The organism is Salinarimonas sp. (assembly GCF_040111675.1).
Lineage (GTDB): Bacteria > Pseudomonadota > Alphaproteobacteria > Rhizobiales > Beijerinckiaceae > Salinarimonas.
In genome coordinates this window covers 1,010,259-1,067,381 of sequence record NZ_CP157794.1, presented here as the reverse complement: position 1 = coordinate 1,067,381, position 57,123 = coordinate 1,010,259, and the positions used below count along the sequence as shown (strand labels likewise).

Annotated in this window: 48 protein-coding genes, 1 tRNA gene and 1 pseudogene (2 of these 50 running past the window's edge); 27 read left to right on the top strand and 23 right to left on the bottom strand. The window is 71.5% G+C overall.

Annotation, left to right across the window (positions count from 1 at the left end; genetic code table 11):
- Positions 1-1,348, bottom strand: partial view of a LysM peptidoglycan-binding domain-containing protein gene (locus tag ABL310_RS04925; RefSeq protein WP_349370583.1) — the 5' portion only. Its footprint begins 200 nt before the window's first position; 1,348 of the gene's 1,548 nt are visible here — the first part of the coding sequence; the start codon lies at positions 1,346-1,348; its stop codon lies off the left edge, out of view.
- A 137-nt stretch (positions 1,349-1,485) separates the two neighbouring features.
- Between ABL310_RS04925 and ABL310_RS04920 the strand changes: the two genes are divergently transcribed.
- Positions 1,486-2,103, top strand: a complete 618-nt coding sequence (locus ABL310_RS04920) for a TIGR00730 family Rossman fold protein (protein WP_349370582.1) — start codon at positions 1,486-1,488, stop codon at positions 2,101-2,103.
- Between the two features lie 37 nt (positions 2,104-2,140).
- Here ABL310_RS04920 and ABL310_RS04915 read toward each other — a convergent pair whose 3' ends face one another.
- On the bottom strand, positions 2,141-2,938 hold the full coding sequence (locus tag ABL310_RS04915) for an SDR family oxidoreductase (RefSeq protein ID WP_349370581.1): 798 nt from the start codon (positions 2,936-2,938) through the stop codon (positions 2,141-2,143).
- Between the two features lie 100 nt (positions 2,939-3,038).
- On the opposite strand from ABL310_RS04915, the gene ABL310_RS04910 reads away from it, so the two are divergent.
- Complete coding sequence (locus tag ABL310_RS04910; protein WP_349370580.1) at positions 3,039-3,494, top strand: DUF1810 domain-containing protein; 456 nt, start codon at positions 3,039-3,041, stop codon at positions 3,492-3,494.
- Here the strand turns inward: ABL310_RS04910 and ABL310_RS04905 are convergent.
- Both ABL310_RS04905 and ABL310_RS04900 read right to left on the bottom strand, forming a co-directional pair.
- Positions 3,443-3,808, bottom strand: a complete 366-nt coding sequence (locus tag ABL310_RS04905) for a hypothetical protein (protein ID WP_349370579.1) — start codon at positions 3,806-3,808, stop codon at positions 3,443-3,445. The genes ABL310_RS04910 and ABL310_RS04905 overlap by 52 nt on opposite strands.
- Positions 3,763-4,146, bottom strand: coding sequence for a hypothetical protein (locus ABL310_RS04900; RefSeq protein WP_349370578.1), 384 nt, complete (start codon positions 4,144-4,146; stop codon positions 3,763-3,765). Before ABL310_RS04900 ends, ABL310_RS04905 begins: the two co-directional genes overlap by 46 nt.
- A 142-nt stretch (positions 4,147-4,288) precedes the next feature.
- Here ABL310_RS04900 and ABL310_RS04895 point away from each other — a divergent pair, with 142 nt between their 5' ends.
- From ABL310_RS04895 to ABL310_RS04875, 5 genes are all read left to right on the top strand, one after another.
- Positions 4,289-5,023 carry an alanyl-tRNA editing protein gene (locus tag ABL310_RS04895; protein WP_349370577.1) on the top strand — a complete coding sequence of 245 codons (735 nt, stop codon included), beginning with the start codon at positions 4,289-4,291 and terminating at the stop codon, positions 5,021-5,023.
- 59 nt (positions 5,024-5,082) lie between these two features.
- A complete protein-coding gene (locus ABL310_RS04890) occupies positions 5,083-6,360 on the top strand; it encodes a cytochrome P450 (RefSeq protein ID WP_349370576.1) in 1,278 nt (425 codons plus the stop codon).
- Positions 6,361-6,441: 81 nt separating this feature from the next.
- Complete coding sequence (locus ABL310_RS04885; protein ID WP_349370575.1) at positions 6,442-7,368, top strand: hypothetical protein; 927 nt, start codon at positions 6,442-6,444, stop codon at positions 7,366-7,368.
- A gap of 192 nt (positions 7,369-7,560) precedes the next feature.
- Positions 7,561-8,844: a sulfite oxidase gene (locus ABL310_RS04880; protein WP_349370574.1), complete on the top strand. Its 1,284-nt coding sequence runs from the start codon at positions 7,561-7,563 to the stop codon at positions 8,842-8,844.
- Positions 8,845-8,950: 106 nt separating this feature from the next.
- Complete coding sequence (locus ABL310_RS04875; RefSeq protein ID WP_349370573.1) at positions 8,951-9,394, top strand: hypothetical protein; 444 nt, start codon at positions 8,951-8,953, stop codon at positions 9,392-9,394.
- A 51-nt stretch (positions 9,395-9,445) separates the two neighbouring features.
- Here ABL310_RS04875 and ABL310_RS04870 read toward each other — a convergent pair whose 3' ends face one another.
- Positions 9,446-10,279 carry a cyclase family protein gene (locus ABL310_RS04870; RefSeq protein WP_349370572.1) on the bottom strand — a complete coding sequence of 278 codons (834 nt, stop codon included), beginning with the start codon at positions 10,277-10,279 and terminating at the stop codon, positions 9,446-9,448.
- A gap of 268 nt (positions 10,280-10,547) precedes the next feature.
- Here ABL310_RS04870 and ABL310_RS04865 point away from each other — a divergent pair, with 268 nt between their 5' ends.
- The 9 genes from ABL310_RS04865 to ABL310_RS04825 all read left to right on the top strand — a co-directional run bounded on the left by ABL310_RS04865 (position 10,548) and on the right by ABL310_RS04825 (position 25,808).
- Positions 10,548-11,492 (top strand): ring-cleaving dioxygenase, encoded by a 945-nt coding sequence (locus ABL310_RS04865; RefSeq protein ID WP_349370571.1) that lies wholly within the window; start codon positions 10,548-10,550, stop codon positions 11,490-11,492.
- A gap of 412 nt (positions 11,493-11,904) precedes the next feature.
- Entirely contained in the window at positions 11,905-13,137 is a 1,233-nt protein-coding gene (locus ABL310_RS04860) for a putative DNA modification/repair radical SAM protein (protein WP_349370570.1), read from the top strand.
- Positions 13,137-14,546 (top strand): UdgX family uracil-DNA binding protein, encoded by a 1,410-nt coding sequence (locus tag ABL310_RS04855; RefSeq protein ID WP_349370569.1) that lies wholly within the window; start codon positions 13,137-13,139, stop codon positions 14,544-14,546. Before ABL310_RS04860 ends, ABL310_RS04855 begins: the two co-directional genes overlap by 1 nt.
- Positions 14,547-14,640: 94 nt before the next feature.
- Complete coding sequence (locus tag ABL310_RS04850; RefSeq protein ID WP_349370568.1) at positions 14,641-16,233, top strand: EAL domain-containing protein; 1,593 nt, start codon at positions 14,641-14,643, stop codon at positions 16,231-16,233.
- A gap of 98 nt (positions 16,234-16,331) precedes the next feature.
- Positions 16,332-17,906, top strand: a complete 1,575-nt coding sequence (locus tag ABL310_RS04845; RefSeq protein ID WP_349370567.1) for a peptidase S10 — start codon at positions 16,332-16,334, stop codon at positions 17,904-17,906.
- Positions 17,907-18,065: 159 nt separating this feature from the next.
- A complete protein-coding gene (locus ABL310_RS04840; protein ID WP_349370566.1) occupies positions 18,066-21,350 on the top strand; it encodes a transglutaminase family protein in 3,285 nt (1,094 codons plus the stop codon).
- Positions 21,347-23,827: a circularly permuted type 2 ATP-grasp protein gene (locus ABL310_RS04835; RefSeq protein WP_349370565.1), complete on the top strand. Its 2,481-nt coding sequence runs from the start codon at positions 21,347-21,349 to the stop codon at positions 23,825-23,827. The genes ABL310_RS04840 and ABL310_RS04835 overlap by 4 nt, the downstream gene beginning before the upstream one ends.
- Entirely contained in the window at positions 23,824-24,699 is an 876-nt protein-coding gene (locus ABL310_RS04830; RefSeq protein ID WP_349370564.1) for a transglutaminase family protein, read from the top strand. The genes ABL310_RS04835 and ABL310_RS04830 overlap by 4 nt, the downstream gene beginning before the upstream one ends.
- A 167-nt stretch (positions 24,700-24,866) precedes the next feature.
- Positions 24,867-25,808, top strand: a complete 942-nt coding sequence (locus ABL310_RS04825) for a flagellin (protein ID WP_349370563.1) — start codon at positions 24,867-24,869, stop codon at positions 25,806-25,808.
- Between the two features lie 94 nt (positions 25,809-25,902).
- Here the strand turns inward: ABL310_RS04825 and typA are convergent, their stop codons facing one another.
- Both typA and ABL310_RS04815 read right to left on the bottom strand, forming a co-directional pair.
- Positions 25,903-27,732, bottom strand: a complete 1,830-nt coding sequence (gene typA, locus ABL310_RS04820) for a translational GTPase TypA (RefSeq protein WP_349370562.1) — start codon at positions 27,730-27,732, stop codon at positions 25,903-25,905.
- A 443-nt stretch (positions 27,733-28,175) separates the two neighbouring features.
- Positions 28,176-29,026: pseudogene (locus tag ABL310_RS04815) on the bottom strand (SDR family NAD(P)-dependent oxidoreductase).
- A 273-nt stretch (positions 29,027-29,299) separates the two neighbouring features.
- Here ABL310_RS04815 and ABL310_RS04810 point away from each other — a divergent pair.
- Positions 29,300-29,704: a hypothetical protein gene (locus ABL310_RS04810; protein ID WP_349370561.1), complete on the top strand. Its 405-nt coding sequence runs from the start codon at positions 29,300-29,302 to the stop codon at positions 29,702-29,704.
- A 14-nt stretch (positions 29,705-29,718) separates the two neighbouring features.
- On the opposite strand, the gene ABL310_RS04805 is transcribed toward ABL310_RS04810, so the two are convergent.
- From ABL310_RS04805 to ABL310_RS04795, 3 genes are read right to left on the bottom strand one after another with little or no spacing between them, the layout of a single operon-like run.
- Positions 29,719-30,528 carry an aspartate dehydrogenase gene (locus ABL310_RS04805; RefSeq protein WP_349370560.1) on the bottom strand — a complete coding sequence of 270 codons (810 nt, stop codon included), beginning with the start codon at positions 30,526-30,528 and terminating at the stop codon, positions 29,719-29,721.
- 51 nt (positions 30,529-30,579) lie between these two features.
- Positions 30,580-31,587, bottom strand: a complete 1,008-nt coding sequence (locus ABL310_RS04800) for a trypsin-like serine protease (RefSeq protein ID WP_349370559.1) — start codon at positions 31,585-31,587, stop codon at positions 30,580-30,582.
- Positions 31,588-31,642: 55 nt separating this feature from the next.
- A complete protein-coding gene (locus ABL310_RS04795; RefSeq protein WP_349370558.1) occupies positions 31,643-32,083 on the bottom strand; it encodes an NUDIX hydrolase in 441 nt (146 codons plus the stop codon).
- A gap of 144 nt (positions 32,084-32,227) precedes the next feature.
- Here ABL310_RS04795 and ABL310_RS04790 point away from each other — a divergent pair, with 144 nt between their 5' ends.
- The gene (locus ABL310_RS04790; RefSeq protein WP_349370557.1) at positions 32,228-32,512 is read left to right on the top strand and encodes a PilZ domain-containing protein; all 285 of its coding nucleotides are present in this window, start codon (positions 32,228-32,230) and stop codon (positions 32,510-32,512) included.
- A gap of 10 nt (positions 32,513-32,522) precedes the next feature.
- Here the strand turns inward: ABL310_RS04790 and ABL310_RS04785 are convergent, their stop codons facing one another.
- Positions 32,523-34,262, bottom strand: a complete 1,740-nt coding sequence (locus ABL310_RS04785; protein ID WP_349371998.1) for an IlvD/Edd family dehydratase — start codon at positions 34,260-34,262, stop codon at positions 32,523-32,525.
- A gap of 204 nt (positions 34,263-34,466) precedes the next feature.
- On the opposite strand from ABL310_RS04785, the gene ABL310_RS04780 reads away from it, so the two are divergent.
- Positions 34,467-34,667, top strand: a complete 201-nt coding sequence (locus tag ABL310_RS04780) for a hypothetical protein (protein ID WP_349370556.1) — start codon at positions 34,467-34,469, stop codon at positions 34,665-34,667.
- A gap of 7 nt (positions 34,668-34,674) precedes the next feature.
- Here ABL310_RS04780 and ABL310_RS04775 read toward each other — a convergent pair whose 3' ends face one another.
- The 7 genes from ABL310_RS04775 to proS form a co-directional block, all read right to left on the bottom strand.
- Positions 34,675-35,523, bottom strand: coding sequence for a universal stress protein (locus tag ABL310_RS04775; RefSeq protein WP_349370555.1), 849 nt, complete (start codon positions 35,521-35,523; stop codon positions 34,675-34,677).
- Positions 35,524-35,536: 13 nt separating this feature from the next.
- On the bottom strand, positions 35,537-37,027 hold the full coding sequence (locus tag ABL310_RS04770) for a SulP family inorganic anion transporter (protein WP_349370554.1): 1,491 nt from the start codon (positions 37,025-37,027) through the stop codon (positions 35,537-35,539).
- Positions 37,028-37,287: 260 nt separating this feature from the next.
- Positions 37,288-37,363: transfer RNA gene (locus tag ABL310_RS04765), tRNA-Phe, on the bottom strand.
- A 161-nt stretch (positions 37,364-37,524) separates the two neighbouring features.
- Positions 37,525-37,659: a hypothetical protein gene (locus ABL310_RS04760; RefSeq protein WP_349370553.1), complete on the bottom strand. Its 135-nt coding sequence runs from the start codon at positions 37,657-37,659 to the stop codon at positions 37,525-37,527.
- A gap of 178 nt (positions 37,660-37,837) precedes the next feature.
- A complete protein-coding gene (locus tag ABL310_RS04755) occupies positions 37,838-38,530 on the bottom strand; it encodes an ABC transporter ATP-binding protein (RefSeq protein ID WP_349371997.1) in 693 nt (230 codons plus the stop codon).
- A 68-nt stretch (positions 38,531-38,598) separates the two neighbouring features.
- Positions 38,599-39,867, bottom strand: coding sequence for a lipoprotein-releasing ABC transporter permease subunit (locus tag ABL310_RS04750; RefSeq protein WP_349370552.1), 1,269 nt, complete (start codon positions 39,865-39,867; stop codon positions 38,599-38,601).
- A 13-nt stretch (positions 39,868-39,880) separates the two neighbouring features.
- Positions 39,881-41,203 (bottom strand): proline--tRNA ligase, encoded by a 1,323-nt coding sequence (gene proS, locus ABL310_RS04745; protein WP_349370551.1) that lies wholly within the window; start codon positions 41,201-41,203, stop codon positions 39,881-39,883.
- 510 nt (positions 41,204-41,713) lie between these two features.
- Here proS and ABL310_RS04740 point away from each other — a divergent pair.
- The 7 genes from ABL310_RS04740 to ABL310_RS04710 all read left to right on the top strand — a co-directional run bounded on the left by ABL310_RS04740 (position 41,714) and on the right by ABL310_RS04710 (position 52,195).
- Positions 41,714-43,024 (top strand): Hsp70 family protein, encoded by a 1,311-nt coding sequence (locus tag ABL310_RS04740; RefSeq protein ID WP_349370550.1) that lies wholly within the window; start codon positions 41,714-41,716, stop codon positions 43,022-43,024.
- Positions 43,025-43,174: 150 nt separating this feature from the next.
- On the top strand, positions 43,175-45,574 hold the full coding sequence (hsdR, locus tag ABL310_RS04735; protein ID WP_374730393.1) for an EcoAI/FtnUII family type I restriction enzme subunit R: 2,400 nt from the start codon (positions 43,175-43,177) through the stop codon (positions 45,572-45,574).
- A gap of 19 nt (positions 45,575-45,593) precedes the next feature.
- The gene (locus tag ABL310_RS04730) at positions 45,594-47,156 is read left to right on the top strand and encodes a class I SAM-dependent DNA methyltransferase (RefSeq protein WP_349370548.1); all 1,563 of its coding nucleotides are present in this window, start codon (positions 45,594-45,596) and stop codon (positions 47,154-47,156) included.
- On the top strand, positions 47,153-48,349 hold the full coding sequence (locus tag ABL310_RS04725; RefSeq protein ID WP_349370547.1) for a restriction endonuclease subunit S: 1,197 nt from the start codon (positions 47,153-47,155) through the stop codon (positions 48,347-48,349). Before ABL310_RS04730 ends, ABL310_RS04725 begins: the two co-directional genes overlap by 4 nt.
- A 72-nt stretch (positions 48,350-48,421) precedes the next feature.
- On the top strand, positions 48,422-49,327 hold the full coding sequence (locus ABL310_RS04720; RefSeq protein WP_349370546.1) for a S49 family peptidase: 906 nt from the start codon (positions 48,422-48,424) through the stop codon (positions 49,325-49,327).
- Positions 49,324-51,027 (top strand): alpha-glucosidase, encoded by a 1,704-nt coding sequence (locus ABL310_RS04715; RefSeq protein WP_349370545.1) that lies wholly within the window; start codon positions 49,324-49,326, stop codon positions 51,025-51,027. Before ABL310_RS04720 ends, ABL310_RS04715 begins: the two co-directional genes overlap by 4 nt.
- Positions 51,028-51,097: 70 nt before the next feature.
- Positions 51,098-52,195, top strand: a complete 1,098-nt coding sequence (locus ABL310_RS04710) for an endonuclease/exonuclease/phosphatase family protein (RefSeq protein ID WP_349371996.1) — start codon at positions 51,098-51,100, stop codon at positions 52,193-52,195.
- Between the two features lie 10 nt (positions 52,196-52,205).
- Here ABL310_RS04710 and proB read toward each other — a convergent pair whose 3' ends face one another.
- Together proB and ABL310_RS04700 are read right to left on the bottom strand one after the other, a co-directional pair.
- Positions 52,206-53,357, bottom strand: coding sequence for a glutamate 5-kinase (proB, locus tag ABL310_RS04705; RefSeq protein ID WP_349370544.1), 1,152 nt, complete (start codon positions 53,355-53,357; stop codon positions 52,206-52,208).
- Complete coding sequence (locus ABL310_RS04700; RefSeq protein WP_349370543.1) at positions 53,354-53,776, bottom strand: type II toxin-antitoxin system VapC family toxin; 423 nt, start codon at positions 53,774-53,776, stop codon at positions 53,354-53,356. Before ABL310_RS04700 ends, proB begins: the two co-directional genes overlap by 4 nt.
- A 254-nt stretch (positions 53,777-54,030) precedes the next feature.
- Between ABL310_RS04700 and ABL310_RS04695 the strand changes: the two genes are divergently transcribed.
- Complete coding sequence (locus tag ABL310_RS04695) at positions 54,031-55,236, top strand: IS110 family transposase (protein ID WP_349367535.1); 1,206 nt, start codon at positions 54,031-54,033, stop codon at positions 55,234-55,236.
- Positions 55,237-55,262: 26 nt separating this feature from the next.
- Here the strand turns inward: ABL310_RS04695 and ABL310_RS04690 are convergent, their stop codons facing one another.
- The 3 genes from ABL310_RS04690 to ABL310_RS04680 form a co-directional block, all read right to left on the bottom strand.
- On the bottom strand, positions 55,263-55,544 hold the full coding sequence (locus tag ABL310_RS04690) for a type II toxin-antitoxin system VapB family antitoxin (protein ID WP_349370542.1): 282 nt from the start codon (positions 55,542-55,544) through the stop codon (positions 55,263-55,265).
- Between the two features lie 77 nt (positions 55,545-55,621).
- Positions 55,622-56,659, bottom strand: coding sequence for a GTPase ObgE (gene obgE, locus ABL310_RS04685; protein WP_349370541.1), 1,038 nt, complete (start codon positions 56,657-56,659; stop codon positions 55,622-55,624).
- A gap of 39 nt (positions 56,660-56,698) precedes the next feature.
- A protein-coding gene (locus ABL310_RS04680) for a GNAT family N-acetyltransferase (RefSeq protein ID WP_349371995.1) crosses the window boundary here: on the bottom strand, positions 56,699-57,123 show its 3' portion. Its footprint extends 205 nt past the window's final position; the window shows 425 of its 630 coding nt (coding positions 206-630); its start codon lies beyond the right edge, outside the window — the gene reads right to left on this strand; the stop codon is at positions 56,699-56,701.

The window sequence follows — 57,123 nt, the reverse complement described above, 5'->3', positions numbered from 1 at the left end:
CCGGTATGGTGAGCGTCGCCTCGCGATCGGGCGCATCCGCGACGGGAATGTCCGCATCGGCGACCCGATCCTCGGCGGTCTCGGTCGCCGCCGGAGCCGGCGCGCGCGCGGCGCGATCCCCGCCCCCCTGCTCGCCCGGCTCCTGCGGCGGGGCGGCCGTCTCCGCGGACGGCTCCTCGATCTCGGCCAGCACCCCCGGCATCTCGAACGCGACCTCGGCGCGGGAGAGCACCGCGCCGTCGCGCGTGTCGACCTCGTCGAGGCGCACGCGATAGATCCCGGGGCGCACGCCGCGCCGAATGGCGAAGGAGACGAGGCCGGCATGGTCCGCCGAGGCGCGGCCGACGAACGTCTCGTTCAGGTAGAGACGCACGCTGGCGTTCGGCTCGCCCTCGCCGGAGACGAAGAGCCCGCCGCCCGTCTCGGCCTCGACGGTGGCGACGCGGATACCCTGCCGGTCGGCCACGGGCCCGGCGGCATCCGCGCGGGCGATCTGGGTGGGCTGGAGCCCGTCCACGGCCGCGGGCTGCGACGGCGCGTCGGAGGCATCCCGGCTCGGGGCGGCCTCGTCCTCGGTCGGCTCGGTCGCGGCGGCGACGTCGGATGCGGGCGCCGAGGGCGCCGGCGCGGGCCGCGAGAGGATCCGTGTCGGCGCGTCCGGCGCGACCAGCGCGACGACGGGCGCCTCGTCCATGCGCTCGGCGACGACCACGGTGACGCTCTGCGGCGACCGGCGCGGCGCGGCGTCGCCGTCGCGGACCTGGAGCGCGATCTCGTGCGTGCCCGGTGGCAGGGGCGGCGGCACGAAGGCGAACGCGCCGGTGGCGTCGGCGACGACGATGTCGTGGACCATCCCGTTGCGCAGGAGCTCGACCCTGGCGCCGGGGGGCGCCTGGCCGGCGATCACCGCATCGCCGGTGGGCTCGACGCGCACGACGTCGAAAGCGGCGTCCAGCGCGACGGGCGCCGCCGACGCGACGGGCGCCGCCGACGCGGCGGGCGCGGCCGGCTCGACGGGCTGTGCGACCGGGTCGGCGGGCGCCGCCGGGTCGATGGCGGCGACGATCGACTCGGGGGTGCCGCTCGCGGCCGGGCTCGGTCGGGTGGAGCTCTGCGTCGGGCTCGCGTCCGTGAGGGTCGGCTGCTCCGGGGCGGCGACCTCCGGGGCGGCGACCTCCGGGGCGGCCTGCGGGGCGCCGGCGGGCGCCGTGGACGCGGGCGTCTCCGACACGGTCACCGCGGCGTCTCCCGCCAGGCGCTCGCCGAAGACGGCGTAGCCGACCCCGCCCGCGGCGACGGCGAGGGCCACGACGGTGAGCACCAGATTGCGACGCCGTTCGACAGACACGGCCGTGATCCTTCGTCTCGACTTGACAGCGGCGGGTGTCGCCGCGGAACGATTACTCTTTCCGACGCGTCGACGAAACGGGAAACGTGATCCCATCAAGCGCGGATCGCAACATTTTTGAAGGGGAAGCCGCGACAATGAGTCGTATCCGGTCCATCTGCGTCTATTGCGGCTCGTCCCCCGGCGGCGATCCGGCCTATCTCGCGGCGGCGGAGGCGCTCGGGCGCGCCATGGCCGCGTCGGGCGTACGGCTCGTCTACGGCGGCGGCGCGCTCGGCCTGATGGGCGCCGTCGCGCGCTCGACGATCGAGGCCGGCGGCGAGGTGACCGGCATCATCCCCGACTTCCTCACCAGGAAGGAGAAGCTGCTCGACGACGTGCAGGAGACGATCGTCGTCGGCGACATGCACGCCCGCAAGCAGCTGATGTTCGAGCGCGCCGACGCCTTCGTGGCGCTCCCCGGCGGCATCGGCACGCTCGAGGAGCTGGTCGAGCAGATGACCTGGGCCCAGCTCGGCCGCCATCGCAAGCCGATCCTGGTGCTCTCGCTCGGCGATTTCTGGAAGCCGCTGCTCACGCTGCTCGCCCACATGCGCCAGGCGGGCTTCATTCCGAAGGACCGTGAGCTGAGCTACCTCGTCGCCGAGCGTGTCGGCGACGTCCTCCCCATGCTGGAAGCCGCCGCCGCCCACCATCCCCCGCGCGAGGACGGATCCCGCCAGGCCGAGGAGCGCTTCGTCGAGCGCAAGTTCTAGCTCCCTAGCCCATCCGGGAGAGAGGCTTGCTCGAACCTCACACGCTCATGACCGAGCCCCCGTCGACCCGCCAGTTGGCCCCGACGACGAAGCTCGCGCGCTGCGAGCAGAGGAAGGCGATCACGGCGGCGACCTCCTCCGGGCGGCCGCGGCGGCCGACCTCGATGCCCGGGCGCTTCTCGGCGAGGAAGCCCTCGATGGCGGCCTCCTTGTCGACGCCCTCCTCGGCGGCGCGCTTCTCCATCATCTTGTCGGTCATCGGCGTCGCCACGAAGGCCGGGGAGACCACGTTCACCAGGACGCCGTCCTCGCCGTAGGCCTTGGACAGGCTCTTGCCCAAAGTGATGATCCCAGCCTTGGCGACGTTGTAGGGCGTCTCCTCGGGATAGGGCTGGACCGCGTTCTCGGAGGCGATCAGCACGAGCCGCCCCCAGCCCTTCTCGCGCATGCCGGGAATGAAGGCGCGCGCCACGCGCACCGCGCTCATCAGGTCGACCGCGATCACCTCCTCCCAGCCGGCGTCGTCGATCTCGAGGAAGTCGCCCGTGGGCCCGGTCTCGCCGGCGCAATGGACGACGATGTCGGGCGCGCCCATGGCAGCCTCGATCTCGCCCTTCAGGCGCGTCACCCCGTCCGCCTTCGACAGGTCGGCGGTGAAGGGCATGCACCGGCCATGGGCGGAGAGCCCCTCCGCCGCGTCGGCGAGCGCGTCTCCGGTGATGTCGCTGAGCGCGACCGCCGCGCCCTCGTCGAGCAGGAACCGCGCGGTCTCCCGGCCGATGCCGGAATCGCCGCCCGTGACCAGGGCGAGCTTGCCCTCGAGATCGAGCTTCATCGGATGCCTCCGTCCTGTATCGTGTCTCGGCAAGGCGAACGCGCCGGGGGCTCGGCCGTTCGAGCGACCGCCCGTCGCGCCCGAGACAGGGAGGAGCGAGATGCCGCACGACGATCCCTTCGACCTCGCGCGCTTCGTCGCCGCGCAGGACCCGGTGATCGGGACCGTGCGCGCCGAGCTCGCGGCGGGCGCCAAGCGGACGCACTGGATGTGGTTCGTGTTCCCGCAGCTCGAGGCGCTCGGCCGCAGCCCCACGGCGAAGCGCTACGGGATCTCGGGCGCCGCCGAGGCGCGGGCCTATCTCGACCACCCGGTTCTCGGCCCGCGGCTGCGCGAATGCGTCTCGCTGCTCCTCGCGCATGCCGATGCCTCCGGCGGCCCCGACATCCACGCGATCCTCGGCAGCCCCGACGCCCTGAAGCTCGCCTCCTGCCTCACCCTCTTCCGCGCGGCGGCGCAGGACGCCGCCGACCGGGCCCTGTTCCGGCGCGGTCTCGACGCGTTCTACGAAGGCCGGGCGGACGGGCGGACGCTGGCGCTCGTCGCCGGCTCCTGACTCCCCCCTCCGCCGGCGGCCGCCCCGCGCGCCACCGCGATCACGGCGACGCCGAGGGCGGCCGCGGCGGCGATCGCGAGGAGGTTCAGCGCGCCCCAGCCGACGAGCGCGAGACCCGCGCCCGCCAGAAGCGCGCCCGCCGTCGCCGCCAGCGCGACGAAGAACTCGTTGGCGCCCTGCGCCCGGAAGCGGCCGCGCCCCGGAACGCTCGCCCCGACGAGATGGCTGCCCCCGACATAGAGCGCGTTCCAGGCGAGCCCGAGCAGGATCAGCGACGCGGTGAAAGGCCAGAAGCCGTCCCCCAGGAGCGCCACCGCTCCGGCCGCCGCCTGAAGCGCGACCCCGAGGCCCAGGAAGCGGTAGACGCCGATGCGCTCGCCGCGAACAGCGAGGCGCCGATCAGGACCGGCGCCGCGCGGGCGAGGAAGGAACCGAGCAGGGCGGCGAAGACGCCGCCGAACAGGACGAGCGACACGGCCGAGGGGCGCTTGTCGCCCGGGACGAGATCGAGCGCGGCGAAGCGGAACAGGTTGACGCTGGCGAGGAAGAGCCCGAGCAGCGCGTGCGCCGCCGCGAGGAGCCAGAAGCTCTCCTGCACGATCGCGAGCGCGCCCACCGCGCCGGCGAGCACGCCGCTGAGCGCGGCGGACATCGAGTCTCAGTCTGTGAGGTTGCCCTGAAGCTGTTTTGCGTGCGGCGCTTTGTTCTTGACACTCACCTCTTCCGGTTGCACCCTCTCCGTGCTCATGCCTTCGGGCCCCGCCAGCCGCACGTCGAACGCGCCCCGCCGCACCATGCTCCTGCCAGGCCTGACCCTGCCGCCGACCGAGAAGCTGTTCCACGTGGACGCCGGGCTGGCGGAGGCCCGCGCCCGCGTAATCCACGTCGCCTGCGACCTCGTCGTGCTCGACCGGACGATCTTCTACGCCGAGAGCGGCGGGCAGGTGGCCGACCGCGGGACGCTCGCCGGCGTGCCGGTGGTCGACGTGCGCAAGGAAGGCGGGCGCCCGGTGCGGATCGAGCGGCCCGGGCTCGACGCGATCTTCGTCAACACCGGCACGGCGATCGTGCACCGGCTGGCGGAGCCGGCGGCGCTCGAGATCGGGCAGGAGGTCGCCCTCGCGCTCGACGCGGAGCACCGCGCGGCCGTGCGCCGGCACCACACGGCCGCGCATTTCCTGTTCCACGCGCTCGATACGGTCCTCGCCGGGACCGTGGGCGAGCGCATCGCCACCCGCGGCTGCGTCATCGACGCGGAGGGCTTCCGCTTCGACATCGCCAACACGCTGCCGCCGGAGCGCCTCGCCGCCGTCGAGGCCCGCGCCAACGGCCTCGCCGCCCGGGCGCTCGCCATCGCCATGGAGTCCGATCCCGCCTGCGACGACGTCTTCACCTGGCGCTACGGCGAAATCGCGATCCCCTGCGGCGGCACCCACGTGCGGCACGCCCGGGAAGTGCCGCCGATGACGCTCTCGCGCCGCTCGAAGGGGAAGGCGGCGCTCAGGATCGCGGGCCGGCTGGAGGGCTGACGCGAACCGCCGCGCCCGCCCGGACGTTCGCCTCGGCCGGAGCAGCACGAGGCCGCGCCATGCCGACGCCAGACGCCACCACGCTCGACACCACCACGATCCCTCAGGCCCGGATTCCGGACCTCACGCTGGGCTTCCTCGCCGACGGCTACGATTTCGTGCGCGAGCGCTGCGCGCATTACGGCTCGGACGCCTTCGAGGCGCGGCTGATGGGGCGCCGCACCGTGTTCTGCTTCGGGGAGGAGGCGGCGCGGATGTTCTACGAGCCGGGCCGCTTCACCCGGCGCGACGCGCTGCCGTCCTTCGCGCTCAAGCTGCTGCAGGACCAGGGCTCCGTCGCCACCCTCGACGGAGAGGAGCACCGCGCGCGCAAGGCCCTGTTCATGTCCTTCATGACGCCCGAGCGGCTCGACGCCATCGCCGACGCCGCCGCCTCGCGCCTGCGGGCGCGCCTCGCCGATTATCCCACCGGCGCGCCGCTGCACGGGGTTCTGCGCGACGTGCTCTGCCGCGCCGCCTGCGACTGGGTCGGCGTTCCCGTCTCCGAGGCCGACGAGCAGGGCCTCGTCGAGGAAGCCGGTGCGATGATCGACGAGGCGGGCTCGGTCGGCCCGGCGAACTGGATCGCGCGACTGCGCCGCCACCATTCGGAGGAGATGCTATCCTCCCTCGCCCGGGACGCGCGGGAGGGGCGCGTCGCGCTGCCCGAAGGCAGCCCGGCCGCCGCCTTCGTGTCCTGGCGCGGTCCCGACGGCGCGCCGCTCGACGAGGCGGTGATCGCGGTGGAGCTCCTCAACCTGATCCGTCCGATCGTCGCCATCGCCCGTTTCGAGACCTTCGCCGCCCTCGCCCTCGTCGAGAACCCGCAGTCCCGCGCCGCCATTCGCGGGCACGAGGAGGGCTTTCTCACCCGGTTCGTCGAGGAGGTGCGGCGCACGGCGCCCTTCTTCCCCGTGATCGCCGGGCGGGTGCGCACGCCCTTCGCCTGGCGCGGGCGCGATTTCGAGGAAGGCGAGCTCGTCGTGCTGGACCTCTACGGCACCGACCGCGACCCGCGGCTGTGGCGCGACGCCGACCGCTTCGACCCGGCCCGCTTCCGCGGGCGCATGCCGAACGCCTACGACCTCGTCCCCCAGGGCGGCGGCGACCCGTTCTCCGGCCATCGCTGCGCCGGCGAATGGCTGACCGTCGCCGTCATGGAATCGATGACGGCCGTCCTCGCCCGCGAGGCCGAGTGGACGGTCCCCGAGCAGGATCTCTCGGTGGACCTCCGGGAGATACCCGCCCTGCCGAAGAGCGGGCTCGTGCTCTCCGACGTGCGGCTCGGACACGGGTGATCGCGCGCGACTATTCGCCCTGAGGTAGTTGACTGAACACGCTTGAGTCGTAGCATCCCTTGATCGTCTCGGGATGCCGATATGCCACTGATTCTCGTGTTCGTGGGCCTCGTGATTGCGCTCGTCCACGGTCTCGCGATCGCGCTCGTGCTGCCCGCGCTGACGGGGACCGCGGAAGCGCGCGTTCGCGGCGCGTGGGAAGGCATCGTTTTCTGCCTCTATCCGATGATCATCGCGACGGTGGCGGTAAGGGCCGTCGGAGGCCCGGTCGCCCGGCTGGTGGCGATGGGCGGCGCCGTCGCCGCCGCGCATGCGATCGTGATCGGACTGGTCATCCCGGGCGCAGGAGAGTGGGAGAACACCATCCGCGGCCTTTGGGAGGCGTTCGTCTTCGGCGTCTATCCGATCGTGCTCGCCGGGGCGGCGATGAACCTGACCCGGGTCTCGCCAGCGACCGCCGCAGCGGCGCCCCAGCGGACCGGAATAGCCGTCCTGCAGCTGCTCGGCCTCGCCGGCTTTCTCTTCCTCGCCCTCCGGCTCGCGCAATACGTGGTCAACGCGCTGCTGACGGAGCTGTACGGACTCGCCCAGGAGGGCCTGATCACCCTCTCGCCGCTCGGCGAGCACTACATCACGCACACTCTGGCCGGCGCGATGACCGTCGCGATCCTGGGTCCGCTCCTCGTCTTCCTGGTGTCGCGCGTCACGCGCAAGATCGGACGCAATCCGGGTTTCTGGAGCTTCTGCCTGGTCTCCGTGCTCGTCGTCTTCGCGAGCGTCTTCGCGAACTACGCACGCATGGACGACCTGGCCGGCGCCTTCGTCGCGACGCTCGCTCCCCCGCTCGGCCTTCCCCCGGACGCCCCGGTCGGCAGAGCCGCCCCCGCCATCCTGGTCTTTCAGCTCGCCGGATTGATCGGCGTCTCGTTCCTGCTCGCCCTCGTCATGTGGGCGATCGCCGGGGTGCGATCGGCGGTCGCGCCGGCTTTCGAGCGCTGGGGGATCTAACCCGTGCGGGCGCAGCGCGGCGGCACGACGCATTGCCGGCTTCGCAGCAACCTGAGATAAACTGCGATTCGCGCCAAGATCGATCCTTCGAATTCCTCGTCTTGCATGCGTAGTTCCACCTCGGTAGCCTTCCTGTACGAAGGCCGACGGAAGATCGGTCGGGACGCAACCCTGAGACGGAGGAACACGGCCATGCTCAACGACGATATTCCTGCCCAGCCGACGCCGTCCGAGGACGGACAGGCCGAACCCGGCCGCCGCGGCTTTCTCAAGGGCGCCGGCCTCACCGCCATGGGCGCGCTGCTCGGCACCTCGATTCCCTTCGAGCGCAACATGCCCCCCGGCCTCGTCCCGGTGGCGCTGGCCCAGGACACGGGCGCCGGCCTGATGGGCGAGAAGAACGGCCTGACGCTGCTCAACGACCGTCCGGTCAACGCGGAGACCCCCGCGCATCTCCTGGACGACGACGTCACGCCCTACGAGCGTCTGTTCGTGCGCAACAACGGCCTCGTGCCGCAGCACGCCATGGACATGTCCGCCGACGGCTGGACGCTGACGATCGACGGCGAGGTGGACAATCCGCTGACGCTGACCATCGCCGACCTGCAGAACGACTTCGAGACCGTCACCGCGCCGCTCTGGCTCGAATGCGGCGGCAACGGGCGCGCCTTCTTCCAGCCCGGCGCCTCCGGAAACCAGTGGACCACCGGCGCGATCGGCTGCCCGGAATGGACCGGCGTGCGCCTCAAGGACGTGCTCGAGCGCGCCGGGGTGAAGTCGACGGCGGTCTATACCGGCCATTACGGCAACGACGTGCATCTCTCCGGCGACCCGTCGAAGGAGGTGATCTCCCGCGGCGTGCCGATCGAGAAGGCGATGGGGCCCGAGAACCTGATCGCCTGGGCCATGAACGGCCAGCCAATCCCGGCGCTGCACGGCTTCCCGCTGCGCCTCGTCGTCCCGGGCTATCCGGGCTCGGCCTCGCAGAAGTACCTCACCCGCATCTGGGTGCGCGACCGCGAGCACGACGGCTCGAAGATGACGGGCTATTCCTACCGCATGCCGGCCTACCCGGTCGCGCCCGGCACCGAGGTGCCCGAGAGCGACATGGTGGTCATGCTCGACATGCCGGTGAAGTCGCTCGTCACCTTCCCGCAGACCGGCGTCGAGGTCCCGGCCGGCCGGCCCGCCGAGGTGCGCGGCCACGCCTGGTCGGGCAAGGGCGACGTCGCGGCCATGCACGTCTCCCTCGACTTCGGCCAGACCTGGCAGGAGGCCGAGCTGATGGCGCCGCCGAACCCCTTCGCCTGGCAGCGCTGGACCGCGAACGTCACCCCGCCGCAGGCCGGGTACTACGAGGTCTGGGCGCGCGCCACCGACAAGGACGGCAACATGCAGCCGCCCGTGGTCCCCGGGTGGAACCCGCGCGGCTACGGCAACAACATGATCCACCGCATCGCCCTCTTCGCCGTCTGAGGACGGCGGGGCAGCGCCCTCCCGAGCGCCTTGCCGGACGCCACGCCTTCGGGCCGGCGTCCGGTCTTTCGTCTTTCCCGAGTTCAGAACGGTTCGGCTCTCGACGATGTCCCTGTCGCAGGTTCTCTCCCGCCTCGCCCGAGGCGCCGCCCTCGCCGCCGCCCTCGCCGTCCCCCTGGCGCTGCCCGCCGCCGCCCTGGCGCAGGGCTACGACCCGATGGCGCCCCGCGGCGGCGCGCCCGGCTTCAACCCGATGCTCCCCGGCGGCGCCGCTCCCGGCGCGCCGAGCGCCGCGGCGCCCGCCGAGAGCGACGTGCCCACCAATCCCGAGCTCGGCGGCATCCCGGACACCGCCGGGGCTGAGGAGACCTTCTATCTCTGCTCGGCCTGCCATTCGATGGCGACCGTGACCTCGCAGCGCCTCACCGACGAGCGCTGGGACTACACCTGGACCTGGATGGTGGAGGATCAGGGCATGCCGGAGATGGACGCGGAGACGAAGGCGCTGATCCTCTCCTACCTCAAGCGCCATTTCTCGGCGGAGCGCTGAACCCGGCGGCGGACGCCGGATCGGGCGCCGCGGGTGCGGCGCCCGTCGCGCTCACACGAGCGCGAGCACGCGCGCCGGCCCGCCCGAGCCGCCGCGATGCTTCGGGGCGCCGACGACGATCGTCGCGCCGGCCTCGGGCAGCGCCTCGAGGTTGGCGACACATTCGAGGCCCCACCGGTTCTCGGGCAGCCAGGCGTAATGCGTCGCGAAATCCGGCGAGGGGCCGTGATCGAGCGAGAGCGTGTCCACCGCGATGCCCACGGCCGTGCTCTCCTCGAGCAGCATTCGCGCCGCCTCCAGGTGGAAGCCCGGGAAGTGCATCACGCCCTCGGCGTCGGCGTTGCGGAACCCGGCCTCGTTGACGTGCGCGCCCCAGCCCGACAGCATGGCGACGCAGCAGCGCTCCGGGAGCGGCCCGTTGCGGGCGATCCAGGCGGCGACGTCGTCGGGCGTCACCTGCGCGTCCGGGTCCTCCGCGGCCTTGGCGCGGATGTCGATCACCGCGAGGGGAGCGACGAGGTTCTCCACCGGCACCTCGGCCACGCTCTGGCCGTCGGCCGAGAAGTGCAGCGGCGCGTCGACATGGGTGCCGGTATGCTCGTTCACGCGCAGCATGTTGAGGTTGAACTTGTGCTGCGCGTAGTCGAACAGGGTCTCGACGAAGAACTGCTGCTCGCCGAAGAACGTCGGAAAGGCCTCGTGCAGCTCGTGGGTGAGGTCAACCGGGCCGCCGCCGGCTGCGGCCCGGGCGGGCGCCGGGGCGAGCGTCGCGGCGCCGGTCGAGACCGCCGCGACGGCGGCCGCGCCGCCGGCCGCGCGGCGGAACAGGTCGCGGCGGCTGAGCATGCGCTCCCTTACCGCGTTCATCACGCAAACGTCGCACATTCCCCACTCTCCCTGGTTCCGTGACGCGACGGCTCTGTGAGCGCCGCTGCGGGTTGCAGCCGCCAGCTTAGCGTTGGGGAAGATCGGGTCAACGATGCGCAGCGTGCGCGTGCATCCGGAGCCGGGTCGACGCCGGAGCGCCGCCGGAGCGCCGCCGGGGCGCCGCGCGCGACGCGATCTTGCACGCTCGCAAGAAACACCAGCCGATTGCTGCGCTATATTGGCGCAAACGTCCAGCCGCGGTCCCGACGCCGCCCAGGAGATCCCGATGCAGCTCACCGGCATCCACCACCTCACCGCCGTCACCGCCGACGCGCCCGGCAATCACGCCTTCTACACGCAGGTGCTGGGCCTCAGGCTCGTGAAGAAGACCGTCAACCAGGACGACGTCTCGGCCTACCACCTCTTCTACGCCGACGGCGAAGCCTCGCCCGGCTCGGACATCACCTTCTTCGACTGGCCGGCGATGCCCGAGCGGCGCGGCACGCATGCCATCAGCCGCACCGGCCTGCGCGTCGCGGGCGAGGCGGCGCTCGGCTATTGGGAGGCGCGCCTGTCCGACCACGGCGCGACGCATCGCGGGATCGAGCGCCGCGACGGCCGTCTCGTCCTCGACGCGGAGGACCCGGAGGGCCAGCGGCTGACCTTCGTCGACGACGGCGGCGCGGGCGAGGCGCATCCCTGGGAGCGCAGCCCCGTGCCGGCCGAGCATCAGATCCGCGGGCTCGGGCCGATCACCATGTCCGTTCCGGAGCTGCGCCCCACCGCCATCGTGCTCACCCAGCTGATGGGCATGCGCGAGGCGCGCGCCTACCAGACGCCGGGCCGCCCCGGCTCGACGACGCACGTCTTCGAGATGGGCCCCGGCGGCCCGGCGGCGGAGCTGCACGTCGCCGTCGAGCACGGGCTCGAGCCGGCGCGGCCGGGCGCCGGCGGCGTCCACCACGTCGCCTTCCGCATCCCGGACGCCGACTATGCCGCCTGGGCCGAGCGCCTGCGCCAGCTGCGCGTGCCCTCCAGCGGGCCGGTGGACCGCTACTACTTCAAGAGCCTCTATTTCCGCGAGCCGAACGGCATCCTCTTCGAGCTCGCCACCGACGGCCCCGGCTTCGCCGTCGACGAGCCCGCCGAGACGCTGGGCGAGCGCCTCGCCCTGCCGCCCTTCCTGGAAGGCCGCCGCGCCGAGATCGAGGCGGGGCTGAAGCCGTTGTGAGGTCGCCTCCCCTCTCCCGTCCGGGCTAGCTGATGCACACGTCTCGCTCGGCGAAGGCGTTCCGCCAGACGGTCGCGACCTGAAGCGTAGAGCGCCGACGGTCTCCACTCGCCCTTGTGGCGAGGGGCCGGGGGTGTGGGTCGTGCAGAACTGCCGCGACCTCGATGCCGCTCGAACCGGGAACGTCGATCTCGTCCCGAGACGTCTCGCGCTGCATCGCGACCCACATCCGCCCCCTTCGGGGGCACCTTCTCCATGAGGGAGAAGGACGAGCGGCTCGCGCCGCTCGCAGATCACGACCAGCGGCGCGGGACGATGCGTGAATCGAGTAGCCCGGATGGGAGAGGGGTTTTCCCGCCCCCGCGACATCCCGCGCGCTTGAACGAAACGCGAACCGCGATAGTCTCGCCCCATGGAGCCCGCCCTCGCCCGCAAGCTGCGCGTCCTCGCCGACGCGGCCAAGTACGACGCGTCCTGCGCCTCCTCGAGCGCGCCCAGGCGCACGTCCCGCACGGACGGGCTCGGCTCGACGGGCGGCAGCGGCATCTGCCACGCCTACACGCCGGACGGGCGCTGCGTCTCGCTGCTCAAGATCCTGCTGACGAACTTCTGCCTCTACGACTGCGTCTACTGCGTCAACCGCCGCTCCTCGAACATCGAGCGGGCGCGATTCTCCGTGCAGGAAATCGTCGACCTGACGCTGAACTTCTACAAGCGCAATTACATCGAAGGGCTGTTCCTCTCCTCCGGCATCGTCAAGAACGCCGACTATACGATGGAACAGCTCATCCGCGTGGCGAAGACGCTACGGGAGGCGCACGGCTTTCGCGGATACATCCACCTCAAGACCATTCCCGAGGCGAGCCCCTTCCTGATCGAGGAGGCCGGGCTCTACGCCGACCGGCTGTCGATCAACATCGAGCTGCCGCAGCGCGATTCGCTGAAGGCGCTCGCGCCGGAGAAGGACGACGCCACCATCCGCGGGGCCATGGGCCGAATGCACGAGCGCATCGCGGAGGCCAAGGCCGAGCGGAAGACGATGCGCTCCGCCCCGCGCTTCTCCCCCGCCGGCCAGTCGACGCAGATGATCGTCGGCGCGGACGCCGCCACCGACGCCGACGTGCTGCGCACATCGACCGAGCTCTACACCGGCTACAGGCTGCGCCGCGTCTACTATTCCGCCTTCTCGCCGATCCCGGATTCGAGCCGGCTGCTGCCGCTCAAGCCCCCTCCCCTGCAGCGCGAGAACCGGCTCTACCAGGCGGACTGGCTGCTTCGCTTCTACGGCTTTTCCGTCGACGAGATCGCGGCCGGCGCGACCGCCGGCATGCTCGATCTCGAGATCGACCCGAAGCTCGCCTGGGCGTTGAAGCACCGCGAGCGCTTCCCCGTCGACGTCAACCGCGCCGATCGCGAGACGCTGCTGCGCGTGCCGGGGCTCGGCGCCAAGGCGGTGGACAAGATCCTCGCCGGGCGCCGCCATCGGCGGCTCACCCTCGACGACGTCGCCCGCCTCTCCGGCTCGGTGAAACGGGCGCGCGCCTTCCTCGTCACCGCCGACCACACCCCGGGCGCGCTCCTCGACCGCCTCGACCTGCGCGCGCGCCTCGTGCAGCCGAAACCCGAGCAGCTGACCCTGTTCTGATGCGCCGCGTCACGCTCCAGCCCGGCGCCGATCTCGACGGCTTCCGACGCGCCGCCCGCGCGCTCGTGGCGGAGGGCGTACCGCCGGACGCGGTGGTGTTCGAGGAGGGCGGGACGAGCCTCATTCCCGAGGCCGATCTCGCCGACGCGCCCCCGCTCTCCCTGCCGAAGAGCGTGCCGCCCATCGTCAGGGACGTCGCGATGCACCGCGATCCGGAGCGCTGGGCGCTGCTCTACCGGCTGATCTGGCGCGTGCTCCACGGCGAGCGGCGGCTGCCGGAGATCGTCGCCGACCCGCTGATGCATCGGCTTCACGTCATGCGCCGCAACATCGGCCGCGACATCCACAAGATGCACGCCTTCGTGCGCTTCCGGAAGGTCGAGGGCGCCGAGCCGGAGCGCTTCGCCGCCTGGTTCGAGCCCGACCACCACATCCTGCGCGCGGTCGGCCCCTTCTTCCGCGACCGCTTCGGCGCGATGATCTGGTCGATCCACACGCCCGACGGCTCGATCCACTGGGATCGCGAGCAGCTCGCCTACGGTCCGCCGGGCCGGCCGGAGGACGCGCCGGCGCAGGACGGCTTCGAGGAGGGCTGGCGGGACTATTACGGCGCGATCTTCAACCCCGCGCGGCTCAACCCCACCGCGATGCGCGCGGAGATGCCGAAGAAATACTGGAAGAACCTGCCCGAGGCCAAGATCATTCCCGATCTCGTCCGAGGCGCGGCCTCGCGCGTTGGGACCATGATGGACAGGGAGCCCACCATGCCCGCGAAGCGCGAGCCCCGCGCCGCCCTCGAGGCGCTCCACGCCCGCGAGAAGCCGCGCTCGCTCGACGAGCTGGCGCGCATGATCCGCGCCTACGTCCCGCCCGAGGGCTATTCCCCCAAGGCCGTGATCGGCGAGGGGCCGATGGAGCCGGTCTTCGCCTTCGTCGGCGAGCAGCCCGGCGACATCGAGGATCTGGAGGGGCGCCCCTTCGTCGGGCCGGCGGGCAAGATGCTGGCGAAGGCGCTGGGCGAGGTCGGCATCGACCGGGACGCCTGCTACGTGACGAATGCGGTCAAGCACTTCAAGTTCGTGGAGCGCGGCAAGCGGCGCATCCACCAGAAGCCCTCGCTCGGCGAGATCAAGCATTATCGCTGGTGGCTGATGGAGGAGCTCGAGCTGGTGCGCCCGCATCTCGTGATCGCGCTCGGCGGCACGGCGCTGACCGCGCTGACGGGCAAGGCCATGCCCCTGATGAAGTCCCGCGGCCCCGCCCGCTTCGCGGACGCGGAGCACGCGCTCCCGGGCTACGTCACGGTCCACCCCTCCTACCTGCTGCGCCTGCCCGACGCCGACGCCAAGGCGAAGGGCTACGCCGACTTCGTGCGCGACCTGAACGAAGCCAAGGCGCTCGCCGCCTGAAGACGCAGCGCGCGAGCGCGCTTCCGGCCGCGATACGCGCCCTTAACGGCCTCGGCGTAGGCTGCGCTCATCGCGTCTCCTGGGAGAGCCCACGATGCGGCGTCGCTTGCTGTTCGGGCTGGTCATGGTCCTCGGGTTCGCCGGGGCGGCGGGCGCGTTCCACTTCGCCCACGCGAGCTTCGTGCGGGCGGCGAACGAGCGCCAGCTCGAGGAGATCGTGGCGCAGGTCGTCACGCGCACCGAGGTCGCGGTCGATCTCGCGGTGATCCAGCTGGGCGAGCTGATGGCGGCGGGCCTGACGCGCTGCGACGGCGCGAGCCTCACCGCGATCCGGCGCGCCGCCTTCTCGGTCGGCAGCCTCAAGGACGTGCACGTGATCGCGCCGGACGCGCACTGCTCCGGCTTCGGCGAGGCCGCCCTGGTCGATCGCGCGCGCGTCCGCGAGGGCGTGCGCCATCCGGGGCGCAACCGCAACATCGCGCTCGCCCGAATCGTCGACCCGGATTGGCGCGGCCTCGGCGTCGCCTGGAACCTCGGCGGCTCCGAGCTCGTGGCCGTGATGACCACCGACGCGCTCCTGTTCGACATGCTGCCCGGGCCTCTGCGGGAGCATGCGGCGATCACCCTGTCGGTCGCGCCGGGCCGCGAGGTGGCGCGCTACGCGCCCATGGGCTGGGAGGCGGAGGGAGCCGGGATCGGCGCGGACGCCCTCGCCCGGTTCGACGCGCGGTCGGCGCGCTATCCGCTCTTCGTCGACGTCGCGGTCGCGCCCGCGGCCCTCGCCGCCTGGAACCGGGAGAGCCGGCCGCTCTTCACGATCGCCGGGCTCCTGTTCGCCGCCCTGTTCGGCTTCCTGCTGGCGCGAGCGATGGCGCCGCCCCGCAGCGAGGTCGACGCGCTGGACGCGGCCTTCGCCCGCGGCGCCATCATCCCGTTCGTGCAGCCGATCGTCGCGCTCGGGACCCACCGCATCGTCGGCTTCGAGATCCTGGCGCGCTGGGTGGAGCGCGACGGGACGGTGATCCCGCCCGCGCGCTTCATCCCGCTCGTCGAGTCGTCCGGGCGTTCCGACCGGCTGCTCGAGACGCTGCTGCACGGGGTCGGCGAGAGCCTCGGCCCGATCCTGCGCGCCCGGCCCGACCTCAAGGCGACGATCAACGCGGCTCCGGACCAGTTCGTCGCCGACGGCTTCCCGCAGCGGCTCGCCGCCATGCTGGAGGCCGCCGGCGTGCCGCCTTCGAGCCTCGTCGTCGAGATCACCGAGCGGCGGGAGATCGCCTCGCCCGAGGCCGCCCGCGCCACCGTCGCGGCGCTGCGGGCGGTCGGCATCGGGGTCGCGATCGACGACGCGGGGACCGGCCACAACGGGCTCGCCACGATCCAGGGGCTCGGCGCGACGATTCTCAAGGTCGACAAGCTCTTCGTCGACCGGATCGACGCCGATCACCGCACCCGCTCCCTCGTCGAGATGCTGGTCCAGGTCGCGCGCGATTTCGAGATGACCCTCGTCGCGGAGGGGATCGAGCGCCCCGAGCAGGCGGCGGCGCTCCTCGCCATCGGCGTGCGCGAGGGCCAGGGCTACCTGTTCGCCCGCCCGATGCCGGCCGGCGCCTTCCCCGCCGCGCTCGCGGCCGAGGCCCCGGAGCCGGCGCGTCCCGCTCCCGCCGCTCTTCGGCTCAGCGCCTGAGCGGTCGCGCTCGCCGGATCGTGAGGGGCGCGCGCCTCCTCTCGCCATCCTCACGCGTTATCTCCGCCCCGACCTCGCCCGCCGGAGACGCTTTTCCCGTGACCTTCCCTCGCCTCCTCGCTCTCCTCCTCGCCCTCGCCCTCCCCCTCCCCGCCCTCGCCCAGGGCGAGGCGCCGCACGGGGAGGCCGCGCCGGTCGAGGACCTTCCCGCCGAGACCGCCCACACCGAAGCCGCCGAACGCCCCGCAGCCGCCCCGCCCGCCACGGATCGCCCCCTCTCCGCCGACGGGATGCGCCTGCCCGAGCCCGTCACCACCCGCCACGAGATCGCGCTGGACGGCGAGACCCTCGCCTTCGACGCCACCGCCGGCGTTCTGACGCTGAAGAGCGGGGGCGGCGAGGAGGAGGCGGACATCGCCTATGTCTCCTACGTGCTGGAGGAGGCGGACGCGGCCTCCCGGCCGGTGACCTTCGTGGTCAACGGCGGACCCGGCGCCGCCTCGGCCTATCTGCATCTCGGCGCGCTGGGACCGTGGGTGCTCTCCTTCGGCGAGGAGACCATCGTCCCCTCGGCGACGCCGTCCCTGGTCGAGAACCCCGACACCTGGCTCGCCTTCACCGATCTCGTCTTCGTCGACCCGGTCGGGACCGGCTTCTCACGCCTCGTCGCGCCCACCGACCGCAGCCGCGATCGCTACCTGTCGGTCTCCGGCGACATCGCCGCGCTCGCCGACTTCGTCTTCCGCTGGTCGGTGGAGAACGGCCGCACGGCCTCGCCCAAGGCGGCGGTGGGCGAGAGCTACGGCGGCTTTCGCATGCCGCTCCTCGCCGACGAATTGACGAGCGAGCGCGGCATGGCGCTCTCGGCGCTGATCCTGGTCTCGCCGGTGCTCGATTTCGCCTGGCTCGGCGCCGGCCAGACGAATTTCATGGGGCAGGTCGCGCTCCTCCCCTCGCTCGCCGCCGCCGCCCTCGACAAGGCGGGCGAGACCTCCCGCGCGGACCTCGCCGAGGTCGAGGCCTACGCCACGGACGACTACGTCGCCGACCTGCTCGCCGGCCTCTCCGACGCGGCCGCCGTCGAGCGGGTGGTCTCGCGCATCGCGGCGCTCACCGGCCTGCCCGCCGATCTCGTGCGCCGGCAGGCCGGGCGGCTCGACGCACGCCTTCTCGCCCGCGAGCTCTATCGCGCGGAGGGCCGCGTCGCGAGCCTCTACGACACGGGCGTCACCACGCCCGATCCCGCCCCGGCCCGCGCCTTCCCGCGCTACCGCGATCCGGTTCTCGACGCGCTGACCGCGCCGCTCACCGCCGCGGCGCTGACGCTCTACGCCGACAAGCTCGGCTGGACGCCGGAGCGGCCATACGTGCTGCTGAATTCCGGCGTCTCCGGCGCCTGGGACTACGGCTCCGCCCGCTCCGCGCCCGAGAGCCTCTCCGAGCTGGCGACGGCGATGGCGCTCGACGAGAGCCTGCGCGTCGTCGTCGCCCACGGCCTGACCGATCTCGTCACGCCCTATTTCGCCTCGACGCTGCTGCTGCGCCAGCTGCCGGCGGCGCTCGCCGCACGGGTCGCGGAGGAGACCTATCCCGGCGGCCACATGTTCTACACCCGCCCGGCCAGCCGCGCCGCGCTCGCCGCGGCGGCGCGGGGGGCGATCGTGGGGGAGTGAGGGACCTCCGCCGGGACACGTCGATCCGCACCAACCGGTGACGTACCCATTCCCGTGGACATTCCGGCTTTTCCCGCCGGCCGTGTCGCGCGTGGCCTTGCGCGCGCACGGATCTTGCTTGACCGTGCGACCCGAGATCGAGCCGGAAAGCGCGCGCCCGTGTCCATCCTCGTCGCCCTGCACCACGTCACGCACTACAAGTACGACCGGCCCATCGGCATCGGCCCGCAGGTGATCCGGCTGCGGCCGGCGCCGCATGCGCGCACGCGCGTGCCGAGCTACGCGCTGAAGGTGCAGCCCGCCAATCATTTCATCAACTGGCAGCAGGACCCGCACGGCAACTGGCTCGCCCGCCTCGTCTTTCCCGAGAAGGCGCGCGAATTGAAGATCGAGGTCGACCTCACCGCAGACATGGCGGTGTTCAACCCGTTCGACTTCTTCGTCGAGCCCTCTGCCGAGACCTTCCCCTTCGCCTACGCGCCGGAGCTCGCCACCGAGCTGAAGCCCTATCTCGAGCCCGAGGCCGGCGGGGCGCGGCTGGAGCGCTTCCTGACGGAGCTCGATCTCGCGCCCCAGAACACGGTCACCTTCCTCGTCGGGCTCAACGCCAGCATCCGGGAGGCGGTGCGCTACATCGTGCGCATGGAGCCCGGCGTGCAGACGCCGGAGGAGACGCTCACGCTCGGCTCCGGCTCCTGCCGCGATTCGGCCTGGCTGCTCGTTGCGGTCCTGCGCCGGCTCGGCTTCGCGGCACGCTTCGTCTCCGGCTACCTCGTCCAGCTGAAGGCCGACATCGACCCGATCGAGGGGCCGATGGGGACGGACCACGACTTCACCGACCTCCACGCCTGGGCCGAGGTCTACATCCCCGGCGCCGGCTGGATCGGCATGGACGCGACGTCCGGCCTGTTCTGCGGCGAGGGCCACATCCCGCTCTGCGCGACGCCGCACTACCGCTCCGCCGCGCCGATCACCGGCGCCACCGACCCGGCCAACACCGAGTTCGGCTTCGAGATGCACGTGACGCGCATCCTCGAGGCGCCGCGGGTGACGCGGCCCTTCGACGAGGCGGCCTGGGCGGCGCTCGACGCGCTGGGGCGCCGGGTGGACCAGGATCTCGTGGCGCAGGACGTGCGCCTCACCGTGGGCGGCGAGCCGACCTTCGTGTCGATCGACGACCCCGACGGGGCGGAATGGAACATCGACGCGGTCGGCCCGACGAAGAAAGGCCGCGCCGACACGCTGATCCGCCGGCTGCGGACGCGCTTCGCGCCGGGCGGCTTCCTGCATTACGGGCAGGGCAAATGGTATCCCGGCGAGAGCCTGCCGCGCTGGGCCTTCGGCCTCTACTGGCGCCGCGACGGCGAGCCGATCTGGCGCGACGTCGACCTCATCGCCACGGAGGACGGCACGCAGCCGAAGGCGCCGCCTGCTGCGGCGAAGGCCTTCATCGAGGGGCTGGCCGAGCGCATGCGGCTCCCCGGCGGCTACGCCCAGCCGGCCTACGAGGACCCGGCGCATTGGCTGATGAAGGAGGCCGAGCTGCCGGAGGGCGTCGACCCCTCGAACCCGGCCCTGAAGGACCCCGAGGAGCGCGCGCGGATGATGCGCGTGTTCGAGCGCGGCCTGACCGAGCCCGCGGGCTTCGTGCTGCCGATCCAGCGCTGGAACGCGGCCGACGGATCGCGACGCTGGCGTTCGGAGCTCTGGCGCACGCGCCGCGGCAAGCTCTTCCTCATTCCAGGCGATTCGCCGGTGGGCCTGCGGCTGCCGCTCGCCTCGCTGCCCTTCATCGAGCCCGAGCACTACCCCCACATCCACCCGCGCGATCCGCTGGAGCCGCGCGGCGCGCTGCCGTCCTATCCCCGGCCCGGGCGCGATCCCGCGGCCAGGAGCCAGGCCGTCGCCCCGCAGAACGCGACGGGCGAGGCGGTGCGCACGGCCCTGTCGGTCGAGGTGCGCGACGGGATCACCCACGTCTTCATGCCGCCGGTGGAGCAGGTCGAGGACTATCTCGAGCTCCTCGCCGCGGTGGAGGCCACCGCGCGCGAGACCGGCCTGCCCGTGCGGATCGAAGGCTACACGCCGCCCTACGACCCGCGCGTCGAGGTGATCAAGGTCACGCCCGATCCGGGCGTCATCGAGGTGAACGTCCAGCCGGCGGCCTCCTGGGAGGAGGCGGTGGCGATCACCACGGGCGTGTACGAGGAGGCCCGGCTCGCGCGGCTCACCGCCGAGAAGTTCATGGTCGACGGCCGCCACACCGGCACCGGCGGCGGCAACCACGTGGTGCTCGGCGGCGCCAGCCCGCCGGATTCGCCCTTCCTGCGCCGGCCGGACCTCCTGAAGAGCCTCGTCCTCTACTGGCAGCGCCACCCCTCGCTGTCCTACCTGTTCTCCGGCCTGTTCATCGGCCCGACGTCGCAGGCCCCGCGCATGGACGAAGCCCGCGACGACGCGCTCTACGAGCTCGAGATCGCGCTCGCGCAGGTGCCGGACCCGGAGGTGGGGCACATCCCGCCCTGGCTCGTCGACCGGCTGTTCCGCAACCTCCTCGTCGACGTCAGCGGCAACACACACCGGGCCGAGATCTGCATCGACAAGCTCTATTCGCCCGACGGCCCGACGGGCCGGCTCGGCCTCGTCGAGTTCCGCGGCTTCGAGATGCCGCCGGACGGGCGGATGTCGCTCGCTCAAGCGCTTCTCCTGCGCGCCATCGTGGCCTGGCTCTGGCGCGAGCCGCAGGGCGGGCGGCTGGTGCGGTGGGGCACGAGCCTGCACGACCGCTTCATGCTCCCGCACATGGTCAAGGCGGACTTCCGCTCCGTCCTCGCCGACCTTCGGGAGGCGGGCTATGCCTTCGAGGAGAGCTGGTTCCAGGCGCAGTGGGAGTTCCGCTTCCCGCTCTACGGCCGGGTCGAGCACGGCGGCGTCGCGCTCGAGTTGCGCCAGGCGCTGGAGCCCTGGCACGTCATGGGCGAGGAGGGCGCGATCGGCGGCACGGTGCGCTACGTCGACAGTTCCGTCGAGCGGCTCGAGGTGCGCGCGACGGGCATCGTGCCGGGCCGACACGCCATCGCCTGCAACGGCCGGCGCCTGCCGATGACCTCCACCGGCCGCGCCGGGGAGGCGGTGGCCGGCGTGCGCTACAAGGCTTGGCAGCCGCCCTCGGGGCTGCATCCGAACATCCCGGTCCACGCCCCGCTCACCTTCGACGTGATCGACACCTGGAACCGCCGCTCGCTCGGCGGCTGCGTCTACCACGTCGCCCATCCCGGCGGGCGCAATTACGAGACCATGCCGGTCAATTCCTACGAGGCCGAGGCGCGCCGCCTCGCGCGCTTCCAGGATCACGGCCATACGCCGGGCCGCGTCATGCCGCCGCCGGAGGAGCCGCCCTCCGAGTTCCCGATGACCCTCGACCTGCGCAGGCCCCCGTCGTGACGGCGCTCACCCAGGCGGAGGCGCGCGAGCTTCTCCACGGCCTGAGCCGCTGGACGGAGGGCTACGCGCCGCTGCCCGGGGCCGCCGACGAGCTGATCGGGCCGGACGGACGTCCCCGCCCCGCCTGGGAACGCCTCGCCGCCGCGCTCGGGCCGATGAGCCCGACGGACCTCGCCCGCGGCTTCGGCTCGGCCGAGCGGCACGTGCGCGAGGCGGGGATCTCCTACCGCGTCCACGGCGAGGCGGCGGACCGGCCCTGGCCGGTGGCGCATCTGCCGATCGTGATCGCCGCCTCCGAATGGGCCGCGCTCGCCGCCGGGGTCGAGCAGCGCGCGCGGCTGATGGAGGCGCTCCTCGCCGAGATCTACGAGGGCGACGGCGCCGAAGAGGGCGCGCCGCCGCCGGCGGCGATCGTGGGCAGCCCGAACTACCTGCGCCCCCTCGCCGGCATCGCCCCGCCCGGCGGGCGACATCTCTCGCTCTACGCCGTCGATCTCGGCCGCGGGCCGGACGGGCGCTGGTGGGTGCTCTCCGACCGCACCCAGGCGCCCTCCGGCGCGGGCTACGCGCTCGAGAACCGCATCGTGCTCTCGCGGGTCTACCCGGCCCTGATGGAGCGGTTGCGGGTGGAGCGCCTCGCGCCGTTCTTCTCCGCCTTCCGCGACGGGCTCGCGGCCTCGGCCGCGCGCGCCCAGCCGCGCATCGGGCTGCTCACGCCCGGGCCGTTCTCGGAGACCTATTTCGAGCAGGCGACGCTCGCGCGCTATCTCGGCCTCCCGCTGGTCGAGGGCGACGATCTCGTGGCGCGGGACGGGTCGGTCTACGTGCGCACGATCTCGGGCCTCAAGCGCATCGACGTGCTCTGGCGGCGCGTCGACGGCGATTATTGCGATCCGCTCGCGCTCTCCGCCGCCTCGCGGCTCGGCGTGCCGGGCCTCGTCGCGGCCCTGCGCGCCGGCGGCGTCGCCATGGCGAACATGCCGGGCTCGGGCGCCGTCGAGAGCCGGGCGCTGATGGGCTTCATGGCCGCGCAATGCCGGCGGCTCCTCGACGAGGAGCTGGCGCTGCCCAACATCGCGACCTGGTGGTGCGGCGAGCCGAGGGCGCGCGCGGAGGCGCTCGCGCGCATCGACGAGCTCGCCGTCGGCGACGCCTTCACCGGCGCGCCGCTGCGCCTCGGCGCGGAGCTCGACGCCGACGCCCGCGCGGCGCTCGCGGCGCGGATCGCGGCCCGTGGCGTCGACGTCGTCGCGCAGGACGTGGTGCGGCTGTCGACGACGCCGGTCTGGCGGGGCGGACGCCTCGAGCCGCGGCCCTTCGTGCTGCGCGTCTACGCCGCCGCGACGCCGGACGGCTGGACGGTGATGCCAGGCGGCTTCGCCCGCATCGCCGAGCGCCCGGACGCGCGGGCGATCTCCATGGGCGAGGGCACGCTCTCCGCCGACGTCTGGGTGCTCGCCGACCGCCCGGTGGCGCCGGTCTCGCTCGTCCCCGAGCCGCGGGTGCGCCGGCTCTTCGGCCACCTGCCGAGCCGCGCGGCGGACGACCTGTTCTGGCTCGGCCGCTATCTCGAGCGCGCGGAGGCGACGGCGCGGCTCGTCGCGGCCCTGGCCGGCGCGCGGCTCGACGGGCGCGGCGGCGGGCCCGGCGCGGCGACGCAGACGCGGCTGGAGGCGCTGGTCCTGGCGCTCGGCGCGGTGGAGGAGCCGGAGGACGGCGTCGTCGAGGCGGACATCGCCCGCGCCGCCCTCGACGGCCTCGGCGCGTCGGCCTCGGTCGCGGCCTCCATCGCCTTCGCCCGGCGCGCGGCGGCGCATCTGCGCGACCGGCTCGCGCCGGAGGCCTCCCGCCTCGTCGCGGAACTCGGCGACGTCGCGCGCCCCGCCGCGGGCGAGGACGCCTCGCCCCGCGCCGACGCCCTCGACCGGGCGCAGGCCCTGCTCACCGCCTTCGCCGCGATCGCGGGGCTCAGCCACGAGAACATGACCCGCTCCGACGGCTGGCGCATGCTCGACATGGGCCGGCGGATCGAGCGCGCCATCGCCACCTGCCGCTTCGCCGGGGCGCTCGCCGGCGCGGACGCGACGAGCGCCGATCTCGACGCCCTGCTCGACCTCGTCGACTGTCAGATCACCTACCGCACCCGCTACCTGATCGGCCCCGCCCTCGCGCCGGTGCGCGACCTCGCGCTGCTCGACCCGTCGAACCCGCGCTCCCTCGCCTTCCAGGTCGAGCGCCTGCGCGAGCACGTCGACGCGCTGCCCGTCCTGCGCGAGGACGGCCTGCCGGAGCCGCCGCAGCGCCGGGCTCGCGCGCTGGCGAGCGCGCTCGCGACGGCGGAGGCGGAGAGCCTCGACGCCGCCGCCATCGCGGGCTTCGAGCAGGACCTGCTCGCGCTCGCCGACGCGATCGGCACGCGCTACTTCCCCCACGGCGCCGCAGCCGAGCGGCCCGAGAAGCTCACGGGCCTGTCGTGATCTACCGCATCCGCCACGTCACGACCTACGCCTACGAGGCCCCCGTCGCCACGGCCCGCTGCGTCCTGCGGCTCACGCCCAGGACGGCGCCGGGCCAGGAGCGCCTCGCCTCGCGGGTGCGGATCGCGCCGGAGGCCCGGCTCTCCGAGGAGACCTGCTTCTTCGGCGCGACCCTCACCCACGCCGCCATCGACGCGCCCCATCGCGCGCTCGTCATCGAGGCGACGGCGCGCGTCCACGTCACCCGCGCCGTTCCCGCGGCGCCTGCGGACGATCCGCCGGTCGCGGCGGTGCGCGCCGCCGCCGCCGGGAGCCGCGCGCGCGGGGCGGACGCGCCGGTGCACGGCCTGTTCCCGAGCCAGGCGGTGCCGATCGCCGACGAGATCACGGAGTGGGCCGCCGCGTGCCTCCCCGAGGACGGCGGGGTCTTCGCCGGCGCGGCGGCGCTCATGGCGCGCATCCGCGACGGCTTCTCCTACGCCCCGGGCGAGACCGACGTCGCCACGCCGACGCTCGATGCCTTCCGCGCCCGCGCCGGGGTCTGCCAGGATTTCGCCCACGTGATGATCGCCGGCCTGCGGGGGCTCGGGCTCCCCGCCCGCTACGTCTCGGGCTACCTGCGCACGATCCCGCCCGAGGGCGAGGAGCGGCTCGTCGGCGCGGACGCGACCCACGCCTGGGTCGACGTCTGGTGCGGCGCGGATCTCGGCTGGATCGGCTTCGACCCGACCAACGCCCTCCTCGTCGGCCCCGACCACATCGTGCTCGCCTTCGGCCGCGACTACGCCGACGTCTCGCCGGTCGACGGCGTCGTCGTCTCCAGCGGCGGCCAGAGCCTCACGGTGAGCGTCGACGTCGCGCCGGAGGGGTGAGACTTCGCACCGAAACGCCCCGCAAGCCCCGCGCAAGCTCGCCCGCCCACTCTCGCAGCCATGACGGACGGAGCCGAACCCGAGCGCTCCGAGGCATGACGCCGCTCCGTCATCCCGGTGAAAGCCCGGGATGTCCCTGCACTTCTCATCATGAAAGGGACATGACCATGTCGAGCCTTCTGACCAACTCCGCCGCGATGACGGCGCTGCAGACGCTGACCGCCACCAACAAGAAGATGGAGGTCACGCAGAACCGCATCTCCACCGGCCAGCGGGTCTCCACCGCTGCCGACAACGCGGCGTACTGGTCCATCGCGACCACGATGCGCTCGGACAACAAGGCGCTCAGCGCCGTTCAGGACGCCCTCGGCCTCGGCGCCGCCACCGTGGACGTCATGTACACCGCGCTGAACTCCACGGTCGACATCGTCTCCGAGATCAAGGCCAAGGTCACCGCCGCGGCGCAGCCGGGCGTGGATCGCGGCAAGATCCAGAGCGAGATCGCCGAGCTCCAGAACCAGCTGACCACGATCTCGAACTCCTCGGTGTTCAACGGCGAGAACTGGCTCGCCTTCGACTCCACCGACGCGGCCGCGGCCGCGAACCGCGAGGTCGTGAGCTCGTTCACCCGCACGGCCACGGGCGCGGTGAGCCTGGAGACCACGACGGTCCAGATCACGAACACCCTGCTGATCGACTCCGGCGCCGACACGGGCATCCTCGACGAGGATCGCTCCGGCACCTACGCCCTCGCGGGCGCGTCGGTCACCGGCGTCAGCGTCATGACGGTCAACGTCAACGCCGCCGCCGCCGACGCCAACACGGCGGCGGACATGCAGCAGCTCGTGGGCCTGGTCGACGCGGCCCTGTCCGACATCACGGACGCGGCCACCAACCTCGGCGCGATCAAGAACCGCATCGGGCTCCAGCAGGACTTCGTGAAGGGCCTCAAGGACTCGATCGATCGCGGCGTGGGCCAGCTGGTGGACGCCGACATGAACGCGGAGTCGACCCGCCTCCAGGCGCTCCAGGTGCAGCAGCAGCTGGGCATCCAGGCGCTCTCGATCGCCAACTCGAACAGCCAGAACATCCTCTCGCTGTTCCGCTGATCGAGCGACCCCGCCCGTTCGGGAAAGACGAACCCCCGCTCCTTCGGGAGCGGGGGTTTTTTCGTTCAACGCTATCGGGCGAAAGGAGGAAGCCTCACCCCGCCAGCGCTTCCTTCTGCTTCTCCGCGCGCTTGCGGTCGTTCGGGTCGAGGATCGCCTTGCGCAGGCGGATCGACTTCGGCGTCACCTCGACGAGCTCGTCGTCCTGGATCCAGGCGAGGGAGCGCTCGAGGGTCATGCGCACCGGCGGCGTGAGGCGCACCGCCTCGTCCTTGCCGGTGGAGCGCACGTTCGAGAGCTTCTTGCCCTTGAGGACGTTGACCTCGAGGTCGTTGTCGCGGGTGTGGATGCCGATGATCATGCCCTGGTAGACCCTGGCGCCGGGCTCGATCACCATCGGGCCGCGATCCTCCAGGTTCCACATGGCGTAGGCCACGGCCTCGCCCATCTCGTTCGAGATCAGGACGCCGTTGGTGCGCCCGGCCATCTCGCCCTTGTAGGGCTCGTAGGCCTTGAACAGGCGGTTCATGATCGCGGTGCCGCGGGTGTCGGTGAGCAGCTCCGACTGGTAGCCGATCAGGCCGCGCGTCGGCGCGTGGAAGACGAGGCGCAGGCGCCCGCCGCCCGACGGCTTCATCTCGACCATGTCGCCCTTGCGCTCGGACATCTTCTGGACGACGATTCCGGAATGCTCCTCGTCGACGTCGATGACGACCTCCTCGACGGGCTCCAGCGTGTCGCCCGTCTCCTCGTCCTTCTTGAACACCACGCGCGGGCGCGAGACGGCGAGCTCGAAGCCCTCGCGGCGCATGGTTTCGATCAGGATGGCGAGCTGGAGCTCGCCGCGGCCGGAGACGTAGAACGAATCCTTGTCGGCGCTCTCCTCGATCTTGAGCGTGACGTTGCCCTCGGCCTCCTTCATCAGGCGGTCGCGGATCATGCGGCTCGTGACCTTGTCGCCCTCGGTGCCGGCGAGCGGCGAGTCGTTGACGATGAAGGACATCGTCACGGTCGGCGGATCGATCGGCTGGGCCTGGATCGGCGTCTCGACGGAGAGATCGCAGAACGTGTCGGCCACCGAGCCCTTGGACAGGCCGGCGATGGAGACGATGTCGCCCGCCTCGCCCAGATCGATCGGCTGGCGCTCGATGCCGCGGAAGGCGAGGATCTTCGAGACGCGGCCCTGCTCGACCACGTTCCCCTTGCGGTCGAGGACCTTGATCGTCTGGTTCGGCTTGACGGTGCCGGACGCGATGCGCCCCGTGACGATGCGCCCCAGGAAGGGGTTCGCCTCGAGCAGCGTGCCGAGCATGCGGAACGGGCCGGGATCGACCTCGGCCGGCGGCACGTGGTCGAGCACGAGGTCGAAGAGCGGGGCGAGGCCCTGGTCCTGCGGACCCTCGGGGGCGGCCGCCATCCAGCCGTCGCGGCCCGAGCCGTAGAGGATCGGGAAGTCGAGCTGCTCGTCGGTGGCGTCCAGCGCGGCGAAGAGGTCGAAGACCTCGTTGATCACCTCGACGTGACGCGCGTCCGGCCGGTCGATCTTGTTGATGGCGACGATGGGCTTGAGCCCGATCTTCAGCGCCTTCGAGACCACGAACTTCGTCTGCGGCATCGGCCCCTCGGCGGCGTCGACGAGCACGATCGCGCCGTCCACCATGGAGAGGATGCGCTCGACCTCGCCGCCGAAATCGGCGTGGCCGGGCGTGTCGACGATGTTGATGCGCACGTCCTTCCAGACGACCGAGGTCGCCTTGGCGAGGATGGTGATCCCGCGCTCCTTCTCGAGGTCGTTGGAATCCATCACGCGCTCGGCGACGCGCTGGTTCTCGCGAAACGCCCCCGACTGCGAGAGGAGCTTGTCGACGAGGGTCGTCTTGCCGTGGTCGACGTGGGCGATGATCGCGATGTTGCGCAGCTGCATGGTCTCTTCCGCAAAGGGGCCGCCCCTCCGGGCGCGCCTGTTTGCCGGCGCGACCATGACCGCGTGATGACGCTCGCGATGGGCGGGAATGTCCGCTCGCACATAGTGGGAATGATGCTGCGATGCAAGGGAGGGCGTGCCCGCACTGGCCCGAGCCTGGGTGTGCGGAGGCGACGCGACGGCGTTCCGCGGCCGGGCGATGAGGGCCGCCGGCGGCCTCCGCTCTCCACGAGGGCAAGTCGATCTACACGTCGTCCCGCGCCGTCGAGGGCCGGAACGTGGCCTCGGAACGGCTCGGCGAGCGCACCGGCCCTTTTCCTTCCCCTACAGGGAAGGAAAGACGCGTCGCTCCTGCACACCCTGGTCCCGAAGATATATGCATCGGCCAGCCGCGAGGGAGAGGGGAGCGCCGCCATGCGCTTCATCGCGCGAGGCGATCCGGCTTACCCCTTTTCCACATACGCCTTGAACGCCTCCCCCCAGTCCGATGCCAGCGCGACAAGGCCGGCCGGTTCTCGACGATGTCGCCCGCGGCCCAGAGGATGCGCTTCTCGTCGAGGGGGCGGGTGACCTCGTTGTCGGGGCACAGGACGTAGAAGTCTCCGGCCTCGAGCCGCTCCAGCATGAAGTCCACGGTCTGCTCCGGCGTCCAGGCGCCGGCGGGCTTCTCGGTGCGGCCGCGCGCGGTCAGCCCGGTGAAGACGAAGCCGGGGATGAGGAGATGCGCCGTGATCGCGCAGGCGGGATCCTGCCGCAGCTCGTGGGCGAGCGCCTCGGTGAGCGCCTTCACGCCGGCCTTTGAGACGTTGTAGGCCGGGTCGCCGGGCGGCGTGGTGATGCCCTGCTTCGAGCCGGTATTGATCACGAGCCCCGGCCGGCCGCGCGTCTTCATCTTCGGCACGATCGCCTGCACGCCGTTGATCACGCCCCAAAGGTTCACCGCGAGGATGCGCTCCCAGGCCTCGCGCGGGCCGTAGAGCGCGCTGCCGGGCTGGACGCCCGCGTTGTTCATCAGGACGTCGACGCCGCCGAAGCGCTGCGCGACCTCGGCCTCGAGCGCCACGAAATCATCGAGCCGCGAGACGTCGCATTCCCGCGCGAGCACCGCATCCGCGCCCTTCGGCGACGCGGCGGCGAGGGTCTCGGCCGCCCCGGCGAGGCGCGCGGCGCCGAGATCGGCGATGCAGACGTTCATGCCCGCCTCGGCGAACCGGGTCGCCGCGGCGAGGCCGATGCCGGCGGCGCCGCCGGTGACGAGCGCGGTCGCGCCTTCGGTGAGGACGGGATGGGGCATGGTCGGTCTCCTCCGAGGTGTCGCGTTTCTTCGCAGGGATAACGCGCCGAGCCGCCCCGTGGCGACGGGCGATCGCGCGGAACGGACGGGCGCCGCCGCCGCCGACCGCCCTTCGCGCAGCTCACGATTTCCGAGGCGGCGACGCCACGCGCAGCGGGGCGCGGCGCGCCCTGATTTCTCCGTTTCCAGCCGTGAATTTCTTCCATCACCGCACGGTCCGAACTAACCTGCCCCTGCGGCGAAACGCCGCTTCAAAACGAGGGGGAGGATCAGATGCCGACCGTCGCCGACAACTTCTTCAAGCTCGCCGTCGTGTTCCTGATCGTGGGCATCGCCATGGGCCTGCAGATGTCGATCTCGGGCCTGCACGACGTCACCGGCGCGCACGCGCACGCCAACCTGCTCGGCTGGGCGTCCAGCGCGATCTTCGGCGTCTACTACGCGCTGAACCCGGCGAAGGCCCGCGCGCGGCTGGCGCAGGTGCACTTCTGGGTCTACGCCGCGGCCGTCGTGGTGATGATCCCCGCGCTCTACCTGATGCTCCAGGGCTACGCCGCCATGGAGATGCTGGTCGCGGTGAGCTCGCTCCTCGCCTTCGCCGCGGTTCTCGTCTTCGCCGTCGTCGTCTTCGGCAAGACGCCGGAGGCCGCGACGGAGCCCTCGGCGCTCGCCGGCTGAGCGACGCCCGCGCCTCAGGTCCCGATCTTCAGGGGCGAGACGAGCCCGCGCAGGGCGGCGATGGTGGAGAGCGCCGTGATCCGGCCGGTGCGCGGGTTCGTCTGCGTCGGCACGTTCTCGATCGTCATGGTGAAGCGCGCGCTGTCGGCGTCCACCGAGATCGTGTGCGTGTTGCGCGTCACCGTCGGGTCGGCCCAGACCTCGAGCGAGGTCCGGTCCGGCCCGATACCCGCGAGGCTGAGCGCGGCGGCGACGTTGAGGTTCGCGGGAAAGCCCGGCACGCCCTCGCGCACCGTGCCCGAGAAGATCTTCAACGGCTCCTGCAGGCCCTCCAGCGCGATGCCGTTCTCGACCACGTAGGGCGCGCCCGCGAGCCCGGCGGGCGGCTTGCGGGTGACCATGGAGACCGAGCGGATCTCGCCCTCCGCCGCGGCGCGCACGGCGTCGAGCCCCAGCAGCGCGCCCGTCGGCACGAGGATGCGCCCGCCCCGATCGGCGGCGAGGGCGACGAGGTCCCAGTTGGTCAGGAGCTGCCCGACGCTGAGCGGCATGAAGATGCGCCCCGCCTCGAGCGTCGGCACGGCGACCTCGCGGAAGAGCGCCGGCGGCAGGCCCTCGACGACGACGTCGCAGGTCTCGGCGAGCGTCGCGGGGCTGGCGAAGGCGCCCGCGTATCCGGGCAGCACCCCGCGGGCCCGCGCCTCGTCGCGCACGGCGATCGCGGTGAGCGAGAGGCCAGGCACGCCGGCGAGGAGCGCCTTCGCCACCGCCTCGCCCACCCCGCCGAGGCCGGCGAGCCCCACCTTCAGCTCCGTCGTCGTCATCGCGCCTCTCCCCATGCCTCGCGTCGCGACGAGCCTAGCCCGCGCCGCGCCTCAGCGCAGCTCCTCGGAAAGCCGCAGCCAAGCCTTGTAGAAACGCTCGGAGAGGACCCCCATCTCGAGCTCGTCGTCGTCGGACTTGGGATAGATGGCCGACATCACGCCGAGCACGACGAAGCCCTCGGCGTCGGCGACGAAGAAGGGCGAGCCGGAATCGCCGTCGATCGTATCGCATTCGTGGAAGAAGGTGCCGTCGTCGAACAGCTCGGTGACGGCGCAGCCCTCGTGCGCGGTGAGCTTGGTGGCGTGGTCGCCGCTGTAGCCGGCCTGGGTGACGGCGGCGAGCAGACCCGCGGCGAGGCGCGCGTCCATCTCCTCGCGGGTGGCCGGGTCGACGCGCATGAAGCCGGCGACGTCGCCGATCGGCTCCTCCAGCACCACGAAGGCCCAGTCCTCGCCGTCGAGCGCGCTGGTCTGAGCATGACGGCGGTTGTCGAAGCGCGGCGGCAGGATCTCCCGGACGACGGCGCTGCGCGCCACCTCGTTCGGACCGTCCCGGCCGGCGATGAAGACGCTGGCGGCCTCGCGTTCGTTGGAGGCGTCGTCCTTGAAGAAGCAGTGCGCCGCCGTGAGCACGAGGCGCGGGCCCACCAGCACGCCCGAGCAATGGCCGCTCGCCGTCTCGATCCAGCCGATGCTGCTCCAGGGCGCGCGGGTCGAATCGACGAAGACGCGGTCGTCGCGCCCCGAGAAGGCCGGGCTCCAGCGCCCGCCGCAATCGGTCGTGTCCGTGCGCCGCGGGCACGCGGCCGTGCCGATGCTCGGCTCGTCGCACGTGCCGTCCCTGGCGAAATGGCAGGCGTCGGCGGAGAGCACGCCCTCCCGGCGGCAATCCCACGAGTCGGTGCCGGCGGCGCAGACGCCGGTGCCGATGTCGGGCTCGTCGCAGGCGCCGTCGACGGCGTAGCGGCAGCTGTTGTCCTGAGCGGCGGCCGGCCATGCGGCGAGGTGGAGCGCGAGCGCCCCCGCCGCAACGATCGCCCTCGTACCGCCGACCCGCACGTCGCCCTCGCCCCCTGCCGTTTTCGCGAGAGTAGAGCCACGCGCGCCCGCGCGTCTACGGTGTCGGCGGGGTGAAGCCGTCGAGGAGCGAGACCAGCCCCGGCTCGTCGACGAGGTCGGCGGCGCGCGCCAGCGGCGCCCAGGCGCGCCGGCGCTCGCCCGCCTCGGGCCAGGTCTCGGCCAGCGCGCGCACGCGCAGCGGAAAGACACGAACCGTGAGGAGCTTGAAGGTGCGCTTGCGCCGCTTCCAGTAGACGTAGGTCCCGATCGGCTCCGGCGCGGCCTCGCCGAGGACGCCCGCCTCCTCGAAGGCCTCCTGCGCCGCCGCCTCGTGCGGCGCCTTGCCTTTCATCGGCCATCCCTTCGGGATCACCCAGCGCCGCGTCTCCCGCGAGGTGACGAGCAGCACGCGGACCTCGCCGTCCGCGGCGATCTCGTAGGGGAGCGCGCCGTACTGAACCGAGCCCTTGCCGCGCTTCTTCGCCTTCCCGCCCATCCGATCCTTTTAGATGAGTCGGCTAATATTTCAAAAACGTCTGGAGATCGCCAATCCCGATCGGCAAAACTACACATACCCCTTGTTAAACATGGGTTAGCCTCCGGTGTGCTCACCTGCGCGCGCGCAAAGGAGAGTGCACTCGTGACCTGGTTCGACGAGGATCGCAGGACCGACGAGGAAAAGCGCCGCGAGGTCCGCCGCAAGATCAAGATCCTCTGCGTGATCTACGACCCCTCGACGCGACTTCGGGTGCCGGCCGAGATCCTCAACATCTCCCAGCGTGGCGCAGGGATCCGCTGCGCCGACGCGTCCACGATCCCCGACGCGTTCGTCCTGTTCATCCGCGGCATGGAGGCCATGCGCCGCGACTGCGTCGTCGTCCGCCGCACCCCGACGGAGCTCGGCGTGCGCTTCCGCCATCGCTGAGGGCCGGTCTTCAGCCGCCCTCCCCGCCCCGCGGAACGCGCCCCGTCGACGGCGGCGCGAGGAAATCGAAGTCGCAGCCTCGGTCGGCCTGCTGGACGGTGTCGAGAAACAGCTTCTTGTAGCCGCGATCGGCGCCGTCGTGGACCGGCGGTGCGAAGCCGCCCCGACGGGCGGCGAGCGCCTCCTCGGGGACCTCGAGGGTCAGGCTGCGGGCGGGCACGTCGAGCGCGATCGTGTCGCCGGTGCGCACCAGCGCGAGCGGGCCGCCATCGGCCGATTCCGGCGTGACGTGGAGCACGATCGTGCCCGACGCCGTCCCGCTCATGCGCGCGTCGGATATGCGCACCATGTCCTTCACGCCCCTGGCGGCGAGCTTGCGCGGGATGGGCATGTAGCCCGCCTCGGGCATGCCGGGCGCGCCCTTCGGGCCGGCGTTCTGCAGGACGAGGACGTCGCCCTCCGCCACGTCGAGGTCCGGGTCGTCGATGCGTTGCGCGAGATCCGCGAGGGAGGAGAACACGACCGCGCGGCCGCGGTGGCGCATCAGGGCGGGCGAGGCGGCGGACTGCTTCACGATGGCGCCGCCCGGCGCGAGGTTGCCGCGCAGGACGGCGATGCCGCCTTCCGGGTAGAGCGGGGCGGTGATCGGCGCCACGATGTCCTGCGGAAAGCCCTTCGGCGCCGCCTCGATCTCCTCGCCCAGGGTGCGGCCGGTGACGGTCAGGCAGTCGAGATGGAGGTGATCCCTCAGCTCGCGCAGGATCGTCACGAGCCCGCCCGCGGCGTGCAGATCCTCCATGTAGTGCTTGCCCGACGGCTTCAGGTCGACGAGGACCGGCACGGAGCGCCCGATCCGGTCGAAGGCGGCGAGGTCGAGCGTGAGGCCCATGCGCCCGGCGATCGCGGCGAGATGGACGATGGCGTTGGTCGATCCGCCGGTGGCGAGGAGCACGACGAGCGCGTTCTCGAAGGCCTCGCGGGTCATGATCCGGCCGGGCGCGAGCCCCTCGCGCGCCATGCGCACGGCGAGCGCGCCGGTGGTCTCGGCGATGCGCCGACGGTCGGCGGAGACGGCGGGCGGGGTCGCGCCGCCGGGCGCCATCATGCCGAGCGCCTCGGTGACGAGCGCCATGGTCGAGGCGGTGCCCATCACGCCGCAGGTGCCCGCGCCCGGAACGAGCTGCGAATTGACCTCCGCGATCTCGTCCGCGTCGATCTCGCCCGCGCGGTAGCGCGCCCAGAAGCCCCGGCAATCGGTGCAGGCGCCGACCTTGCGGCCCTGGTGGCGCCCGGTCAGCATCGGCCCGGTCACGAGCTGGATCGCCGGCACGCCGGCGCTCGCCGCGCCCATCAGCTGCGCGGGAACGGTTTTGTCGCACCCGCCGATCAGAACGACCGCGTCCATCGGCTGGGCGCGGATCATCTCCTCGGTGTCCATCGACATCAGGTTGCGCAGGAACATCGAGGTGGGGTGGGCGAAGGATTCGTGCACCGAGATCGTCGGGAACGGCACCGGCAGCGCGCCTTCCAGCATCACCCCGCGCTTCACCGCCTCGACCAGATCCGGCACGGTGGCGTGGCAGGCGTTGTAGCCGCTGAACGTGTCGACGATGCCGACGATCGGGCGCTCGAGCGCGTCGTCGGAATAGCCCATCCCCTTGATGAAGGCCTTGCGCAGGAAGAGCGAGAACTCCGCGTCCCCGTAGCTGGTGAGGCCCTTCCTCAGCCCCCGCCCGTCGCCGTTCGCCATCGCCGCCTCCTCCCGCGAGATCCGGCGCCGCGCGCCGGTGTCGGGGGCATACGCCATCGTCGGCGCCTCCGCCATGGGCGCAGTCGCGCCGCCCGCACGGGCACCGCCGCGCCGCCACGCTTCGAACCGAAACGCGGCCGGTGGGTTGAAGGGCACACGCCGGACCCGCGTCGGCGGGTCGCATCGACATCACCGGAGGTTTCCATGCGCAGCGTTCACCGCGCCCCCACGACGTCCCAGGGCCACCCGCGGGCCCATCCGCAGGTGCAGCCGCGCGCGCGCGCCCGCGCTGCGCAGATGCCCCACCCGGACGAGGCGCCCTGCTTCAAGCGCGCCGCGGCCGGTTTCCTCGCCTCCTGCGCCGCCGTCTACGCACTCGCCCTCGCCATGGCCATGGTGGCCTGAGGCGGCGTCACCGGAACAGCATCACCGGGATCAGGCAGGAGCGGATCATCTCCGTCGTGGTCGAGCCGATGAAGAGGTTGCGCACGCGCGTGTGCCCGTAGGCGCCCATGACCAGGAGATCGACGCCGAGATCCGCCACGAGCGCGGCGATCGCTTCGTCGGGCGCGCCCGGCACGAGATGCGTCCGCGTCCGGCGACCGCCGTCGGCGAGCCGCGCCGCGGCGTCGTCGAGGGCGCGGCGCGCGGCCTCCGTCTCGGCTCCGACGGTGACGAGATGCGTCTCGACGTCCGAGAACAGCGGCGAGCGGGCGATGTGGTCCACCGCCTTCTGCGCCGCCGCCCCGCCGTCGTAGGCGATCAGCGCCCGCCGGATCGGCTTGAACGCCCGCGAGGCGACGAGGACGGGCCGGCGCGCCGCGCGCACGAGCCGCTCGAGGTTCGAGCCGAGATGCATCCGGGCGAAGTCCGCCCCCTCCCCGCGCTTGCCGACGACGATCAGGCTCGCCTTGCCCTCGCGCTCGGCGACGGCGTCGAGGAGGTCGCCCTGGCGCAGGGTGACGCCGACCTGGGCGACGCCGCCCGCCTCGACGCGGGCCTTGGCCTCGCCCATCAGCAGGCGCGCGCGCTTCTGCACGAGCTTCGCCCGCTCGGCGTCGACGGCCGCGAGCTCCTCGAGCAGATGCGCGGAGGCGTCGGCGCGCAGGCTGCCGGACAGGTCCGCCGGCGGCGGCTCCCGGCGGCCGAGCACCTGGAGGAGCTCCACGCTGGCGTTCAGCCGGGTGCCGGCCCAGGCGGCGTGATCGGCGACCGACTCGGAATAGACCGAGCCGTCGATGCAGGCGACGATATGGCTCACGCGTCCCTCCCCCTCAATGGCTCAGGAGCTTCTCGAGAGCGCCCGGCTTGTCGTGGATCGCCAGCTTGTCGACGATCGTCTCGCTCGCCTCGTTGAGGCCGACGATCTCCACCTCGGCGCCCTCGCGGCGGAACTTGAGCACCACCGCGTCCAGCGCCGAGACGCTGGAGATGTCCCAAATATGCGCCCGCGAGACGTCGACCACAACGCGCTCGAGCACCTCGCGATAATCGAAGGCGGCGGCGAAGGTCTCGGCCGAGGCGAAGAAGAGCTGGCCCTCGACGACGTAGGTGCGGGTCGCGCCGTCGGGCGAGAGATGCGAGGTGACGCGGAAGAGCTGCGCGATCTTCCAGGCGAAGAAGATGCCCGACAGGAGCACGCCGAGCAGAACGCCGATCGCGAGGTTGTGGGTGAGGACGACACCCGCGACGGTCGCGAGCATCACCACGCTCGAGGAGCGCGGATGCGTGCGCAGGTTCGCGAGCGACGACCAGGAGAAGGTGCCCACCGACACCATGATCATGATGGCGACGAGCGCCGGCATCGGGATGCCGGCGACGGCGTCGTTGAGCGCGACGATCATCACGAGCAGGAAGACGCCGGCGGAGAACGAGGACAGCCGCCCGCGCCCGCCGGACTTCACGTTGATCACCGACTGGCCGATCATGGCGCAGCCCGCCATGCCGCCCATGAAACCGGTGGCGGTGTTGGCGAGGCCCTGCGCCACGCATTCGCGCCTCTTGTCGCTCGGCGTGTCGGTGAGGTCGTCGACGATCTGCGCCGTCATCAGCGACTCGAGCAGGCCCACCGCCGCCACCGCCGCGGAGTACGGCAGGACGATCATCAGCGTCTCGAAGGTGAACGGCACGTCGGGCAGGAGGAAGACCGGCAGGGTCGAGGGCAGCTCGCCCATGTCGCCGACGGTGCGCACGTCGACGCCGAAGGCCCACACCACGCCGGTGAGGACGACGATGCACACGAGCGGCGCGGGGATCGCGGTGGTCAGGCGCGGGAAGCCGTAGAGCACGACGAGGCCGGCGGCGACGAGGACGTAGGTCATCGACGGCACGCCGATCAGCTCCGGCAGCTGCGCCATGAAGATCAGGATGGCGAGCGCGTTGACGAAGCCCGTCATCACCGAGCGCGAGACGAAGCGCATCAGGCGATGCACGCCGCCCCAGCCCGCGAGGATCTGCAGGAGGCCGGCCAGCACGGTCGCGACCAGGAGATATTGCAGGCCGTGATCCCGCACCAGCGTCACCATCAGGACCGCCGTCGCCGCCGTGGCGGCCGAGATCATGCCGGGCCGCCCGCCGGTGATCGCGGTGATCACGGCGATGGAGAAGGAGGCGTAGAGGCCCACCTTCGGATCGACGCCGGCGATGATCGAGAAGGCGATGGCCTCGGGGATCAGCGCGAGGGCGACGACGAGCCCGGCCAGCAGGTCGGCGCGGATATTGCCGAGCCGGTCCGCGCGCAGGCGGTCGAGGGAGAGGGACTTCATGGGACGGACGATCTCCGGGCCACGCGCGCGAGCGGGCACGGCTGGCAGGTCGGGGGACGAGTGCGGGGCGAAGCCTTTGCTGCAATGCAGCACGCCGGCCTCGGTTACGCGCGGCGGCGCGCGGATGCAAGGGCGACGCGGGGGCGCGGGCCGCGACGGGAGGCTCGTATGCGCCGGGCGCATGCGCCTGATGCCGGCGCGCCGCGGCGTGTAGGCGGAACGGCGTCAGCGGGGCGAACCGGATCGAAGGCTTGAAGAGATGGTGCCCAGGGGCGGAATCGAACCACCGACACTGCGATTTTCAGTCGCATGCTCTACCAACTGAGCTACCTGGGCGCTCCGGGACGGGGGCCGTCCGTGTTGGTGGAGGGGATATAGCCAGTGCGTTCGGGGCTGGCAACCGCTTTTTCGCGCGGCGGGGCGATTTCCGAGCCGGCTGACGTCGGCTCGCCTCCCCTGCGGCGCGATCGCGGTCCGCGCCGCGGCGCAGCCGGCCCTCACCCCATGCCGACGCTCGCCCACGCCGCCACCATCGCCACGAAGACGGCGAGCGCGGCGACCTCCATGGCGGTCTCCATCGTGGCGCGAAGCGGGCGCCGGGCGCGGCGGGTGAGGGCTGCGATCGCGTGCATGACGGTCCTCCGCGTCGTGCGGCCGGTGCCATCGCCGGCCGCGTTTCGAGACCGTTCTAGTTTGTTCCATCTTCGTTCGGAACGGAAGTTCTCTTTTCGTGCTCGCTTCTGTCAAGGTTAACGCACGCCGTGACTCGATCCGTTCGTCAGGCGGCAATCACCAGATTTAAGATGTGGATTATTCCGCGACCGGAACCGCGAGCTCGATCACCCTGCCCTCGCGAATGGAGACGCAGCGGTCCATGCGCCGGGCGAGGTCGTGATTGTGGGTCGCGATCACCGCGGCGAGGCCCGATGCGCGCACCAGCGAGACCAGCGTCTGGAAGACGTGGGACGAGGTGTGCGGGTCGAGATTGCCGGTGGGCTCGTCCGCCAGGAGGACACGCGGCGCGTTGGCCACGGCCCGGGCGATGGCGACGCGCTGCTGCTCGCCGCCGGAGAGCTCGGCCGGGCGATGGTCGAGACGGTCGCCCAGGCCGAGAAAGGCGAGGAGCTCGCCCGCGCGCCCGCGCGCATCGGCCTTGGAGAGGCCGCGGATGATCTGCGGCATCACCACGTTCTCCAGAGCCGAGAATTCGGGCAGGAGATGGTGGAACTGGTAGACGAAGCCGATCTCCTCGCGCCGCAGCCGGGTGCGGCCCGTATCGTCCATGTGCGCCGTGGGCTCGCCGCCGACATAGACCTCGCCGCCGTCCGGGCGCTCGAGCAGGCCCGCGACGTGGAGGAGCGTCGACTTGCCGGTGCCCGACGGCGCGACCAGCGCCACGATCTCGCCGGGCCACACCGCGAAATCGGCGCCCTTCAGGATCTCGAGCCGCCCCTCGCGCTGCGGGTACCAGCGCTCCACCTGCGAGAGCCAGAGCGCCGGCATCTCGGCGGTCGCGTCCTGGGCGGCCGCGTCCTGGGGGGCGATCGGGTCGACGCTCTCGTCCATGCCGCTCATCCGTAGCGCAGGGCTTCGACGGGGTCGAGCCGCGCCGCCCGCCAGGACGGGTAGAGCGTGGCGATCAGCGAGAGCGCCATCGCCATGCCGAGCACGGCGCCGACCTCGGCCCAGTCGATGTCGGCGGGGATCTCGGAGAGGAAGCGCACGGTCGGGTCCCAGAGCGTCTGGTTGGTGATGCGCGCCACGAGATCCTGGATCGCCTGGATGTTGAGGGTGAACACCACGCCGAGGGCCAGGCCCGCCAGCGTGCCGACGATCCCGATCGAGGCGCCGGTGATCAGGAACACCCGCATCACCGCGCCCCGCGTCGCGCCCATCGTGCGCAGGATGGCGATGTCGGAGGACTTGTCCTTCACCAGCATGATCAAGCCGGACACGATGTTGAGCGCGGCGACGAGCACGATCAGCGTCAGGATGATGAACATGACGTTGCGCTCGACCCGCAGCGCCGAGAAGAAGCTCGAATTGCGCTGCGTCCAGTCGCTGAGGAAGATCGGCCGCTCCACCGCCGCCTCGATGGCCGCGCGGGCCTCCGCCACGGCCTCGGCGTCCTCGAGGAAGACCTCCACCACGCTCACGTCGCCGGCGCGGTTGAAATAGGCCTGCGCCTCCGCGAGCGGCATGTAGACGAAGGCGGCGTCGAACTCCGTCATGCCCACCTCGTAGAGGGCGAGCACGGGATAGGCCTTGATCCGCGGCGCGGTGCCGAAGGGCGTCGCCGCCCCCCGCGGCGAGATCAGGGTGAGCGTGTCGCCGGGCTGGAGCCCGAGCTGGCTCGCGAGCCGGGCGCCGACGACGACGCCCTCCTCCTCGCCGAAGCCTTCGAGCGAGCCGCGCACGATGTTGCCGGCGATCTGGTCGAGCCGGGTGAGGTCCTGCGCGCGCACGCCGCGCACCAGCACGCCGCCGCCCTGCACGGTGGAGGAGGCGAAGGCCTGGCCCTCGATCGTCGGCACCGCGCGGCGCACGCCGGGCAGCGCCTCCACGGTCTCGGCGACGTCGACGTAGTCGGTGAGCGGGCTGTCGATCGGGGCGATGAAGACGTGGCCGTTCATGCCGACGATCTTCGAGACGAGCTCGTTGCGAAAGCCGTTCATCACCGAGAGCACGATGATCAGCGTCGCGACGCCCAGCATGATGCCGATGAACGAGAACCCCGCGATGACGGAGACGAAGCCCTCGCGCCGGCGGGTGCGCAGATAGCGCCCGGCCAGCATCCATTCGAAGGCGGAGAAGGGCTTCGTCCCGCGCGCCTGCGCCATGCGGTCGTCTCCGTCAGCCTCTCAGGCGGGGAATCACGTCGGCGATGGCGAGGAGCTCGCGGTCGCCGGTCCGGCGGCGCTTGAGCTCGACCTTGCCCTCGGCGAGGCTCTTCGGCCCGACGATCACCTGCCAGGGCAGGCCGATCAGGTCCGCGTTGGCGAACTTCGCGCCCGGACGCTCGTCGCGGTCGTCGTAGAGCACAGAGAGGCCCGCCGCCTCGAGATCGCGGTAGAGGCCCTCGCAGGCCGCGTCGACGGCGGAATCGCCCGTCTTGAGCGAGAGCAGCGCGACGTCGAAGGGCGCGATCGGGTCCGGCCAGACGATGCCGGCCTCGTCGTGCCCCGCCTCGATCGCCGCGGCGACGACGCGCGAGGGGCCGACGCCGTAGGACCCCATGTGGACCGGGTGCTCCCGGCCGTCGGGGCCGGTCACCATGGCGCCCATCGGCTCGGAATACTTGGTGCCGAAATAGAAGATGTGGCCCACCTCGATGCCGCGCGCGGCCACCTGCCGGTCGGCGGGCACCCGCGCCCAGGCGGCCTCGTCGTGCTTCTCGTCGGTGGAGGCGTAGAGCGAGGTCCAGCGCTCGACGATGCCTTCCAGTTCCGCCGCGTTCTCGAAATCCACGTCCGCCGGCGGGATGGGGAAATCGAGATAGTCCTTGTGGCAGAACACCTCGCTCTCGCCGGTCTCGGCGAGGATGATGAACTCGTGGCTGAGGTTGCCGCCGATCGGGCCGGTATCCGCCTGCATCGGGATCGACTTCAGCCCGAGCCGGTCGAAGGTGCGCAGGTAGGCGACGAACATGCGATTGTAGGCGTGGCGCGCGCCGGCCTCGTCGAGGTCGAAGGAATAGGCGTCCTTCATCAGGAACTCGCGCGAGCGCATGGTGCCGAAGCGCGGGCGCACCTCGTCGCGGAACTTCCACTGGATGTGGTAGAGGTTCAGCGGCAGGCTCTTGTAGGAGCGCACGTAGGACCGGAAGATGTCGGTGACCATCTCCTCGTTTGTGGGCCCGAACAGCATGTCGCGCTCGTGCCGGTCCTTGATGCGCAGCATCTCCGCCCCGTAGGCGTCGTAGCGCCCGCTCTCGCGCCAGAGGTCTGCCGACTGGATCGTCGGCATCAGGATCTCGACGGCGCCGGCCCGGTTCTGCTCCTCGCGCACGATGGCGCTCACCCGGTCGAGCACGCGTTTGCCGAGCGGCAGCCAGGAGAAGATGCCCGCCGACTGCTGGCGGATCAGCCCGGCGCGCAGCATCAGGCGGTGCGAGACGATCTCCGCCTCGCGCGGCGTCTCCTTCAGGGTCGGCAGGAAATAGCGGCTCAGACGCATGTGGTCCTCGGGCGTGGTCTCTCGTGCGGCGCGGCCTCGGACGGTCGTGCGCTCGCGTCCCGCACACAATACGCGTCGCCGCGAAAAGACAAGGCGTGCGCGCGCATTTTCGCGCCCGCCGGAAACGGCGAAGGTTCCCCGCGAATATGCCGCGTATATGCCCATATGCGAAAAGCAAGGGCACACCGTGCACAAACACGTGACAACGGCGAAACGACGCGCTACAAACCCCTCCACCAAGACACGCTGTCTTCGACGCGTTCGAGGGGTGCGGCCCAAGTCTGGGAGGAAACGAGGCACAAAGTCCGAGGCGACGCCACACGGGACGCCACCGGGCACGCGGTTCGTCAGAGACCGGCCAAAATCTCGAAAACGAGAGAAATTCCAAGGCAAGGCGAAAGCCTTGCTTTTTTCTTTTCGGGGCCCGCCACCCACGTTTCCGCCTTGCATGGCCACGGTCGCGCCTCTACACCCCTGCCCTCCCTCGCACACGACAGGCGGAGCCGGGCCATGACGGGGCGCGTCGCGATCGGCGTCGACTTCGGGACGACGAACACCGTGATCGCCCTCGCCCGTGCGGGGGAGCCGGTTCGGGCCGTGCCGTTCGCGCAGCCGGACGGGCTGTCGGACGTGTTCCGCTCCGTCCTCGCCTTCGAGAACGTCACCGCGGGCGCCGGGCGCGGGGCGGTCGTCCCGCACGCCGCCGGCGCGGCGATCCAGGCCTTCCTGACCACCGCCTTCGAGCTGCGGCTGATCCAGTCCTTCAAGAGCCACGCCGCGAGCCGGATCTTCCACGACACGCGCGTCTTCACGCGACGCTGGCGCTTCGAGGACCTGCTCGGCGAGTTCCTGCGGCTCGCGCTGGAGAGCGCGGGCGAGGCGCTTCCCGCCGCGCCGGACCGGGTGATCGCCGGGCGGCCCGTGGCCTTCGTCGGCGCACAGCCGGACGACGGGCTCGCCATGCGCCGCTACGATGCCGGCTACCGGCAGGCCGGGCTCGCGCCGCCGGCCTACGTCTACGAGCCGGTGGGCGCGGCCTTCTGGTACGCGCAGCGCCTGGAGCGCGACGCGACGGTGCTCGTCGGCGATTTCGGCGGCGGCACCAGCGACTTCTCGCTGATCCGCTTCGAGCGCCGGGCGGGCGTCGTGCGCGCGACGCCGATCGGGCATGCGGGCCTCGGCCTCGCCGGCGACGCCTTCGACTACCGCATCATCGACGCGGTGATCGCGCCGGCGCTCGGCAAGGGCTCGTCCTACCGCTCGATGGACAAGATCCTGCCGATGCCGGTGCATTATTACGGCAACTTCGCCAAGTGGCACCAGCTGGCGCTGCTCAAGTCGCGCGAGACGATCGCCGAGCTGGAGGAGCTCCGGCGCGCCGCGCTCGAGCCGGAGAAGATCGCGACCTTCCTCGACATCGTGCGCAACGACCGCGGCTTTTCCCTCTATCAGGCGGTGTCGCGGGCGAAGGTGGCGCTCTCGCGGGAGGAGGCGACCGACTTCCGGCTGCGGCTGGGCGCCCTCACCCTCGACCGCACCCTGACCCGCGCCGAATTCGAGGGCTGGATCGCCGACGACCTCGCGCGCATCGACACGACCGTGACGCGGCTCCTCGCCGAGCGCGGGCTCGGCCCCGAGGAGATCGACACCGTCTTCCTCACCGGCGGCTCGTCCCAGATCCCCGCCGTGCGCCGCCTGTTCGAGGCCCGCTTCGGCGCGGACCGCATCGGCGAGGGCGACCACTTCCAGTCGGTGGCCTACGGCCTCGCGCTGGTGGGGCTGGCGGAGGATGTGGAGCCCTGGCGGGCGGGGCGGGGGTGAGGGGGGATCGACGCCTGCCGGGGCGGCGCGCACGCGATCATGCAGGGAGCGGACACCTCGTGGATTGCGCGTGGATCAACGCTGTCTTATGAGATATTCATAAGTCGGCCAGTTGACAGGCCCTCTAGGAGTAGCAGTGCGGAACCCTCGATGACGACCGAAGCCGATACGTGCCGCCGCTTCGTCGTTCCCCGGCTGCAGGCTGCCGGATGGGACGATCACCCGCATGCGATCAACGAGCAGCGCACGTTCACCGACGGGCGAATCGTCTTCGTCGGAGGCAAGGCGCGACGCGGGCGGCAGAAGCGGGCGGATTACCTGCTTCGCTATCGTGCTGATTTTCCGATCGCGGTCGTCGAGGCCAAGGCGCGCTACCGGCATGCCGCCGAAGGCGTTCAGCAGGCGCGCGACTACGCCGAGATCCTCGGCCTCAAGTTCGCCTATGCGACCAACGGCGCCGAGATCATCGAGATCGACTACATCACGGGCGTCGAGCGCGAGATCGGCGACTTTCCCTCCCCGGCGGAGCTGTGGGAGCGGCTGCGCGCCGGGGAGGCGCTCGACGCGGAGGCCGCGGGCAAGCTCCTGACGCCGACCCGCCCCGATCCCGCGCGACCGCTGCGCTACTATCAGGAGATCGCGGTCAACCGGGCGGTGCAGGGCGTCCTTCAGGGGCGACGCCGGCAATTGCTGACGTTGTGCACCGGCGCCGGCAAGACCGTCGTGGCCTTCCAGATCTCGTGGAAGTTGTGGAACGCCCGCTGGAACGCGAAATCCGCGGTCCTGCGCCCCAAGATCCTGTTCCTGGCCGATCGCAACGTCCTCGTCGACGACCCGAAGGACAAGGACTTCCAGCCGTTCGACGACGCCCGCTGGAAGATCGAGGGCGGCCGGCTCAGCCTTTCTCGGGACATGTATTTCGCCATCTATCAGGCGATCGCCGCCGACCAGAATCGTCCCGGCCTCTATCGCGACATTCCGCGCGACTTCTTCGATCTCGTCATCGTGGACGAGTGCCACCGCGGCAGCGCGCGCGACGACAGCAATTGGCGCGAGATCCTGGACTGGTTCGACGGCTCGTACCAGATCGGGATGACGGCGACGCCGCGCCGCGAGGACAACGCCGACACCTACGCCTATTTCGGCGACCCGATCTACGAATACAGCCTCGCTCAGGGGATCGACGACGGTTTCCTCGCGCCCTACCGCGTCCACCGCGTCATCACGGATTACGACGCCGCCGGCTGGCGGCCCTCGAAGGGCGAGCTGGATCGCTTCGGGCGGGAGATCCCGGACGCGCAGTACGGCACGCGCGACTTCGAGCGGGTCGTGGCGCTGAAGGCCCGCACCGAAGCGATCGCGCGCCACCTGACCGACTTCCTGAAGAAGACCGATCGCTTCGCGAAGACGATCGTCTTCTGCGTCGACCAGGAGCATGCGCTGGAGATGCGCAACGCGCTCGCGCGGCTCAACGCGGACCTCGCCACCGCCCATCCGGACTACGTCTGCCGGGTGACGTCGGATGAGGGCGACGTGGGCAGCGGCCATCGGGCCAAGTTCCAGGACGTGGACAGCCGCACGCCCGTCATCCTGACGACCTCGCAGCTGCTCACCACCGGCGTCGACGCGCCGACCTGCAAGAACGTCGTGCTCGCCCGCGTCGTCGGCTCGATGTCGGAGTTCAAGCAGATCATCGGCCGCGGCACGCGCCTGCGGCCGGACTACGGCAAGCTCGCCTTCAACATCGTCGACTACACGGGTACCGCCATCCAGAAGTTCGCCGATCCGAGCTTCGACGGCGTGCCCGTGCGCGACCGTCGGGAGGTGATCGACCCGGACGGCGAGACGGTGACCGAGGAGGATATCGTCGCCGAAACCGATGCGCCGGAGGATCCCGAGCCCGAGGGCCGGCCGGACGGCATGCGGGAGGGCGATGGCGGCCAGCCGGAGATTCTGGGCGGGGACGACGATCCGGCGCCGCGCAAGTTCTACGTCGACGGCGGCCACGTCGAGATCGCGCGTCACCTCGTCTACGAACTCGACCCGGAAGGCCATCAGCTCGCCTGCCGCAAGCTGACGGACTATACCGGCGACAAGGTCCGCACCCTCTACCCGAACGCCTCCGAGCTGCGTCACGACTGGCTCGACCCCGAGCGCCGCGCCGAAATCGTCGAGCGCCTCGCCGAGAAGGGCATCGACGTCGAGGCGCTCGCCGAGCTCTCGGGCAAGCCCGACGCGGACCCGTTCGACCTTCTCTGCCATCTCGCCTACAACGCGCCGCTGCGCACCCGGCGCGAGCGGGCGCAGCGGCTCCGGCGTGAGGAAACGGACTTCTTCGGTCGCTTCGCCCCGGAGGCGCGGGCCGTCCTCGACGCGCTGATCGAGAAATACGCCGAATACGGCGCGGCGCAGTTCGCCCTCCCCGGCGCACTCGAGACGGAGCCTTTCACCGAATGGGGCAACGTCGTAGAGATCGCCGATCGATTCGGCGGTCCGCGGCAGCTGCGCGAGGCGGTCGGCGAGCTGCAGCGCCGTCTCTACACGGCCTGACGAACAGGAGGCATCACCGGTGGCGCGATCCCCTCGCGGCGAGAAGAAGACTCAGACCACAGCGCAACGGCTCGACAGCATCATCAAGTCCGCCCGCAAGGTCATGCGCAAGGACCGGGGGCTGAGCGGCGATCTCGATCGCCTGCCGGTGCTCACCTGGGTGATGTTCCTCAAGTTCCTGGACGATTGGGAGAAGATCGAGGAGAGCCGCGCCGCGCTCGCCGGCAAGAGCTACAAGCCGCTGATCGAGCCGCCCTACCGCTGGCGCGACTGGGCCGCGCCCGCGGACGGGATCACGGGCCCCGATCTCCTGACCTTCCTCTCCGCCGAGACGGCGATCCGGCCCGACGGCAGCGAGGGCGCGGGCCTCTTCGCCTATCTGCGCAGCCTGCGCGGCGACAACGGCCGCCGCCAGCGCCGCGACGTGATCGCGACCGTCTTCGCGGGGCTCTCCAACCGGATGGCGAGCGGCTACCTGCTTAAGGACGTGATCAACCTCGTCCAGGGCATCCATTTCGATTCCTCCGAGGAGATGCACACCCTCGGCCGGCTCTACGAGACGCTGCTGCGCGAGATGCGCGACGCCGCCGGCGACTCGGGCGAGTTCTATACGCCCCGCGCCGTGGTGCGCTTCATGGTCGACGTCCTCGACCCGAAGCTCGGCGAGACGGTGCTCGACCCCGCCTGCGGCACGGGCGGCTTCCTCTCCGAAACCTACGAGCATCTCGCGCCGCGGGCGCGAAAGGTCGACGACCGCGAGACGCTGCAGCACGAGACCCTCATCGGCGTCGAGGCGAAGCCGCTGCCGTTCCTCCTCGCGCAGATGAACCTGCTGCTGCACGGGCTGGAGGCGCCGAACGTCGCCTTCGACAACGCGCTCGGCGTGCGCCTCGCCGAGATCGGCGAGAAGGACCGCGTCGACGTCATCCTCACCAACCCGCCTTTCGGCGGCGAGGAGGAGGCGGGCATCCTCAACAATTTCCCGGAGGACAAGCGCACGGCGGAGACGGCGCTCCTGTTCCTGCAATTGATCATGCGCCGGCTCAAGCGCGGCGGGCGCGGGCGTGCGGGCGTCGTCGTGCCGAACGGCACGCTGTTCGGCGACGGCCTCTCGGCCCGCATCAAGGCCGAGCTTCTGGCCGAGTTCAACCTGCACACGATCGTGCGCCTGCCGGAAGGCGTCTTCGCGCCCTACACCGACATCCCGACGAACCTGATCTTCTTCGACACGTCTGGACCGACGAAGGAGATCTGGTACTGGGAGCAGCCGCGGCCGGAGGGCCGGCGGAAGTACTCGAAGACGGCGCCGATGACCGTCGAGGATTTCGCCGCGTGCCGCGCCTGGTGGGCGAGCCGGGAGGAAGGCCCCCGCGCCTGGCGCGTCGACGCCGCGGAGCTGGTGCGCCGCGACGCGCAGGGCCGCGTCGTCGCCTGCAACCTCGACCTGAAGAACCCGCACGCGGCCGAGGAGATCGACCACCGCAGCCCGGCGGAGATCCTCGACGGCGTGATCGCGCAGGAGACGCGCATCCTGGAGATCATGCGGGAGCTGCGCGCCGCGGTGGCGGAGGGGGTGGAATGAGACGCTGGGCGAAGGTGCCGCTGGGGGAGGTGCTGCGGCTTGAGCTCAGCACTATAGATGTCCACCCAAATACGACTTATGATATTGCCGGTGTGTATGGATTCGGAAGGGGCTTGTTTGCACGTCCTCCAATAAGCGGCGCCGAAACGACCTACAAGAAGCTCCACCGCCTGGAAGCCGGATCAATTGTAATGAGCAAGCTCAAGGCCTGGGAAGGTGCAATAGCCATCGTTCCAGAAGCCCTGGCGGGCCGCTATATATCACCACATTTTCCAACCTTCAAAATATCATCTGAATTGATTGATCCTAGATATTTGGGATGGTACTTTAGTTTTGCACCAGTCTGGGCACTTTTGAAGGCCACTTCACGAGGAATGGGTGCTCGACGGGACGTGGTATCTGTCGAAGGCTTCCTGAGCTTGGAAATTCCCCTCCCGCCCCTCCCCGAGCAGCGCCGCATCGTCGCGCGGCTCGACCGGGCGGCGGCGCTCGTGGAGGAGCGGCGGCGTGCGGCCGAGGCGGCGGAGCGCGAGGCGCAGGCGCTGCTGCGCTCCGCCTTTCGCCAGGCGATCGAGGACGCGCCGCGGCGCCCGATGCGCGACGTCGCACCCCTGGTGCGCCGCCCCGTGGAGATCGATCCGGAAGCGGAGTACCCGGAGCTGGGCGTGCGCTCGTTCGGGCGCGGCACCTTCCACAAGCCGACTGTGAAAGGCGCGGATCTGAGCTGGCAGAAGCTCTTCCTCGTTCAGGAGGGAGATCTTGTCTTCAGTAACATCAAGGCATGGGAGGGCGCATTCGCCGTCGCAACTGCATCCGATCACGGCCGCGTCGGATCGCACAGGTACCTCACTTGCGTCGTCGATGCTGATGCCGCTGTGCCAAGCTTCGTCGCCTTTTACCTGCATTCTCCTACGGGCCTCGATCAAATCCAAGCCGCGTCTCCGGGCAGCGCAGATCGCAATCGAACACTGTCGCAGAAAGGCTTGGAAGCCATCGCCGTCCCCGTCCCCCCACTATCCCGACAGCTTTGGTTCGACGCGATCCAGGCGCGCGTCCGGGAGGCGGCGCGGCTGCGGGCGCAGGCCTCCGCCGACCTCGACGCCCTCCTCCCCGCTCTCCTGCACGAGATCTTCGGCGAGGCGGCGGACGAGCCCGCCGACGCGCCCCTCCCCCGCCGCGCCGCCGCCTCCTGATCCCGCCCCCAGCTTGCCCCCCGCCCCCCTTCGGCCTACATCTCCCCTGCCACGCCGGAAGGAGCCCCCGCCTTGCCCTCCCTCGCCGATCGCCTGCGCTTTCTCGTCTCGCCGCGCTTTCGCGCCGAGCATCCTCTGGTGCCGGTGGTGCGGATGTCGGGGGCGATCGGGGTGTCGACGGGGCTGCGGCAGGGCTTGAGCTTCCAGGGGGTGGCGTCGGCGCTCGAGAAGGCGTTCACGGCGCCGGGTGCGAAGGCGGTGGCGCTGCTCGTGAACTCGCCCGGCGGCTCGCCCACCCAGTCGCACCTGATCCATCGGCGCATCCGGCTCCTCGCCGAGGAGAAGAAGCTGCCGGTCTACGCCTTCTGCGAGGACGCGGCGGCGTCCGGCGGGTACATGATCGCCTGTGCGGCGGACGAGATCTTCGCCGACGACAATTCCATCGTCGGCTCGATCGGCGTCGTCTCCGGCGGCTTCGGCTTCCACGAGCTGATCGGCCGCTGGGGCGTCGAGCGGCGGCTCTACACGACGGGCGAGAACAAGGCGATCCTCGATCCGTTCAAGCCCGAGGATCCCAACGACGTCGCGCGCCTGCGCACGATCCAGGAGCGGATCTTCGCCGGCTTCAAGGATCTCGTGCGCGCGCGCCGGGGCGACAAGCTCGACCTGACGCAGGAGGCGGAATTGTTCTCCGGCGCCTTCTGGGCCGGCGCGGACGCGCAGGCCCTGGGGCTCGTCGACGGGATCGGCGAGATCCGCACGGTGATGCGCGGCAAGCTCGGCGAGAAGGTGCGGCTGCGCCTGGTGCAGCCGCCGCGGCCGGGGCTCGTCCAGCAGCTCCTGCGCCGCGGGCCGGCGCAGGAGGCGCCGCTGGGCGGCGGGATCGGCGGGCTTCTCGGCGGCGGCGGGCTCGTCGATCCGCGCGAGGCGCTGGCGGCGCTGGAGGAGCGCGCGCTCTGGGCGCGGCTCGGCCTGTGAGCGAGAGCGCGGGGGATCGCGTCAACGGGCATGTCCGGCACTGGTGGAAGGAGGCGGTGTTCTACCAGGTCTGGCCGCGCTCGTTCCGGGACACGACCGGCGACGGGATCGGCGATCTCCAGGGCGTGATCGAGAGGCTCGACCACATCGCCGGGCTCGGCGTCGACGCGATCTGGCTCTCGCCGCATTACGACAGTCCCAACGTCGACAACGGCTACGACATCCGCGACTACCTGAAGGTCGCGGCCGAATACGGCGCGATGGCCGATTTCGACGCGCTGCTCGCCGCGGTGAAGGCGCGGGGCATGCGGCTCGTCGTCGACATGGTGGTGAACCATTCGAGCGACGAACACGCCTGGTTCGTGGAGAGCCGCGCGTCGCGCGAGAGCGACAAGCGCGACTGGTATATCTGGCGCGAGGGGCGCGACGGGGGCGCGGCGCCGCCGAACGACTGGCGCTCGTTCTTCGGCGGCTCGGCCTGGGCGCGCGACGACGCGACCGGCGCGTGGTACATGCACCTCTTCCACGCAAAGCAGCCGGACCTGAACTGGGAGAGCGAGGCGGCGCGCGCGGCGATCTACGACGTGATGCGCTTCTGGCTCGACAAGGGCGTCGACGGCTTCCGGCTCGACGTCATCGCCTTCGTGTCGAAGGATCGGTCCTTTGCCGACTATCCGCCGGAGCACCGGGCGCAGCCGCAATATTTCCACGCGAACGGACCGCGGCTCCTGGAGCATCTCTCCGAGATGCGGGACGAGGTCTATCGCGGGGCGGACAAGGTCGCGATCGGCGAGGCCTTCGGGGTGACCTTCGCGCAGGCGGCGCGGCTGGTCGACGAGGAGACCGGGCCGCTCGACATGCTCATCCATTTCGACGCGGTGCGCATCGACCGCGCCGAGGGCTGGCGCTGGCGGCCCTGGACGCTGCCCGACCTCAAGCGGGTGTTCTCCGAGCAGGAGCGGCTGATGGGCCGCACGGCCTGGCGCACGCTCTGCCTGTCGAACCACGACAACCCGCGCCTCGTCTCGCATTTCGGCGACGACCGGCCGGAATGGCGGGTACGCTCCGCGATCGCGCTGGCGACGCTTCTGACGACGCTCAAGGGCACGCCCTTCGTCTATCAGGGCGACGAGATCGGGATGACGAACTACCCCTTCCGCGGGATCGAGGATTTCGACGACGTCGAGGCCAAGGGCGCCTGGGCGGACGAGGTGGAGACCGGGCGAACGTCGGCGCAAGAGGTGCTCGCCGCCCTGCTGAAGACCTCGCGCGACCACGCCCGCACGCCGATGCAGTGGGACGCCTCGCCGAACGCGGGGTTCACGACGGGGGCGCCGTGGTTCCCGGTCAACCCGAACTACCGGGAGATCAACGCGGCGGCGGCGCAGGACGACGCGGGGTCGATCTACCACGCCTATCGCCGGCTGATCCGGCTTCGCCGGGAGACGCCGCCGCTGGTCTACGGCGACTATCGCGACCGCGACCCGGAGCACGCGCGGCTGTTCGTGTTCGAGCGACGGATCGCGGACGACGCCTGCCTCGTCGCGCTCAACCTCTCGGGCGAGGCGACGCCGTTCGCGCCGCCGGAGGATTTCGCCGGGGCGAGGGCGGTGTTCGCGAGCCCGCAGGGCGGGGCGGAGGACCGGCTCGCGCCGTGGGAGGCGCGGATCCTGCGCGTCCGATCCATGGACGCGCAGTGATTGCTAGATCCGGCATGTCGATTCTGCCCTGGACAATCCTCGATGATTGAGGCTTGCTTCCGTGCCGCACATGCGATGTCGGACGGGGGAGGCGGGCATGCGAGCTGGGACCTTCAACCTCTACAATTTCGCCGAGCCGGACAAGTCGTGGTACCGCAAGAGCAACAGCTACAGCGGATCGGGCTGGACACGTAAGAAAGCCTGGATCTCTCAGCAGCTGATGCGCCTGGACGCCGATGTGGTCGGCTTCCAGGAGGTCTTCGCGGTAGAGGAGCTGAAGCAGCTCGTCGAGCAAGCCGGCTATTCACATTTCGTCACCGCGGAACAACCGGGCCTGTCGGACGTCGATCCGACGATCTACGTTCGACCGGTCGTCGCTCTGGCCTCCCGGTTCCCGATCACCCACTTCGAGCGGATCGGCGTCGATGCCGAGCTCGTGGCGTTCTTCCGCGATGCGGGCCTTCTGCCGGTCGCCGAAACGTTCGCCTTCTCGCGCGCGCCGCTGCGCGCCGTCGTCGGGACCCCCGATTTCGGAGAGATCACGGTCTATGTCGCGCATCTGAAATCGAAGCGACCGATCATGGACGATGTCGAGTACGGCGACGAGGACGTGGACGTGGCGGCTTGGCGCCTGCGCGCCGCCGACACGATGCGCCGCATTTCCCGCGGCCAGATCGCCGCCCTCCTGCAGCGGGGCGCCGAAGCGGCCGCGCTGTATGCGCGCCTTGCCGACGAGATGACCGCGGACGGCGATCGCGGCGTCCTCGTGATGGGCGACCTCAACGACAACGAGCGCTCCGTGGTCCTGGACTCGCTGCGCATGGTCGTCCACGTCTCCGAAATCGGCGAGCACAAGCGGTCGACATGGCCGCAGGGCGTCGATGCCAGCCTCTACGATTTCCGCTTCCAGGACGCCTACGATCTGGCGCCGAACCCGGGCGGCGCGACGCGGCCGGAAACGTACAGGTTCCAAGGCGAGCCGGGTGTCATCGACTACATCCTGGTCTCGAACGCCTTCGTCGAGCGCAATCCCGATCACATCGGGCGGGTCGCCCGGCACGTCGTCTTCAACGACCACATTTCCCATCTGGTCGGGCGGTGGGATCGCGCCGACAAGGAGGCGTCGGACCACGGCCAGGTGGTCGTCGACCTCTCCGCCACCCGCTGATCCCGCAGGCTCAGCCCTCCCCGCCCAACGCCAGATCGTCCCGGTGGACCATGGCGTCGCGCCCGCGGAAGCCGAGAATCGCCTCGATCTCGCCGGTCTTGCGGCCGGCGATGCGGGCGGCGTCCTCCCGATCGTAGGCGACGAGGCCGCGGCCGATCTCACGGCCGCGCTCGTCGCGGATCGAGACCGCGTCGCCGCGGGCGAAGGCGCCCTCGACGCGCACGACGCCCGCCGGCAGCAGGCTCGCGCCCGCGCGCAGGGCCTTGGCCGCGCCGGCGTCGACGAAGAGCGCGCCCCTGGGCTCCAGCGCGCCGGCGATCCAGGTCTTGCGGGCGCGCTCGGGCGAGGATTGCGGCGCGAACCAGGTGCAGCGCGCGCCGGCCTCCACGGCCCGCAGCGGGTTCTTCGGCCCGCCATGAGCGATCAGCATGGTCGCGCCCGCGCCGGTGGCGATCTTCGCCGCCTCGATCTTGGTGCGCATGCCCCCGCGGGAGAGCTCGGAGCCGGCGCCGCCGGCCATCGCCTCGATCTCGGCGGTGATCTTCGGCACGTGGGGGATGTGCGCCGCGCCCGGGTCGCTCGCCGGCGGGGCGGTGTAGAGGCCGTCGATGTCGGAGAACAGCACCAGAAGGTCCGCGCCGATCATGGCCGCGACGCGCGCGGCGAGGCGGTCGTTGTCGCCGTAGCGGATCTCGGTGGTCGCCACCGTGTCGTTCTCGTTGACGACGGGCACGGCGCGCATCTCGAGGAGCTTCTTCAAGGTGGCGCGGGCGTTGAGGTACCGCCGCCGCTCCTCGGTGTCGCCGAGCGTCACCAGGATCTGGCCCGCACCGATGCCGTGATGGCCGAGCACCTCGGCCCAGACCCGCGCGAGCGCGATCTGCCCGACGGCCGCGGCCGCCTGGCTCTCCTCGAGCCGCAGCGGGCCGGCGGGAAGCGGCAGCACGGAGCGGCCCATGGCGATGGCGCCCGAGGAGACGACGAGCACGTCCGCCCCGCGCGCGTGCAGATCGGCGATGTCCTCCGCGAGGGCGGCGAGCCAGGCGGCCTTGAGCCGCCCGCGGGCGCGATCGACCAGCAGCGCCGAGCCGACCTTGATGACGACGCGGCGGAACTGCGAGAGGGCGGGGGTCTCGGCGGGTGTGGCGGAGGGGGCGGTCACGGGATCTGTCCTGGCGCGAAGGCCAGGTCGGTGTGCCCGAAATCGGTCCCCTTGTACAGGAGGGCCGCTCCGGCGCGCCGCGCGACGGCGTAGGCGAGGCAATAGCCGAAATTCAGCCGCGCCGGGTGGTCGCGCCCCTTGCCGAAGCGCCGGAACGCGTCGGCGGCGAGGCGGTAGTGGTCGACGTCGAAGGGCACGACGGTGACGTTGGGCTGGGAGAGGAGCGTCCTGATCGCGGCGAGCGCCTCCTCGTCACCCCGGCGCGTGGAGACCACCTGGTAGAGTTCGAGGAGGCTCGGAGCGCCGATCAGACAGGCCGCGCGCTCGAGCCACGGCTGAAAACGAGCGCGGTCGGGCTCGTCGAGGAGAATCGCCGCCAGGGCCGACGTGTCGACGGCGACCTGCGGCCCGTCGCTCATTGGTGCACCTTCGGGCTGGCGGATGCGGAGCCGCGGAGCGGCGTAGTATTCGCCAGCCCGAGCGCCTGCCGCGACGGCCGGCGTCGCTTGCCCTTCGAGGGCCCGTATGAGACCCGCCGCGCGGCAGGTGCCGGGAGGACCGGACGGACCACGGGGTGTAGCGCCTGAGCCTGCCAGCCGGAGCGCCTTCCAATGAGCGATCCGCACGACCTCCCGGCTCGGGTGAGGGTACACCGAACCGGGAGACGTCGCCTATGCCTTTCACTGTTGGTTTCGACTGGGGCGGCGCGGGCCATGCGGCCTGCGTCCTCGACGAGACGGGTGCGGTCCGCGCACGCCTCGACGTCCCGCACACCGCCGCCGGCCTCGCCAAGCTCGTGGCCGCGCTCGCGCGCATCGCGCCCGTCGGCGAGATGCCGGTGGCGATCGAGCGCCCGTCCGGCCTCGTCGTCGACACGCTCGTCGCCGCCGGCCATCCGGTCGTGCCGATCCACCCGAACGTCGTGAAGGCCTGCCGTCCGCGCTATCGCGCCGCCGGCGGCAAGTCCGATACGGGTGACGCCTACATGCTCGCCGATATCCTGCGCACCGACGGGCATCGCTTCGCCCCGCTGCGCCAGGCCTCCGACGCGGTCAAGGCGCTGCGCGCCCTCGTGCGCGGGCGCGACGACCTCGTCGCCACGCGCGTCGGCCTCGCAAACCAGCTGCGCAGCCTGCTCGAAAGCTTCTGGCCGGGCGCCGCCGCGATCTTCGCCGACGTCGACAGCCCCGTCGCCCTCGCCTTCCTCGCCCGCTACCCCACGCCCGAGAGCGCCGCACGACTCGGCGAGAAGCGCATGGCCGCCTTCATGGCCCAGGCCCGCTACAGCGGCCGCCGCAGCGCCGCCGAGCTCCTCGCCCGCCTGCGCGCCGCGCCGATCGGCCTCGCCGGCCGGGACGAGAGCGAGGCCAAGGGCGAGATCGTGCGCGCCCTCGTCGTCGCCCTCGAGCGCATCGTCGCCGCGATCCGCGACCTCACCGCCCGCATCGAGCACGACGTCGCCGAGCTGCCCGACGGCCGCATCGTCATGTCCTTCCCGCGCGCCGGCCGCATCAACGCCGCCCAGATCCTCGCCGAGATCGGCGACGACCGCGCGCGCTTCCAGACCGCAGACCAGCTCGCCGCGGAGGCCGGCGTCTGCCCCGTCACCCACGCCTCCGGAAAAAGCAGGGGCGTCGTCTTCCGATGGGCCTGCAATCACCGTCTGCGCGCCGCCCTCACCTGCTTCGCCGACAACTCCCGCCATGCCTCCCCCTGGGCCGCCGACGTCTACATGCGGGCCAGGCAGCGCGGATGCAGTCACCCCCACGCCGTCCGTATCCTGGCACGCGCCTGGATCCGCATCCTCTGGCATGCCTGGCGAGATCGAGCCGAATACGAACCCGCACGCCATCTCGCCGCGCAAAAATGCGCCGCGTAGAAAAACAGAGGTGGACACGGGGTGTCTCATATGGGCAGACCGTTCTCGTCGTACATGTCGGAATGGTCATAGCTGCCTCCGGGCGGATGGTTGCGGTTGATCCAGGCGATCACCGCGTCGAGCTCGGCGCGCCTGCGGGCGATCGCCTCCTCGGAGAAGACGTCCTGGTCGGAGGCGGCCGCGGGGCGCGCCGCGAGGTCCCGCAAGGCGACCTCAACAACCGCATCGACGCTCTGGCCCGTCTCCTCGGCGAGCCTGTGCGCCGCGTCGTAGGCCGCGTCGCTGTGGACCTTCAGCTCCTTGCCCATCGCGCCCTCCTCTGAGCGTCCCGAGGATACGCATTTGCAACCGGAGCGCCAAGCCGCCGCGCCGTACCGCTCTCCCCTCACGGCCGCCATTCCGCCGCCGGCGCCGCCTGCGCCTTCTCCTCCTCGTCGGCCGTCCCGATCTCGGCGAGCAGCCCCCGCAAGGCCGCCTCCATGCCCTGGCCGGAGACCGCCGAGAGCACGAGCGGGGTCTTCCCGCAGGCGCGGCGCAGGCGCTCCTTCTGGCTCTTCAGCGTGTCCGGGTCGAGGGCGTCGGCCTTGGAGAGGGCCACGATCTCGGGCTTGTCCTCGAGGCCGTGGCCGTAGGCCTCGAGCTCGCCGCGCACGGTCTTGTACGCCTTGCCGGCGTGCTCGCTCGTGCCCTCGACGAGGTGGAGCAGCACCCGGCAGCGCTCGACATGGCCGAGGAAGCGGTCGCCGATGCCCACGCCCTCGTGCGCGCCCTCGATCAGGCCGGGAATGTCGGCGAGGACGAACTCGCGCCCGTCGGCCCGCACGACGCCGAGCCCCGGATGCAGCGTGGTGAAGGGATAGTCCGCGATCTTCGGCTTCGCCGCGGTGGTGGCGGCGAGGAAGGTGGACTTGCCGGCGTTGGGCAGGCCCACGAGGCCGGCGTCGGCGATGAGCTTGAGCCGCAGCCAGATCCAGCGCTCCTCGCCCTCGAGCCCGGGATTGGCCCGGCGCGGGGCGCGATTCGTCGAGGTGGTGAAATGCGCGTTGCCGAAGCCGCCGTTGCCGCCCTTGCACAGCAGCACGCGCTCGCCGATCGCGGTGAGGTCGGCGATGAGCGTCTCACCGTCCTCGTCGAGGATCTGCGTGCCGACGGGCACCTTCAGCACGACGTCCTCGCCGGAGGCGCCGGTGCGGTTGCGGCCCATGCCGTGCACGCCCTTCTGCGCCTTGAAGTGCTGCTGGTAGCGGTAGTCGATGAGCGTGTTGAGGCCGTCGACGCATTCCACCCAGACGTCGCCGCCGCGCCCGCCGTCGCCGCCGTCGGGCCCGCCGAACTCGATGAACTTCTCGCGGCGGAAGGAGACGGCGCCGGCGCCGCCGTCACCCGCCTTCACGTAGATCTTGGCCTGGTCGAGAAATTTCATCGTGGTCTTCGTCTCGGGTCGCGGTGGCCCCGCGGCGGATCATTCCGCCGCGAGGAAGAGGGGCCGTCCCGCGGCGGTCGCCGCCGCGGATCCGGATGCGCGCGGGCGCGCGGCGTCGGGCTCGATCTCCTCGACGAGGAGCTCGGGCGTCTGCGGGCGCGGGGCCCAGCCGTCGCGGCTCCAGGACTTGAGGCTCGCCCAGTCGCGACGGCTCAGCCGGAAGGTGTCCACGGGCATGCGCCCGCGCAAGGGCGAATCCCGGAAGCCCGGCCCGTCGGAAACGAAGCCGCACTTCTCGAGCACCCGCCGCGAGGCGGGGTTGCCGACCCGCGCGGAGGAGCCGAGCGCCTCGCCCTCGGTGAAGGCGAAGAAGGCGTCGATCAGCGCCCGCGCCGCTTCCGTCGCGAGGCCCTGGCCCCAGACGGGCCGGCCCAGCCAGTACCCGAGCTCGGCTTCCCCGTTCG

What these genes read in the sequence shown, in the direction of transcription:
- ABL310_RS04785 (WP_349371998.1), bottom strand. Translation starts at nt 34,262, where the DNA reads ATGGCGAACGGCGACGGGCGGGGGCTGAGGAAGGGCCTCACCAGCTAC.
- ABL310_RS04740 (WP_349370550.1), top strand. Translation starts at nt 41,714, where the DNA reads ATGACGGGGCGCGTCGCGATCGGCGTCGACTTCGGGACGACGAACACC.
- ABL310_RS04825 (WP_349370563.1), top strand. Translation starts at nt 24,867, where the DNA reads ATGTCGAGCCTTCTGACCAACTCCGCCGCGATGACGGCGCTGCAGACG.
- ABL310_RS04875 (WP_349370573.1), top strand. Translation starts at nt 8,951, where the DNA reads ATGTCCCTGTCGCAGGTTCTCTCCCGCCTCGCCCGAGGCGCCGCCCTC.
- ABL310_RS04880 (WP_349370574.1), top strand. Translation starts at nt 7,561, where the DNA reads ATGCTCAACGACGATATTCCTGCCCAGCCGACGCCGTCCGAGGACGGA.
- ABL310_RS04700 (WP_349370543.1), bottom strand. Translation starts at nt 53,776, where the DNA reads ATGAGCGACGGGCCGCAGGTCGCCGTCGACACGTCGGCCCTGGCGGCG.
- ABL310_RS04810 (WP_349370561.1), top strand. Translation starts at nt 29,300, where the DNA reads ATGCCGACCGTCGCCGACAACTTCTTCAAGCTCGCCGTCGTGTTCCTG.
- ABL310_RS04770 (WP_349370554.1), bottom strand. Translation starts at nt 37,027, where the DNA reads ATGAAGTCCCTCTCCCTCGACCGCCTGCGCGCGGACCGGCTCGGCAAT.
- ABL310_RS04695 (WP_349367535.1), top strand. Translation starts at nt 54,031, where the DNA reads ATGCCTTTCACTGTTGGTTTCGACTGGGGCGGCGCGGGCCATGCGGCC.
- ABL310_RS04865 (WP_349370571.1), top strand. Translation starts at nt 10,548, where the DNA reads ATGCAGCTCACCGGCATCCACCACCTCACCGCCGTCACCGCCGACGCG.
- ABL310_RS04870 (WP_349370572.1), bottom strand. Translation starts at nt 10,279, where the DNA reads ATGTGCGACGTTTGCGTGATGAACGCGGTAAGGGAGCGCATGCTCAGC.
- hsdR (WP_374730393.1), top strand. Translation starts at nt 43,175, where the DNA reads ATGACGACCGAAGCCGATACGTGCCGCCGCTTCGTCGTTCCCCGGCTG.
- ABL310_RS04860 (WP_349370570.1), top strand. Translation starts at nt 11,905, where the DNA reads ATGGAGCCCGCCCTCGCCCGCAAGCTGCGCGTCCTCGCCGACGCGGCC.
- ABL310_RS04755 (WP_349371997.1), bottom strand. Translation starts at nt 38,530, where the DNA reads ATGCCGGCGCTCTGGCTCTCGCAGGTGGAGCGCTGGTACCCGCAGCGC.
- ABL310_RS04900 (WP_349370578.1), bottom strand. Translation starts at nt 4,146, where the DNA reads ATGTCCGCCGCGCTCAGCGGCGTGCTCGCCGGCGCGGTGGGCGCGCTC.
- ABL310_RS04795 (WP_349370558.1), bottom strand. Translation starts at nt 32,083, where the DNA reads ATGGGCGGGAAGGCGAAGAAGCGCGGCAAGGGCTCGGTTCAGTACGGC.
- ABL310_RS04855 (WP_349370569.1), top strand. Translation starts at nt 13,137, where the DNA reads ATGCGCCGCGTCACGCTCCAGCCCGGCGCCGATCTCGACGGCTTCCGA.
- typA (WP_349370562.1), bottom strand. Translation starts at nt 27,732, where the DNA reads ATGCAGCTGCGCAACATCGCGATCATCGCCCACGTCGACCACGGCAAG.
- ABL310_RS04710 (WP_349371996.1), top strand. Translation starts at nt 51,098, where the DNA reads ATGCGATGTCGGACGGGGGAGGCGGGCATGCGAGCTGGGACCTTCAAC.
- ABL310_RS04895 (WP_349370577.1), top strand. Translation starts at nt 4,289, where the DNA reads ATGCTCCTGCCAGGCCTGACCCTGCCGCCGACCGAGAAGCTGTTCCAC.
- ABL310_RS04750 (WP_349370552.1), bottom strand. Translation starts at nt 39,867, where the DNA reads ATGGCGCAGGCGCGCGGGACGAAGCCCTTCTCCGCCTTCGAATGGATG.
- ABL310_RS04920 (WP_349370582.1), top strand. Translation starts at nt 1,486, where the DNA reads ATGAGTCGTATCCGGTCCATCTGCGTCTATTGCGGCTCGTCCCCCGGC.
- ABL310_RS04915 (WP_349370581.1), bottom strand. Translation starts at nt 2,938, where the DNA reads ATGAAGCTCGATCTCGAGGGCAAGCTCGCCCTGGTCACGGGCGGCGAT.
- ABL310_RS04910 (WP_349370580.1), top strand. Translation starts at nt 3,039, where the DNA reads ATGCCGCACGACGATCCCTTCGACCTCGCGCGCTTCGTCGCCGCGCAG.
- ABL310_RS04890 (WP_349370576.1), top strand. Translation starts at nt 5,083, where the DNA reads ATGCCGACGCCAGACGCCACCACGCTCGACACCACCACGATCCCTCAG.
- ABL310_RS04780 (WP_349370556.1), top strand. Translation starts at nt 34,467, where the DNA reads ATGCGCAGCGTTCACCGCGCCCCCACGACGTCCCAGGGCCACCCGCGG.
- obgE (WP_349370541.1), bottom strand. Translation starts at nt 56,659, where the DNA reads ATGAAATTTCTCGACCAGGCCAAGATCTACGTGAAGGCGGGTGACGGC.
- ABL310_RS04850 (WP_349370568.1), top strand. Translation starts at nt 14,641, where the DNA reads ATGCGGCGTCGCTTGCTGTTCGGGCTGGTCATGGTCCTCGGGTTCGCC.
- proS (WP_349370551.1), bottom strand. Translation starts at nt 41,203, where the DNA reads ATGCGTCTGAGCCGCTATTTCCTGCCGACCCTGAAGGAGACGCCGCGC.
- ABL310_RS04760 (WP_349370553.1), bottom strand. Translation starts at nt 37,659, where the DNA reads ATGCACGCGATCGCAGCCCTCACCCGCCGCGCCCGGCGCCCGCTTCGC.
- ABL310_RS04725 (WP_349370547.1), top strand. Translation starts at nt 47,153, where the DNA reads ATGAGACGCTGGGCGAAGGTGCCGCTGGGGGAGGTGCTGCGGCTTGAG.
- ABL310_RS04690 (WP_349370542.1), bottom strand. Translation starts at nt 55,544, where the DNA reads ATGGGCAAGGAGCTGAAGGTCCACAGCGACGCGGCCTACGACGCGGCG.
- ABL310_RS04805 (WP_349370560.1), bottom strand. Translation starts at nt 30,528, where the DNA reads ATGACGACGACGGAGCTGAAGGTGGGGCTCGCCGGCCTCGGCGGGGTG.
- ABL310_RS04885 (WP_349370575.1), top strand. Translation starts at nt 6,442, where the DNA reads ATGCCACTGATTCTCGTGTTCGTGGGCCTCGTGATTGCGCTCGTCCAC.